Origin of the sequence: Streptomyces sp. Je 1-79 (genome assembly GCF_025195125.1) — a bacterium.
GTDB lineage: Bacteria > Actinomycetota > Actinomycetes > Streptomycetales > Streptomycetaceae > Streptomyces.
The window spans coordinates 135,848-192,441 of record NZ_JAMGSL010000013.1 but is presented as its reverse complement, the minus strand read 5'-3'; the positions used below and the strand labels follow the sequence as shown (position 1 = coordinate 192,441).

The window sequence follows — 56,594 nt, the reverse complement described above, 5'->3', positions numbered from 1 at the left end:
GGTTCCGCGGCGGCCGTACTCGTACAACGCAAACCGGGACGAACTCGTCCAACCGGACGCGAGTCAACTTTTCAAGCGGCTCCGCGAGGACAAGCCCGTGACGGTGACGCAGGGCGCCGACCCTTCGGCCTCGCCCCGGGCGAGCGGGGGCGAAGTCACCGAGGGCGACGGGAAGGCGGGCACCGCGAGCTCCCCGACTCCGGCGCCGACACCGACCTTCGCGGGGCGCAACGCGGCGGATGGAGCGTGCGCCTAGGAGTGCGTAAGTAAAGGGAAGTCCAAGGAGTTGGAGGGGAAGGCGGTGTGGATGAGGTTTGGGCAAATTGCCCAGTTGTAAGGGGCGTGGAATTTGTCACGGACGTCGCCCCACGCTGAACTGGGCGGATAGTGTGACGCGATCCGGTGCTTCCGACCGCTTGGTCGCGCACTCAACGGATCGAACGACCGAGCGCCAGCCGGGGGAGGCGCCTCGCGTGGCACCGACGGAGGATTCAAGTAACCGTGGACGCGCACAGCCGTGGACAGGCGGATGAGATCGACCCCGCCGACCAGTGGGTCCTCAACCCGCAGACGGGCAATTACGAACTGCGACTGAACCACTCCGCTGGGCAGTCGGCACCGCAGTCCCGGCCCCGCGGCGCCACCCCTCCCGCCCCCAGATCCGCCGAGGGTTCCCGCTCCGGCCAGCGCTCCCGTACGACCGGTGCGCCGACCGAGGCACCCGTCCCCGGCCAGCGCCGGCGCCGCGCCCCCGAGGCCCCCGGCGGCGGGCAGCCGCAGACCGGGCGCCGCAAGCGCAAGCCGGCGAAGTCCCGGAAGAAGAAGGTCCTGCTCTGGACCGGCGGGACGATGGCGTTCGTGCTCCTGGCCGGCGGTGTGGGCGTGTACGCGCTCTACAACAAGTTCAACGGCAACATCAGCACCATCGACGTCGGTGACGCCGCAGCCGGCGGCGAGTCGATGGAGGGGCCGCTGAACATCCTGATCATCGGCAACGACGTCCGCACCGGCGAGGGCAACACGAGCTACGGGAACAAGACCAACGTCACCGGCCACGCCGACACGACGTTCCTCTTCCACGTCTCGGAGGACCGCACCAACGCGACGGCCCTGAGCATCCCCCGCGACCTCAAGGTCAAGATCCCCGACTGCCCCACGAAGCAGACCGACGGTTCGACCAAGGTCATCCCCGGCTCGGTCGGAACCACGAGGTTCAACGAGTCGTTCGGCGTGAACGGCCGTGACCCGGGCTGCACGATGCGCACCGTCAAGGAACTCACGGGCGGGATCGAGATCAACCACTTCATGATGGTCGACTTCAACGCCGTCAAGACGCTGTCGACCGCCGTCGGCGGCGTGAAGGTCTGCCTCTCCAAGCCCATCCGCGACAAGAGCTACTCCAAGCTCAACCTCTCGGAGGGCGAGCACACGATCATGGGCGAGGACGCGCTCGCGTTCCTCCGCAACCGGCACGGTCTCGGCAACGAGAGCGACCTCGACCGGATCAAGATGCAGCAGCAGTTCCTCGCCTCGATGATCCGGCAGATGAAGGAAGACACGCTCGAGAGCCCGACGAAGCTGTACAAGGTCGCGGACGCGGCGACCCAGGCGCTCACGGTGGACAGCGGAATAGGCACCGCCCTGAAGCTGACCACCCTCGCCAAGGAGCTCGGAAAGGTCGACCTGAAGAACATCAGCTTCATGACCGTTCCGGTGCGCGACAACCCGGACGAGCCGCCCAACGCTAGGGCAACCGTCGTCCTCGACCCGGCCACGGCACCGCAGGTGTTCAGCATGGTGCAGAACGACGTCTCCTTCACCGAGGTGAAGCAGAAGGAGAAGGACGCCAAGAACGCCCAGGCGCAGGCGCAGGCGAAGCTGCTCCAGGGGACCCGCGCCAAGGCGTCCGCGGTCCGTGTCGACGTCTACAACGGCAGCGGCATCCAGGGCGCCGCACAGAAGACGATCGACTGGCTGCAGAACGACCAGGGTGTGACGCGGTCGACGAACAAGGCCAACGCGCCCGAGAAGGCGGCGAAGACCACGCTCACGTACGCGCCGAACCAGGCCGACCAGGCCCGCAAGCTGGCGGACATGATGGGCCTGCCGGCAACGGCGCTCAAGCCGGGAACCACGGATGCCGGGAACCTGGAGCCCATGACTCTCGTCCTCGGATCCGACTTCAAGGGCGCAGGGGTGCCCATCACCGGACCGACCAAGGCACCGGAGGTCGACAAGGTGGAAGCCGACAAGAAGGTGTGCGCCAAGTGACCCCGGGCTCCGGGTCACGGGCCACGTCCGAGTACTGAGGGGAACCAGGGGTGGGACAGAACGGGGTACGCAGGGCGGGGACGCGAGGGGGCGTCCCGCGCCCCCGCGATCTGGGGTGGGACGAAAGCCTGTACGACGACCGGGGTGAGGGCCCGGCCGTCGGCACCGAGGTCGCGGAGAACGGATCGAACGACGGCGAGGGCGCGGGCCGGGGTGACGGCCCTCGGGAGGGCCGGGCGAACCACCGGCGCAAGGGGCCGCGCAAGCGCGCCAAGAAGAGCGGCAAACGCAAGGTGCTGCGCTGGGTCGCCGCGACCCTGTCCCTGCTGATACTTGGCACGGCCGGCGCCGGATACCTGTACTACCAGCACCTCAACGGCAACCTCCGCGGCGGAAGCCGTGCGGGCGGCGACAGCGGCGTGAAGAAGGCGTCGCCGAACGCGCTCGGCGACACCCCGCTCAACATCCTCCTGATCGGCTCCGACAGCCGAGCCGACGCCAAGAACGTGGCGCTCGGCGGCGGCAAGAACGAGCGCGACCGCAAGCCGCTGGCCGATGTGCAGATGCTGCTGCACATCTCGGCCGACCGCGAGAACGCCAACATCATCTCGATCCCGCGCGACACGGTCGTCCCGATCCCGGCGTGCAAGGACGAGAACGGCACGTCGTACGCCGCCACGACCAACAGGCCGATCAACGAGACGCTCGCGCGCGGCGGCCCCGGCTGCACCCTCACCACCTGGGAGAGCCTCACCGGGGTCTACATCGACCACTGGATGATGGTCGACTTCGCGGGTGTGGTCGCGATGGCCGACGAGGTCGGCGGCGTACCGGTCTGTGTGACGACCGGCGTCCACGACAAGTCGACCAGGCTTCAGAAGGGCGGTTCCGGCCTCAAGCTGAAGGAGGGAACCACCGAGATCAAGGGCGAGCAGGCGCTCCAGTGGCTGCGCACCCGGCACGCGTTCGGCAACGACCAGAACCGCGCCAAGGCCCAGCACATGTACATGAACGGCATGATGGAGAAGCTCCAGAGCCAGAACGCCTGGACCGACACCGGACGCCTCATGGGCCTTGCCGAGACCGCCACACAGGCCCTTCAGGTCTCGGACGAGATCCGCTCGGTGTCGAAGCTCTTCGATCTGTCGATGCAGCTCAAGAACGTGAAGCTCGACCGCCTCACGACGACGACGGTCCCGACGGGACCGTACCCGCCGAAGCCGAACCAGTGGCTCCAGCTGGTCCCCTCCTCCGCCGACAAGATGTGGTCGATGCTCCGCGACGACATCGCCTTCGACAAGAACGGCGACCCGTCCGGCGCCAAGCCGTCCGCCTCCGCCTCCGCGAAGCCGAAGGGCCCGACCGCTGCCGCGCCGAACACCCTGGGCATCACCGTGATCAACGGCACGGGTGTCGACGGCCAGATGTCCGTGGACGGCCGGGCGAGCGGCATGGCGAAGACCCTTCAGGGCAAGGGGTTCACGCAGGCGGCCGCCGCTCAGAGCGCCGCGCCCCGCAAGGACACGGTGGTCACGTACCCGAAGTCGGCCGGCGACCAGGGCAAGGCGGACGCCCTGTCCGTGGCCCAGGCCCTCGGTCTGCCGGACTCGGCGGTCCGGGCGGACGCGAAGGCGGAGAACATCACCCTCGTCGTCGGCGGCGACTGGCGCGAGGGCGCCACGTACAAGAAGCCGAAGCACGAGGCGGGCGACCTGCCGGAGGGCGCGGACGACAAGGTGGACTGCATGGAGGTCTACTCCGTCTACAAGTGGGACGGCAAGAGCTGACCGACGGCGTCACACGATCACGGCCGGGCCCTTCGGGGTCCGGCCGTTTCGCGTGGAGCGCCCCCGGCGGCGCCGGCTCGCCACCGCGCCGTACGTCCGCGGCTCGGTGGAGCCCCGGCCACCGCGCCGTACGTCCGCGGCTCCGCACCGATTCACCCAGGATCTTCCAACTCGCCTTGCACAGACTTGATATGACCCTCCATCAGGGTGACGGCAATCACACCCGTGATCATTTACTTCGATCGATCATTGGCTATAGCTTCAGCGGGCTTCGCCTGCCGTTAACTTGGAGCTCAGCCATGAACTTTGCAAAGAAGGCCGCCTCGACTCTCGGTGCTCTCACCGCGATAGCCGGTCTCTCCCTCGTCAATGCCCCCTCCGCCGCCGCCAGCACCCCCTCCGGCTGCGCCAACGTGTCTCAGGTCGGCTCCACCCGGGTGATCCAGATCGGCGGCATGGACGCCGCGTCGGTCAAGCAGTACTACGGCTGTGGATACAACTACGCCTACATCTACGTGTGGCAGCAGTTCCGGAGCGCGCACTCGAACTGGGACCTCTACGTCCACGTCGTGAACCACTCCGACTCCGGCAACGACTACGGCGACGCGCGGCTGACCAACACCACGCGCTCCGAGCTCTGGGGCCCGGCCGCCGACACCGCGGCCTTCTGCACCCACGCCACGGGCTACCTGAACTCGACCGGCGGCTCGACCTCCAAGGTCTGCTGAACACGGCACCGGCGCGCATCGTCGCCGACTGAGGGGAGCCCCGCGCAGTGGCGGGGCTCCCCTCAGGCCTAGCGCCGCAGGGCCTCCACCGGTTGGATGCGGCTCGCGCGCCAGGCGGGGTACAGGCCGGCGACGAGGCCGGTCACCAGGCCGATGGCCGGAGCCGCCATCACGGTGGCGGGATGGATGACCGGGGTCCATTCGCGGGCCATCGAGGTCCCGACCACGGCGAAGGTGCCGAGGGTCGTGCCGACCAGTCCGCCCAGGGTGCCGAGAGCGCCCGACTCGGCCAGGAACTGCAGCGTGATGTGGCGGCTGCGGGCGCCCAGAGCACGGCGCAGGCCGATCTCTCCCGTCCGTTCGAGCACGGCCACGAGCGTGGTGTTGGCGATGCCGACCGCGCCGATCAGCAGGCAGATGCCCGCGAGGAGCAGGAAGAGCTGGTCGAGGTCCGAGGTGACCGCCGTCCTGAGCGACCTGGGGTCGGGAGGCGCGACGGCCTGGAAGTACTCGGGGTGCGCGGGATCGAGCGCGAGCGCGGCCTCCCCGGCGACCTGCTGGGCGGCGCCCAGCTCCGTGGAGATCAGCATCTTGGCGCGCTCGCCCCGCGGCCCGCCCCAGACGCGCTCGGCGGTGGTGCGCGGGACCACGACGGAGAGCAGTACGTCCGACTTCCGGTCGACCTCGTCGATGACGCCGATCACCGTGAAGGCGTCTCCGTCGATGAAGACCGCGGGGGCCGTCTCCAGCGTGGTGATGCCCAGCCGCGCCGCCAGCCCGGAGCCGACCACGGCGACCTGCTGCGCCTCCCGGTCGTGGTACGCGTCGAACGTCCTGCCCTGCTGAAGATGCGGGCCGGCGGCCGCCAGAACGCCGGGCGAGGCCGCGACGATCTGGCTCTGGGCCTCCTCGGCCGCCGCGCCCACGGGCGCGGACCGCACGCCCTGCCCCTCCGGTAGCCGCACCGTCCAGTACACGCCCGCGTCGCGCACCCCGTTCAGCCGCTCGATGCGCGCGTCGGCGTCCTTCGGGAAGGCGTTCTCCACGTACTCGGGCTGGTCGCCGCCGGTGTCCTCGATCGTCACCTCGGTCGCCGTCAGCTCGTTGAAACGCTCGTCGATCTGTTGGGACGTGGTGGACGTCAGGCCGAGCACGGCGACGAAGGCGCCCACGCCCAGGACGGTACCGAGCGCGGTCAGGGCCGAGCGGCCGGGCCGCTGGAGCATCCCGGCGGTGGCCTCGGACAGCAGGTCACGCAGGGAGAGCCGGGAGATCCGGACCGCGCGGTTCCGTCGGAGCCCCGGGAGCCCGAGCCGGGTGGGGCGCCTCACGCCGGGGTCCGTTCGCGCAGCAGGCCGTCCCGGATCGTCAGGGTGCGCCTGCCCCGGGCGGCGACCTCGGGGTCGTGCGTGATGACGATCAGGGTGATGCCGTCCGCGTGGAGTGCGTCGAGCAGTCCGAGGATCTGCTGCGCGGTGGTCGTGTCGAGGTTGCCGGTCGGCTCGTCGCACAGCAGCAGTGACGGCCTGCTCACCAGGGCCCGTGCGATGGCGACGCGTTGGCGCTCTCCACCGGACATACGCGTGGGCACGGCGTCGACGCGGTGGCCGAGACCGACGCGGACGAGCGCCTCGCGCGCCCGGGTGACCCGCTCGGCCCGCGGCACGCCGTTGTACGTCATGGACAGCATGACGTTCTCCAGCGAGGACCGGTGGGGCAGGAGATGGAAGCTCTGGAAGACGAACCCGATGCGGCTGCCGCGCACTCCGGCGCGCTCGCTGTCGCGGAGTCCGGCGGTGTCGATGCCGTCGAGCCGGTAGGTGCCGCCGGTCGGCCGGTCGAGGAGTCCCGCGATGTTGAGGAACGTCGACTTGCCGGAGCCCGACGGCCCGACGACCGTCAGGTAGTCACCGCGGTGGATGGTGAGGTCGAAGGGGCGCAGAGCCTCGACCGGGGGCGTTCCCGGGTAGGTGAGGGACGTGCCGCGGAAGTCGATGACGGGCACGTCGTCGGGGGCGGTCGGCGTATCCGACGCGCCCCGGGAGGTCTCGGTCACCTCTGGGTCCCCGGAGCCTCCGGAACGGCACCGGTCCCGAGGGAGCCGTCACCGGCACCGCCGCCGGTGACCGCGCCGGCACCGACGATGACGAGCTCCTTCTCGGCGAGCGTCCCGGCCACGGGGGACACCTCCACGTAGCCGTCTCCGGAGGTGCCCGGGCGGACCTCGACACGGCGGCGCGTGCCGTCCTTCCCGAGGACGGTCACGGTGGTACGGGAGTCGGCACCGGCCGACACGGCGGAGACCGGGACCACGAGCACCTTGCCGTCCGAGGTCGCCGCTTCCACCGTGAGCCGTACGTCCTGGCCCGCGAGGGTGGCCGGCAGGGCCTTGTCCGGGCTCACTTCGAGGGCGTACCCCTGCCCCTGCGGCGTCTCGCCGTCCGTGCCGCCCCCGGCCGCGACGGGCGCCTCGGAGACCGAGGCGACGACGCCGGTGGCCTCCACGCCGGTGGCCTCGGAGAGGATCCGTACCTTCTGGCCGGCCCGCACGAGGCCCTTCTCGTGTGCGGCGAGCGAGCCCTTCACCACGAGCCGTCCGGCCGAGACGGTCATGGGCTTCTCGCCGACGTCGCCGCCGACCCTGGCGGAGACCACGTCGACGCGGGCCGGGAAGGCGGACAGGTAGGCGACCTCGGACGCGGGGACCATGGGGCCGGACACGGCTTCCGCGTCGGCCAGCTTCTGTCGCGCGTCGGCCAGGTCCTCGCGGGCGTAGGTCAGCTGGTCGCCGGACGCCTCCTTCTCGGCCGCGCCCGACGTCAGCCCGGCGAGGGCGCGCTCGGCCGCCTTCACCTGGCCGCGGGCCGCCTCGACGGGATCGCCGCCCTCGCCGCCCTCGCCGCCGACGAGGACGGGGTCGTAGCCGATGGAGGCGTAGAAGGCGGTCACGGCGGCCTTGGTGCCGGGGCCGAACTCGCCCTTCCTGTCGCCGCCCGTGCCGTGCCCGAGGCCGGTCAGGGCCTTCTGCAGCTGCCTCACGTCCTCGCCGTGGGCGCCGGGCTTGAGGTCCCGGTACACCGGCAGCGTGCCGGGCAGGACGAACACCGGCCGGCCGGATATCTCCATGAGGACCCGGCCGGCTCTGAAGGTCCCGCCGGCCTGGACCAGCACCTTGGTGACGACCGGCTTGCCGCCCTCGGCCGCGGAGGCCGCGGGGGCGATGTCGACGGTCTGCGAGGCGGAGACCGTCCCTCGGGTCACGACCGTGTCGGAGAGGATCCTGCGCTCGACCGAGGCCGTCAGGACATCCGGCTCGGGCGGTGCGGCCTCCGCCGCTGCCTGCGCGGGCGACTGCACGAACGTCGCGCCCCACAGGCCTGCCCCGGAGAGCGCGAACGCGCCGACCGCGAGGGCCGTCACCGCCCTGCGCCGACGCGCGATGCCGCCCCGTCGACCTTCGTCCGACACGCCGACTCCCCGCTTTTGGAACGTGATTGATCCACCGTCAGATGGAAAGCGCCCGCCAGTTGATCACTGAACGAAGGGCGCCGTCAACACATTTTATTTCCAGCCAACTTGGCGTGATCAAGGCCTTGAGGTGCTGGTTTGTCGACTGATCTACTCGACCGCTGACCATCGGAAGGATGAGTTCATGCCAAAAATGAGGGGCATCGCCCTGTCCGCGGCAGCCGTGGGCGCCCTGCTCGTCGGCAGCGCGGGCACGGCCAACGCCGGTAGCTACAACGGCTCCTGCGAGAGCGCCGGCGGGGGCGAGATCTGCCTCTACCGCAACTACGAGTTCGCGGGCGGGCTGTACGACACGCTGTACAGCAAGACCAACTACGACGGCTCGACGTACTACGGCTCGTCCACGCTGATCGACAACACCCTGTCGTCGGCGAAGAACATGGACATGGTCAACAACGTCGGGTTCTACAGCGGCAAGAACTACACCGGCACCCTGGAGTACCTCCCGGCCGGTCTGTGGCTCCGCTACGGCGAGGACATGGCCTCCTCGCACTGCTTCAGCAGCAACGCCTACTGCCCGATCTGACCCCAGGAGGATCCCCCATGAAGAACCTCAAGAAGGCCGCCGCCGTCCTGGCCGCCGCCGGCGCCCTGATCGCCGGTGCCACCGGAACCGCCAGCGCCGGAAGCTACAACGGCTCCTGCGAGAGCGCCGGTGGCGAGATCTGTCTCTACCGCTACGCCGACTTCGGCGGCGCGCTCTACGACACGATCTACAGCAAGACCAACTACAACGGCTCCACCTACTTCGGCACCTCCGTGCTGCTCGACAACACCGTCTCCTCGGTCAAGAACCGCGACTACGTCAACGACATCGATGTCTACACCGGCCAGAACTACACCGGTCTGCGCGTGCACGCCGACGCCGGTCTGGACCTCGAGGACATGTCGTGGTTCTGGGACGGAGCCACCGACAACGCGGTCTCCTCCCACTGCTTCAGCAGCAACGCCTACTGCCCGGCCTGACCCGCCCCCCACCACCGAGGATCCACCATGAAGAACTTCACGAAGGCCGCCGCCGTCCTGGCCGCCGCCGGCGCGCTCATCGCCGGTGCCACCGGAACCGCCAGCGCCGGAAGCTACAACGGCTCCTGCGAGACCAGCAACGGCGGCGAGATCTGCCTGTACCGCTACGCGGACTTCACGGGCAACATCTACGACACGCTGTACAGCAAGACCAACTACAACGGGTCGACCTACTACGGCACCTCCGTGCTGATCGACAACACGGTCTCGTCGGTCAGGAACCGCGACTTCGTCAACGCCATCGACGTCTACACCGGCCAGAACTACACGGGCTCCAGAACACACGCCGACCCCGGCCTGGAGCTGTGGGACATGGCGGTCTTCAGCGACGACAACGCGATCTCCTCCCACTGCTTCGAGAACAACGCCTACTGCCCCGGATGATGAACACACGCAACAGAACCGGCGGGCTGCTGCTCGTCGCCGCTCTCGCCTGGACGGCCGTGGGGTGCTCGTCCGACGAGAAGCCCCAGGTCGACGCCGGCGCCGTACAGCCGTACAAGGCGCAGGCGTCCAAGACCTGGGGCGGCGTCGCCATCAGCCTGCCGGTCGATTCGTACACCGTCACCGCGCAGGAGCGGCAGGTCCTCAGTCAGGCCGTCGCCACGCTGGCGGGCGACTGCATGAAGCAGTACGGCTTCGACTGGCCGACGCCCCTGCCGCCGACCCCGCGGAACCTGAACACCAACGCCCGCCTGTACGGCGTGACCGACCTCGAGTCGGTGGCCGTCTTCGGCTACCACCCGCCGCTTCCCAAGGGCATGACGGCACCTCAGGCGGAGCGGGAGACCGCGAAGCAGCGCGCGCACTACGCGAACGTCTCGCCCGCCGCGATGACCCTCTACAAGGGCGAAGGTCCTTCGTCGGTCAACGGCAAGGACGTTCCCGAGGGCGGTTGCCTCGGTGAGACCCGCCGCAAGGTGGGCCTCGGTGGTATCTCCGAGCTCGACGCCACCTTCAACAAGGTGAACCTCCAGGCGTCGAAGCAGGCGGGCAACGACCCGCGCGTCAGCGGCCTCAACCAGCGCTGGTCCGCGTGCATGAAGGAGTCGGGCTACCACTACACCGACCCGCTGGCCGCCGCGGGCGATCCGGCCTGGACCGCCGGCGAGGGCGGCGACGGGAGCAAGGACAGCGACGCCGCCGGAACCGCCAAGCCGCGGGAGATCACGGTCGCCTCGGCGGACGTCCGGTGCAAGCAGAAGGTGGACTACGTCCGGGTCCACTCGGCCGTCGAGGCCGAGCACCAGAACAAGCTCATCGAGAAGAACATCACGGCGCTGTCGGCGGCCCGCGACACCTGGAAGTCCGCCCTCTCCAAGGCGAACGAGCTGCTGTCACACAAGGGCTGACGGCCCGGCGGACGGCTGCGCACCGTCCCGCGCGTCACCCTCCCCATACTCACGTGAAAGGACCCTCATCATGGTGATGAAGAAGATCGGCCGCATCCTGGCGTCCGCGGCCGTGCTGGTCGGCGTCGGCGTCGTCGCCCCCGTCGCCACGGCGGGCCCCGCCGCCGCCGGAGGCTACGGCTGCAACGGCACCCTGATCGACTCGATCCCGCACACCGCCTACGGCACCGGTGAGCGCATCGGCACGACGTACCTCTACTGGGACGGCACCTACAACTGCGCCGCGCTCGTCAAGCAGGGCTCCCTCTACGGCGTGAAGACGCGGATGGCGCTCTCGCTCGGCACGGACACCGAGCTCAAGGGCGACCCGGGCCACTACCAGTACTACGCCGGCCCCGTGAAGGTGTACGGCAAGGGCAAGTGCATCTTCACCGAGGGCACGCTCTGGGGCGCGAACGGTCACGAGCTGTCGCAGGGCCGTGCCCCGGCGCACGGCTACTTCCACTGCGGCTGACGCCTCGTACGACGAGACCGGCCGGTGCCCTCGCACCGGCCGGTCTCGTCGTACGTCCGTGACGTCCCGCGGGTCAGACCTTCGCGGCCGTCACCGCCGGGCGGCGGCTCGCGATGACCTTCTTCGCCAGCGCGCGCGGGCTGGTCAGGAAGCCGTAGCCCCAGGACATGTGCATCGTCGCGAGGGCCACCGGGATCTGGAGGCGGGCCTTCAGCGGGAGGCCCCTGCCCGCCGGGACCGAGCCCGCGGCGATCGCGGCCACGTACCCGGCCGGGATCAGGAAGCCGAGCGGGGTGAGGACCGCGCCCACGACCACACCGGCCGCGATCGCGCAGACGGCGGTCGGCGGGGCGAGGTAGCGGAGGTTGATGGAGCCCTGGTGGTAGCGGGCCACGACATGGCGCCAACGGCCGTAGTCCTTGTACTGCTTCGCCAGCGCGCGCACGCTCGGCCGCGGGCGGTACTGGACGCGCAGTTCGGGCGAGAACCAGATCAGGCCGCCGGCCTCGCGGATACGGAAGTTCAGCTCCCAGTCCTGGGCGCGGATGAACTCGATGTTGTAGCCGTCCTGCTGCTCCAGCGCCTCGCGGCGGAAGACACCCAGGTACACGGTCTCCGCGGGGCCCGCCTGGCCGCCGGTGTGGAAGGCCGCGTTGCCGACGCCGATCTTCGAGGTCATCGCGGCGGCGACCGCGTGCTCCCAGTCGTTCTCGCCCTCGGCGTGCATGATGCCGCCGACGTTCTGCGCGCCCGTCTCCTCCAGGAGGCGGACGGCGGTCGCGATGTAGTTCGGCGAGAGCATGCCGTGACCGTCGACCCGCACCACGATCGGGTGGCGGGAGGCCTTGATCGCCGCGTTGAGGGCGGCGGGCGTGCGGCCTGTGGGATTGGGCACGGTGTGGACCCGCGGGTCCTCGCGTACGAGCTCGGCGGCGATCTCGTCGGTACGGTCCGTGGACGGGCCGAGCGCGATCACCACCTCCATCTCGCCGTCGTACTCCTGCTCGAGGATGTGACGGACCGAATTGCGCAGGTGCCGTTCCTCGTTGAGGACCGGCATGATCACGGAGACGGGGGGCGTGGCGTTCATTGCCCGCCACGTTACCGCGAACGGGGGACAGGAAGCGCGTCACGGGGATGCCTGCACCCTTGCGCTGATCGTATGGGCCTACGGTGCTCACGGTTCCCTATGTCACACCCGCGGAGGTGTCCCCCGGTGCCCACACCGCCCCGCACGCCTCGTCCTCGGCCGGCCGGCCGGCCCGCACCGGGCCGCCGCGTCAGACGAGCCGGGCGGCCCCGGTGGGGCATGCGGATGGCGACGACCCTGTCCGTGCTCGTCCTGGGCGCCGGAGGGATCGGCCACGCGCTGGTCACCGGCCTCGACACCGGGATCGACCGGGTCGACCCGTTCAAGGACATGAAGAACCGCCCCCAGGGCGGCCACGGGATGAACGTGCTGGTCGTGGGCACGGACGGGCGCGACCGCATCACCAGGGAGCAGCGCAGGGCGTACCGGCTGGGCGGTGATCCCTGTCACTGCACGGACACCGTGATGCTCGTCCACATCAGCGGGGACCGGGAGCGGGCGAGCGTGGTGAGCGTGCCCCGTGACTCGTACGCCGAGATGCCCGAGCACGTCGACGCGACCACCGGGAAGCGGCACCAGGCGCACCCGGTGAAGCTGAACGCCGCGTACGCCGAGGGCGGGCCCGGGCTCACGGTCCGGACCGTCGAGAACATGACGGGCATCAAGATCGACCACTATCTGGAGGTCGACTTCAGCAGCTTCATGAAGACCGTCGACGCGGTCGGCGGGGTGGAGATCTGTACGACGCGGCCGATGAAGGACAAGTACACCGGGCTCGACCTGGCCGCCGGGCCGCACGAGCTGACCGGCGGGCAGGCGCTGCAGTACGTCCGCTCGCGCCATGTCGACGGGGCGGCGGACCTCGGCCGGATGGAGCGCCAGCAGCGCTTCCTCGCGGCGCTGATCGACCGGGTGACGAGCGGCGGGGTGCTGCTGAACCCGGTGCGGTTCCGGGAGGTGGCCACGACCATGCTGGGCTCGGTCCGGGCCGACCAGGGCTTCGGTACGGAGCAGCTCCTGGGCCTCGCCAAGGCGATGCGGGGCTTCGACCCTGCGTCGTCGGAGTTCGTCTCGGTGCCGGTCGGGGACGTGAGCTTCCCCGTGAAGGGCATCGGCTCGACGGTGAAGTGGGACGCGGTCAAGGCGCAGAAGCTCTTCCAGGCGCTGCGCGAGGACCGGCCGCTCGCCCCGCGGTCGGCGGCGGACGCGAAGGACCGGCCGGCGGGGAAGGTGGTGGACGTGGCACCGAACACGATCCGGGTGCAGGTCTTCAACGGGACGCGGACGGACGGCCTGGGCCGCAGGGTGGACGACGCGCTGCGGGCCACGGGCTTCGACACGACGCGGTCGCCGCGCACCGGCGAGGGCCCGGAGCGGCAGCGGACGCTGGTGGAGTACGACCCCCGCTGGGACCGCTCGGCGAAGTCCCTGGCGGCGGCGCTGCCGGGGGCGGAGCTGAGGGCGGTGAAGGGGCGGGGCAGGACGATGCGGGTGGTGGCCGGGCTGGACTACAGGAGCGTCACACCGGTACGCCCGGAGGACACGCGCACCGGCGCCTTCGAGGCGGTCACCGGGGACCGCGTGGTCTGCCCGTAGACCCGACCGGCTCACAGGCGCCCGGCACGGCCCCGTGAGAGCGCCGGGCGGCCCCGTGAGAGCGCCCGGCGCGGGGCTTCAGCCTCGTGCGCCGGGGCCCGGAGGGGGGCTTCAGCCTCATGCCCGGGCCCGGCGCGAGGCCTGGGCCTCGTGCGCGGGTCCGGCACGGGCTTCAGCCTCATGCCCGGGCCCGGCGCGGGGCTCAGTCCTCGTAGCCCTCCGCCGCGCGGCGCTCCCGCAGCTCCTTGATCGCGCGGCGGCGGGCCAGTCGGTGGGTACGGCGGATCTGGGCCTCCTGGTAGCGGCGCTTGTCCTTCTCCGTCTCGGGGACGACCGGCGGCACGCGGCGCGGCTTGCCGTCGGCGTCGACCGCCGCGAAGACCAGATAGGCGGAGCCGACCTGCTGGGCCGGGGTGGACTCGTTCCAGCGCTCGGCCATGACCCGGACGCCGACCTCCATCGAGGACCGGCCGGTCCAGTTGACCTGCGCCTTCACATGCAGCAGGTCACCGACGCGCACCGGCTCCAGGAAGACCATCTCGTCCATGGACGCGGTCACGGCCGGCCCGCCCGAGTGGCGGCCCGCGACGGCGCCCGCCGCGTCGTCCACCAGCTTCATGATGACGCCACCGTGCACCGTGCCCAGCAGGTTCGTGTCGTGGCTCGTCATGATGTGGCTGAGGGTGGTGCGGGACGCGGAGGTGAGCTTGCCCGGAATGTCTTCCTCCGGGCGGTCCGTGCGCTGGGCCTGGTCTGTCATGCCCTCCACCTTATGCCGGGTCCCGGCCTCGTCCCCTTTGCATCAGCTTGGCAACAGGGCCGCCCCGATTCCCCACCCGCCCTGTCGGCCCCCGGGCGGCGGCCTGCACACTGGTCCGCATGAATGACTGGCCCGATGACAGCGGACACGGCCGCGGCGGAGCGAACCCGCAGCCCGAGGGAGCCCGCCGGATGCGCCATGTGCAGCGCCCGCAGGTCCCGCAGCAGCCGCAGTACGACCCGCGGTACGACCAGGGCCAGGGACAGGGCCAGGGGTACAACCCGAACTTCACCCAGCAGCAGGCCACCGGGTACGACAGCGGTTACAACACCGGGCAGGTCTACGGCGGCGGGCAGGGCGGAGGCCGCGGCACCGTGCCGCCGCAGCACGACCCCCGGTACGCCCCGCAGCCGGCCGGTCGGCCCGCCCCGGACTGGCGCCGCCGGATCAAGATCGGTTCGATCGTCCTGGTCGTCGCGCTGCTCGGCTGGAGCATCGGCACCTACGCCTGGGCCAGCTCCCGTATGCGTAACGAGGTCGATCTCGCCAAGGTCATCGAGCGGCCGGCCGAGGGCGACTGCACGACGTATCTGATCGTCGGCTCCGACAGCCGTGAGGGCATGTCGGCCGAGGACAAGAAGAAGCTCCACACCGGTTCCGCCGAGGGCAAGCGGACCGACTCGATGATGATCCTCGCGGCCTGCTCCAGCGGGAACACGATGGTCTCGCTCCCCCGTGACTCCTGGGTGACCATCCCCTCCTTCGTCGGCTCGGAGTCCGGCAAGAAGTTCGGGGCGCGCGGCGGCTCCAAGCTCAACGCGGCGTACGCGATGGACGGCCCGGAGCTGCTGGTCCGCACGGTCGAGTTCAACACCGGGCTGCGCATCGACCACTACGCGGAGATCGGCTTCGCCGGCTTCGCGAACATCGTGGACGCGCTCGGCGGTGTGGACATGAACATCGAGAAGGGCTTCAAGGACAAGAAGTCCGGCGCGAACTTCCAGGCGGGTGAGCAGACCCTCAACGGCGAGCAGGCGCTGGCCTTCGTCCGCACCCGGTACGCGTTCGCCGAGTCGGACCTCGCGCGGACGAAGAACCAGCAGAAGTTCCTCTCCGCCCTCGCCAACCAGGCGGCGACGCCGGGCACGATCCTCAACCCGTTCGCGCTCTACCCGACGCTGGGCGCCGGGCTGGACACGCTGATCGTGGACAAGGACATGTCGCTCTACGACCTCGGCAAGATGTTCTTCGCGATGAAGGGCATCAGCGGCGGCGACGGCAAGTCGATGAACATCCCGATCTCGGGCAGCGCGCCGCAGGGCTCGCTGAAGTGGGACATGCCGAAGGTGAAGCAGCTGGTCTCGCAGATCCAGAACGACGAGAAGGTCACGGTCACCTCGGACCGCTGACCCCCACCCCGGCCGGCGCCCCCACGGGCGCCGGCCGCGTGCGTTTGGTGCGGATCCGAGGCGCGGGAGATCATGACGTCTTGCCCCGGGCGAGAGCGGGGCGCAGTGAGAACGGGGAAACGGGGAGGTTTCACGGTGCCGTGGGACGAGTGGGAACAACTCAAGAGCGATGCGGCGGGGCGCGAACCGACGTCGATGCGGCTGAACCAGGTCGCGCCGGAGCCGGGCGGCGGCGGGTATTCAGAGGACCTGAAGACCGACAAGCGGGCCTGGATGAAGGCCGGGGAGGGCGTCACCGGCCTGAGGGAAGGCATCACCACCTCCCTCACCAAGCTCGACACCGGACAGGCGGGGCTCGGGGACGCCGGGGGGATCCAGAGCGCGGCGGCGCAGAAGGAGCTGTACGACTCCTGGAAGAAGTACGTCGGTGATGTGAGCGGCCGCTGCGGCGCACTCGGCGGACTCCTGCGGCAGGCCGGTCAGGACCTGGCGAAGACCGACGAGTCGGTCAAGCAGGAACTCGATGCGCTCGCGGTGCGGTACGAGGACACCGAGGCCGTCGGCGGCCAGGCCAAGGAGAAGTGACCGGGCGCATGGACCTGAAGACTCTGAAGGCGTTCAAGCAGGCCGAGTACGAGGACGCGGCGGACGGCTACCGGGCCGTCGGTGACATGTCCAGCGCGGCCAAGGACTCCATCGACGGCCAGATATCCGCGGGCATCCGCGCCCGGCTGCGGGGCGCGGCGGCGGACGCCGCCCTGGCCGAGCTCAAGAACCTGTCGGCCAACTTCCACTACGCGCAGACCGAGTGCGGTCTGGTGAGCACCGCGCTCAACGGGTTCGCCTTCGACATCGGGGCGGCCAAGCGCAGGCTCGAGGCGGCGCTCTCCGACGCCCAGGCGGCCGGGTGCACGGTGAACCCGGACGGTTCGGTCGCCTACCCGGCGGGGGCGAAACCCGGCGCGGAGAAGAACACCGAGGGCGGGACGGTGACCGGCAGCGCGGGAGGCACCGACACATCGGACGCCCTCGAACGCCAGGCGGTCAACATCCACCCGAACCCCCACTACGGCAAGGCGCTGGAGTTCGCCAACCGCATCGCCGACGCGCTGAAGGAGGCGACGGACGCCGACGCCAAGTGGGCGCCGAAGCTGCGGGCGCTGAAGGCCGACGACGACCTGAAGGTGTCGGACAAGGACTGGGCCGACGTCCAGTCGGACATGGGCGGAGTCGGGGACGCGGGCAAGAGCTACCTCGACTCGCTGCCGCAGCCGCCCGAATCCGGCAACCCGCAGTCCAACGCCACCTGGTGGAAGGGGCTCACCCCGGAGGAGCAGGAGGCCTGGCTGTCCCTCCGGCCCGCCACGGTGGGGGCGCTCGACGGCCTGCCGTCGGTGGTGCGCGACGAGGCGAACCGGGTCGTCCTCGCGGAGAAGCACGGCCAGTACCAGATGGAACTGAACTCCATGCCGAAGCCGCCGGCGAACGAGTGGACGTGGATCACGGCCGGCGGGTACCCGTCCAAGGTGCACACCGACGAGTGGATGGCGTGGCACAACAAGTACGGGGACCGGTACGAGCAGCTCAACAAGTCCCTCAAGGGCATGAACGCGATCCAGGACCGCTTCGACCGGACGGGAACGCGGGGCCTTCCCGAGGCCTATCTGCTGGGCTTCAACCCCGAGGGCAACGGCCGGGCGATCGTCGCCAACGGCAACCCGGACACGGCCGACCACCAGGCGGTCTACGTGCCGGGCACCACGTCGAACCTGGGGAGCATCGGGGGGGACATCGGGCGCATGGAGAACGTGTGGCGTTCGGCGAACGGCGCCGGAAATGGTTCGGTCTCCACGATCACCTGGCTCGGCTACGACGCCCCGCAGAACATCGTCAAGGACTCGCCTTTCACCCACTACGCCGATGACGGCGCCCCCGCCTACAACCGCTTCATGGACGGTCTCGACGCCTCGCGCTCGGTGGATACGGACCCGCACCGCACGGCGATCGGCCACTCGTACGGCACGACCCTCATCGGGTCGGCGGCACGGCAGGGCGATCTGAACGCGGACGACGTGATCCTCGCCGGCAGCCCGGGCGTGCAGGTGCCCAAGGCCGAGGACATGGACGTGCCCAAGGGCCACGTGTGGAACCAGGAGGCGGAGTGGGACTTCGTCCCGGACGTCGGCCGGTTCGGCCACGGCGGAACCGACTGGGACGGCCCGTTCACGATCCCCAGCGACCCGCGATTCGGGGCCAACCAGATGTCCACGGACACTGAGGGACACAGCGACTACTGGAAGGAGGACACCCGGAGTCTGGCGAACCAGGGTGTGGTCGTCGCGGGGGTCACCGACGAAGTGATGCTGAAAGAGCCGCCCAACCCCACACCGGGAGTGCGGTAGCGATGCCGATGCCCGTCACCCTTCCACCGTCCGCTCCCCCTTCGAACAAGGCACTCCCCATGAAGATCAAGCAGGGCGCGGCCGCGCTCCTGGTGTCCCTCGCCCTCACGACCCTCTCTGGATGCAGCATGACCGGCACCGACGATTCCGACAGCCTCCCGTCCGCGGGCGTCAGCACCACGGACGAAGCCGCCGACATGGCGGAGGCGATCTCCAGCGAGCTCTACGACCTGATCGGTCTGAAGGGGAAGGCCACCGAGCCCGGGCCCGGTGTCGGGGAGTGCGGTGGCAAGGACCCGGAGAAGTACTTCACCGTCTTCCACGCGTGGACCTTCACCCCCGCCTCGGCCGATGGGCTGGACGGTGTCATGGAGCGGTTCAAGGAGGAGTTGCCGAAGCACGGCTGGAAGATCGTCGAGTACGGGCCCGACACCAGCAAGAACAAGAACCTCGCGCTCACGGCCGACAACGACGCCAAGAAGTACAGCGTGATGATCACCCACTGGGCCCGTCAGACCCCTCCGAAGGTGCGCTTCTTCCTCACGTCCGGCTGCTACCAGGTGCCGGAGGGCGAGAAGGTCGAGCGCTTCTGAAGCGTCCGCGACAGTGCCGGCCCCCGGCCGAAGAGGAGGGCGTCGGGCGGAGGCCGGCCGGGGCCCGACTATGCTCGGGCAGGCATTCCGCCCGACCTCACTGGAGACCCGTATGGCCCTCAAGATCACCGTGATCGGCACCGGCTACCTCGGCGCCACGCACGCAGCGGCCATGGCGGAGCTCGGTTTCGAGGTGCTCGGCCTCGACGTCGTGCCCGAGAAGATCGAGCTGCTGGCCACCGGGCGCGTACCGATGTACGAGCCCGGCCTGGAGGAGCTGCTCTCCCGGCACGTCGCCGGGATCGAGGGGTCGACGGGGCGGCTGCGCTTCACCACCTCCTGGGAGGAGGTCGGCGCCTTCGGCGATGTGCACTTCGTCTGCGTGAACACTCCGCAGAAGCACGGCGAGTACGCGTGTGACATGAGCTACGTCGACGCGGCCTTCGGCTCGCTGGCGGGCGTGGTGCGGGCCGGCGCGCTGGTCGTCGGCAAGTCGACCGTGCCGGTAGGCTCCGCCGAGCGGCTCGCGGAGCTGCTGCCGGAGGGCGTGGAGCTGGCCTGGAACCCGGAGTTCCTGCGCGAGGGCTTCGCCGTGAAGGACACCCTGCACCCGGACCGTGTGGTCGCCGGTGTGCGGAGCGAGCGGGCGGAGAAGCTGCTGCGCGAGGTGTACGCGGGGCCGATAGGCGAGGGCACGCCCTTCGTGGTGACGGACTTCCCGACGGCGGAGCTGGTGAAGACCGCCGCGAACTCCTTCCTCGCGACCAAGATCTCCTTCATCAACGCGATGGCGGAGGTCTGCGAGGCCGCGGGCGGCGACGTCGCCAAGCTGGCGGAGGCGATCGGCTACGACGAGCGGATCGGGTCCAAGTTCCTGCGGGCCGGCATCGGCTTCGGCGGCGGCTGCCTGCCGAAGGACATCCGCGCGTTCATGGCGCGGGCGGGTGAGCTGGGCGCGGACCAGGCGCTGACCTTCCTGCGCGAGATCGACTCCATCAACATGCGCCGGCGCGGCCAGATGGTCGAGATGGCGCGCGACGCGGTCGGCGGCGACTCCTTCCTCGGCAAGCGGGTCGCGGTGCTCGGCGCGACGTTCAAGCCCGACTCGGACGACGTACGGGACTCGCCGGCGCTGAACGTGGCGGGCCAGATCCACCTCCAGGGCGGACAGGTCACGGTCTACGACCCCAAGGGCATGGAGAACGCCCGGCGGCTCTTCCCGACGCTGGGCTACGCGCCGACGGCGCTGGACGCGGTGCGCGGGGCGGACGTGGTGCTGCACCTGACCGAGTGGCGCGAGTTCCGCGACGAGCTGGACCCGGCGGAGCTGGCCGAGGTCGCCGGTTCGCGGGTGATCCTGGACGGCCGTAACGCGCTGGACGCGGTGCGGTGGCGCGAGGCGGGCTGGGTGTACCGCGCGATGGGCCGCCCGCGCGCGTAGCCGACGAGGCGTTGTACGAACGGTGCCCCGCCGCCCCGGTCCTCCGGGGCGGCGGGGCACCGTCGTCTCCGCGGGCCGGGCCGATGGGGGCGCGTCGCCGTCAGGCCGCGTCCGTCGAGGCCGCGTCGTCAGGCGGCCCGCACGCGCGTGGCGCGGGAGCGGAACTCGGCCTCCCGCAGGGCGCGCGTCATGTTGGCGTGGGCGAGGGCGACCAGGTCCGCGGCGGCCCACTCGCGCCGCAGCAGCTCGGCGAAGAGCGGCACATAGCCGGCGGCCGGGTCCGTCGTGCCGGAGACCGCCACGCAGGCCGGGCCCGCCAAGGCGTGCAGCCGGTCCAGGGCGTCGGCCGTGGCCGCCGGGTCGCCGTCGACGAGGACCGCGCAGACCCCGCCGTTCTCGCCCAGCAGGCGCAGGACGTCGTCGGGGAGCGCCGCCGGATCGCCCTGGGTCATGAGGACGGGGCCTTGGTGACGGCGAGGACCTGACGGACGGTCTCCGTGTCCGCTCCGGAGAGGTCCACGAGGAGGCCCAGCCGGTTCATCTCCCGTACCGCCTCGCGGGCGAAGCGGTCGTAGCGGGTGGGGGATCGGGCTCGCCGACGGCGGCAGGAACGAGGGAGAGGGTACGGGGGTCGTCCAGCAGACCTGCCATGGTGTTACTCCGAACTCGGCGATGCAGTACCGCCCGCCGAACACGGCCGGGCAGTACGGTCCACGGTGCCACCGGGGTCCGCCGGAGTCGCGGCGGACTGGGCCGTTCGGGGGACCCGGCCCCGGGCTTCCCACGGCGTCCTCGTGCGCACGCACGACGGCCCCGCCGGGGGCGGGGCCGTCGGTGACGTACCATCAGGAGGCCCGGCCGTCCAGGGAGTCGAGCGTCGCGTTCGACGGACCGCGGCCGGCGCTCAGGTCGCGGGCGACCGCCTCCGCGTCGCGCAGGGCGCGGACCGCGTTGGACCACGTCAGCTTCGCGAGGTCGGCGTGGGACCAGCCGCGGTGGAGGAGCTCGGCGATCAGGTTCGGGTACCCCGCGACGTCGTCGAGACCGGCCGGGGTGAACGCCGTGCCGTCGTAGTCGCCGCCGATGCCGATGTGGTCGATGCCGGCCACCTCGCGCATGTGGTCGAGGTGGTCCGCGACCGTCGCCGCCGTGGCGATCGGGCGGGGGTTCTCGGCCTCGAAGGCGCGGTGGAGCTTCATCGCCTCGGCGGTGGTGTCGAGGTGGTGGAAGCCGTGCGCCCGCAGGTTCTCGTCCGCCCTGGCCGTCCACTCCACCGCCGCGGGGAGGATGAACTTCGGTACGAACGTGGCCATCGCGACGCCGCCGTTGGCCGGCAGCTGCGCGAGCACGTCGTCCGGGATGTTCCGCGGGTGGTCGCAGACCGCGAGGGACGAGGAGTGCGAGAAGATCACCGGCGCGACGGAGGTGGCGAGCGCGTCCCGCATCGTCGTCGCGGCGACGTGCGAGAGGTCGACGAGCATGCCCGTCCGGTTCATCTCCCGGACGACCTCGTGGCCGAAGGGCGAGAGCCCGCCGACGCCCGGCTCGTCGGTCGCCGAGTCGGCCCACGCGGTGTTGTCGTTGTGCGTGAGCGTCATGTAGCGCACGCCCAGGGTGTGCAGTGCGCGCAGCGTGGCGAGGGAGTTGTTGATGGAGTGGCCGCCCTCGGCGCCCTTGAGGGAGGCGATACGGCCCTGCTTCCGCGCCGCCTCCATGTCGTCCGCGGTCAGGGCGGGGGCCAGCTCGGCCGCGTACCGCTCCAGGAGCTGGTCGACGATGTCGATCTGCTCCAGGGTGGCGCTGACCGCGTCGTCCCCGGTCAGCTCGCACGAGACGTACACCGACCAGAACTGGGCTCCGACCCCGCCGGCGCGCAGCCGGGCGAGGTCGGTGTGGAGCGCGCCGGTCTGGTCGGCCGCGATGTCCAGCCGGTCCAGGTCGTAGCCGACGTGCTTGCGCAGCGCCCAGGGCAGATCGTTGTGACCGTCGACGACGGGTGCGGAGGCCAGCAGCTCCAGCGCCTCCGCCAGCCGGTCGGCCGCGCTCGCCGGGGCGCTCACTTGGCGAAGCCGAACGACTCCGAGCCCTCGACCTTGGCCCGCAGCCGCTTGCCCTTCTCGGTCGCCTGGTCGTTCAGCTCCTGCTGGAACTCCCGCATCCGGCCGAGCAGTTCGGGGTCGTGCGCGGCGAGCATCCGGGCCGCGAGGAGCCCGGCGTTGCGCGCTCCGCCGACGGAGACCGTGGCGACGGGCACTCCGGCCGGCATCTGCACGATCGACAGGAGGGAGTCCATGCCGTCGAGGTACTTCAGCGGGACCGGCACGCCGATGACCGGGAGCGGGGTCACGGAGGCGAGCATGCCCGGGAGATGGGCGGCGCCGCCCGCGCCCGCGATGATCGCCTTCAGCCCGCGGCCGGCGGCCTGCTCGCCGTACGCGATCATCTCGTGGGGCATCCGGTGGGCGGAGACGACGTCGACCTCGTACGCGATCTCGAACTCGTCCAGGGCCTGGGCCGCGGCCTCCATGACGGGCCAGTCGGAGTCGGATCCCATGACGATGCCTACGACGGGGCTCACAGGGCTCATTCGGTGATCGTTCCTCGCAGATAGCCGGCGGCGTGACGGGCGCGCTCCAGCACGTCGTCCAGGTCGTCGCCGTAGGTGTTGACGTGCCCCACCTTGCGGCCGGGCTTCACGTCCTTGCCATACATGTGGATCTTGAGCTGGGGGTCCCGGGCCATGCAGTGCAGATAGGCGTAGTACATGTCGGGGTAGTCCCCACCCAGCACATTGCACATGACCGTCCACGTCGCGCGCGGGCGGGGATCGCCCAGCGGGAGGTCGAGGACGGCGCGGACGTGGTTGGCGAACTGCGAGGTGATCGCCCCGTCCTGGGTCCAGTGGCCGGAGTTGTGCGGGCGCATGGCGAGCTCGTTGACCAGGATCCGGCCGTCGCGCGTCTCGAAGAGCTCCACGGCCAGGTGGCCGACGACGTCGAGCTCCTTGGCGATCCGCAGCGCGAGGTTCTGCGCTTGGCCGGCCAGCTCGGCCGACAGGTTCGGCGCGGGCGCGATGACGGTGTCGCAGACGCCGTCGACCTGCTGGGACTCGACGACCGGGTAGGCGACGGCCTGGCCGTGCGGGGAGCGGACGATGTTCGCGGCGAGTTCGCGCGTGAAGTCGACCTTCTCCTCGGCCAGGACCGCGACACCCGCGCGGAACGGGTCGCGGGCGTCCTCCTCCGTACGGACGAACCAGACGCCCTTGCCGTCGTAGCCGCCGCTCACGGTCTTGAGGATGATCGGGAATCCGCCCACCTCCGCCGCGAAGGCCGCCGCGTCCGCCGGATCGGAGACGATCCGGTGGCGGGGGCTCGGCACGCCGATCTCGTCGAGCTTGGCGCGCATCACCCCCTTGTCCTGGGCGTGCACCAGCGCGGCGAGCCCGGGCCGGACGACGACGCCGTCCTCCTCCAGGGCTCGCAGATGTTCGGCGGGGACGTGTTCGTGATCGAAGGTGATCACGTCACATCCGCGTGCGAAGTCACGCAGCGTAGCCAGGTCGCGATAGTCGCCGATGACGACCTCGCTCACCACCTGGGCCGCCGAATCCTGCGGGGTGTCACTGAGCAGCTTGAACTTGATGCCGAGGGGGATGCCTGCCTCGTGGGTCATACGGGCGAGCTGACCGCCGCCGACCATACCGACTACCGGGAACGTCACCCTCTTAGGGTATCCGCACGACGTGCGAACCCCTCCCCGCCTGTGCTTTACGACAGCCCACCGGGATTTTCCGTGGTTTGCGATGTCCCCGGGCGGGTCACAGGTGTGCTGGTTAGCATGGCTTGGTTGACGAAACCGATCGGACGGGGCTGAGCAATCACCATGAGTGAACGAAGCGCACTGCGTGTGCGGCTTGACCGGCTCACACGTGAGTTCGCCAAGTTCGGGGCCGTCGGTGGTGTCGGCCTTCTGGTGGACCTCGGGGTCTTCAACCTCGTACGCCACGTCACGGAGCTCCCCGTCGTCCGGGCGAGCGTGATCGCCACGGTCGTGGCGATCGGCTTCAACTATCTGGGCTTCCGGTACTTCACCTACCGGGACCGCGACAAGAGCAGCCGGACGAAGGAGCTGACGCTCTTCCTGCTCTTCAGCGTCGCGGGGCTGGTGATCCAGAACGGCATCCTCTACGCGGCGACGTACGGCTTCGGCTGGGACACCCCGCTGCAGAGCAACTTCTTCAAGTTCTTCGGGATCGGCGTCGCGACGCTGTTCCGCTTCTGGTCGTACCGCACGTGGGTGTTCCGGACGCTGCCGGCCCGGGAGGCCGTGCAGACCGCGGAATCGTTCCTGGAGCAGGCGCCGAAGCAGCCGACGAGGAAGCAGCCGGACGCCGTGCTCTAGGGGCGTACGAGGCCGGACCGGGCTTGGGGGCGTACCAGGCCGGACCGGGCTTGGGGGCGTGCCGGGCCGGACGCCGTGTTCTCAGGGTGTACGAGGCCGGACCGGGCTGCTCTAGCGGACGGGGCGTTCGCGTGCCTCGTCGTCGCGGCTTCTGACCTCGCGGCTCAGGAAGAGCGCGAAGACCGGCGGCTGCTGCTGGAGGAGCTCCAGCCGGCCGCCGTCCGCCTCCGCGAGGTCCCGGGCGACGGCCAGGCCGATGCCGGTGGAGCTGCGGCCGCTGACCGCCCGCTCGAAGATCCGCGCGCCGAGGTCGGCGGGGACGCCGGGCCCCTCGTCGGTGACCTCGATCACGGACTGGTTGCCGGTGACGCGGGTCCGAAGGGCGACGGTGCCGCCGCCGTGCATGAGGGAGTTCTCGATCAGCGCGGCGAGGACCTGGGCCACGGCTCCCGGGGTGCCGACGGCGCGCATGCCCTGCTTGCCCGAGTGGACGATGGCGCGGCCCGCGCTGCGGTAGGCGGGGCGCCACTCCTCGATCTGCTGCTTGATGACCTCGTCGAGGTCGAAGGCGAGGGCGGAGCCGGTACGGGGGTCGCGGGAGTTCGTCAGCAGCCGCTCGACGACGTCGGTGAGGCGCTCGACCTGCGTGAGCGCGATCGTCGCCTCCTCCTTGACCGTGGGGAGGTCGTCGGCGACGGCGACCTCCTCCAGGCGCATCGAGAGCGCCGTGAGGGGCGTACGGAGCTGGTGCGAGGCGTCCGCGGCGAGCCGGCGCTCGGCGGTGAGCATCCGGGCGATCCGCTCGGCGGAGGCGTCCAGGACGTCGGCGACCCGGTCCAGCTCCGGCACCCCGTACCGCTTGTGGCGCGGGCGCGGGTCGCCCGAGCCGAGGCGTTCGGCGGTCTCGGCGAGGTCCGTGAGCGGGGACGTCAGCTTGTTCGCCTGCCGTACGGCGAGGAGGACGGCGGCCACGACGGCGAGCAGCGCGACGGCGCCGATGATCAGCAGGGTGCGGGCGACCTCGCTGGTGATCGTGGAGTGGGACTCCTCGACGGTCACGGTCTCGCCGCGCTCGCCCTGGGCGCTGCCGCGGATGACGCTGCCCTCGGGGCGGGTGCCGATCTCGATGGGGGCCCGGCCGGGGATCTCGATCAGGGCGTACCGCTTGGCGCCGCTCTGCTCGGCGAGGATGTCGGGGTTGACGGGCTCTCCGCCGAAGAGCCGGCTGTCGACGATGGAGACCAGCCGGAGGGCCTCGGAGTCGACGCTCTCCTGGGCGCTGGAGGAGATCGTGCGCGTCTCGACGAGGACGAGGGACACCCCGAAGACGGCGATGACGACGAGCACCACGGCGAGGGTGGAGTTGATCAGGCGACGACGCACGGGGCCCTCCGGCCGGGCGGGGGTACGAGGAACGTCACCGAGCCTACGGCTCGGGCGCCGGCGGCCCTCGTCAGCTCTCCTCGTCAGCTCTTCTCGTCAGCTCTTCTCGAAGCGGAAGCCCACGCCGCGGACCGTCGCGATGTAGCGGGGGTTCGCGGCGTCGTCGCCGAGCTTCTTGCGGAGCCAGGAGATGTGCATGTCGAGCGTCTTCGTCGAGGACCACCACGTGGTGTCCCAGACCTCCCGCATCAGCTGGTCACGGGTCACGACCCGGCCCGCGTCGCGGACCAGGACCCGCAGGAGGTCGAACTCCTTCGCCGTGAGCTGGAGCTCCTCGTCGCCCATCCACGCGCGGTGCGACTCGACGTCGATCCGCACGCCGTGCGTCGCGGGGGCGACGGCGGGCTCCGTGGAGCCGCGCCGGAGGAGGGCCCGGACCCGGGCGAGGAGTTCGGCGAGGCGGAACGGCTTCGTCACGTAGTCGTCGGCGCCCGCGTCGAGCCCGACCACCGTGTCGACCTCGTCGGCGCGGGCGGTCAGGACCAGGATCGGCACCGTGTGCCCCTCGGAGCGCAGCCGCCGGGCGACCTCCAGGCCGTCCATGCCGGGCAGTCCGAGATCGAGCACCACGAGGTCGACTCCGCCCTGGAGTCCGGCGTCGAGCGCGGTCGGTCCGTCCTCCCGCACCTCGACCTCGTATCCCTCTCTGCGCAGCGCGCGAGCCAGCGGCTCCGAGATGGATGCGTCGTCCTCGGCGAGCAGTACACGGGTCATGGAGTGATGGTAGTCCGCACCGCGGACGCCCCGGGGCATGATCCACAGGCTTGCCCCACCCCCTGGGGATCAGGGTGGCAATCTTGCATATGACCTTCGAATGAGGTTCGCCGGTTCCTCCCCCACCTGTGATCCATGTCTCAAGTCCTTCCATTTCAGGCACTGTCGTGTCGTATGGTGGCGAGACGTCTGTTGCGGTAATCGGGGACCTTTGGCTCGCCAAGAGCGCCAAGGGTCTCTTTTCTGCACAAGGTCGGCATCGCCAACCTTGAGGACAGTGAACGACCTGTGGGCCGGGTTCCGGGACGCGATGCCGCGTCACGGGGCGTGGATCCCGGCGGGGTGCGACCGCTCCCGCCGGTGCCGGCCTCCCCCACCGGGCGCACCACGCTCACAAGGCGCGCGTCCCGACAGAGCAAGGATCGACATGGCGTCCAGCCTGACGACGGCTTCGACCGGAACCCCCGGTTCCGAGAAGACGTTCTTCGGCCACCCCCGCGGCCTGGCCACCCTCTTCATGACCGAGATGTGGGAGCGCTTCTCCTACTACGGCATGCGGGCACTTCTCGTGCTGTACCTGGTCTCCGGCGGCGCGGACGCCGCGACCGGAAGCCAGGGTGGCGGCCTCGCCATGACCGCGGCGACGGCGACGGCGATCTACTCCGTCTACGTCTCGATGGTCTACCTGATGGCCATGCCGGGCGGCTGGTTCGGCGACCGCGTCTGGGGCGCCCGCAAGACCGTCACCATCGCCGCCTTCGTGATCATGGCGGGCCACGCCTCGCTCGCGATCCCCGGACAGGCGATGTTCTTCGTCGGCCTGGCGCTGGTCGCCGCCGGCTCGGGTCTGCTCAAGGCCAACATCTCCACGATGGTCGGCCACCTCTACGACGGCCCGGACGACCCGCGCCGTGACGGTGGCTTCACGCTCTTCTACGTCGGCATCAACCTCGGCGCCTTCGTGGCGCCGTTCGTGGTCGGCACCGTCGGCGAGAAGGTCAACTGGCACCTCGGCTTCGCGCTCGCCGCGCTGGGCATGGGTCTGGGTCTGGTCCAGTTCCTCATCGGCACGAAGAGCCTCAGCCCGAAGAGCAACATCGTCCCGAACCCGCTCTCCCCGGCCGAGCGCAAGGGCATCCTGGTCAAGGTCGCCCTGGTCATCGCCCTCGCCGCCGCCTTCTACGGCGTCGTCATCGCCCTGGGCATGTACACCCTGAACTGGGCGCTGGTCCCGATCACCCTCGCCGGCCTGATCATCCCGGTCGCCGTCCTGGTCCGCATCAAGCGCGACAAGGAACTCGACAAGACCGAGCAGTCGAAGATGACCGGCTACATCTGGTTCTTCGTCGCCGCCGCCGTCTTCTGGATGATCTACGACCAGGGCGGCTCGACGCTGTCGCTCTTCGCGGACGACAAGACCGCGGACACCGTCTTCGGCTTCGGCTTCCCGGCCACCTGGTACCAGTCGCTGAACCCGCTGTTCGTGATGGCGCTGGCCCCGGTCTTCGCCTGGCTGTGGCTCTGGCTCGCCCGCAAGAACCAGGAGCCCAACACCATCGTGAAGTTCGCGATGGGTCTGGTCCTCGTCGGCGCGTCCTTCTTCGTCTTCATCGTCCCGATGAACATGGCGGGCGGCGGCGACAAGGTCTCCCCGATGTGGCTCGTCTCGATCTACATGATCCAGACCATCGGTGAGCTGTGCCTCTCCCCGGTCGGCCTCTCCGTCACGACGAAGATGGCGCCGCAGAAGTACGCCTCCCAGATGATGGGTGTCTGGTTCCTCGCCGTCACCGCCGGTGACTGCACCACGGGTCTGCTCTCGCTGGCCGGTGTGGACCTCAACGGCACAGGGATCATCGCGATGGAGGCGTCGTTGGCCGTCCTCGCCGGATTCGCGATCTACATGTACCGCAAGAAGGTCCAGGGCCTCATGGGCGGCGTCCACTGACGCGTCCGTCCCGGACCGCTCTACGTACGGAGGGCCGCCGCACCGACTCGGTGCGGCGGCCCTCCGCCGTTTCCCGTACCCGCGTCAGCGCCTCAGCCGCGCCCACGGGGTGAAGGTGAACACGGCGCCGCCGAGCAGGATCACCGTGCCGGCGACCAGGGCGAGGGCGCGCAGGGCGCCGTCGTCCTCGGCACCGGTCTCGGCGAGCCCGCCGCCCGAACCGCCGTTGCCGGAGCCACCGCCGGCCGCCGCGTCACCGCCGCCCGACGCGCCGCCGTCCTGCTTGGCCGTGTCGAGCTCCAGCGATGCCTGGACGGCGCCCTTGACCTGGCAGGGGATCACGATCGGCGAGCCGCCGAGCGAGACGTTGATGGTCAGGGTGCCGGGGCTGAGTGTGGACTTGCCGCTCGCTCCGGGCTTGTACGTGCCCTTCATGTCCGGCAGGTCGACCGGCTTGCCCTGCTCCAGCGGGGCGGCGTTCGCCGGGCCCTCGACCTTGACCGTGCCGCTGTCCGCGCCGCCGAGCTTGACCGCCATGGAGGGCTTGAGGGCGCCGGCGGGGAGCGGGGCGGGGCTGTCCATGACGCCCTTGGCGGTCTTGACCGTGAGGTCGTAGGAGCCGCCGTTCTTCTTGGCGTTGATGGTCACCTTGGAGGTGATGCCGGCCGGGCCGGGCGACTGGCAGGCGAACTGGACCGCGACCTCCTTGCCCGGGAAGTCGGTCTGCCCGCCGCCCCCTCCGGAGGTACTGCCGCCTCCCGACGTACTCGTCGAGCCTCCCGACGTACTCGTACCGCCGGACGTGGTGCCACCAGTCGTGGAGCCGCCCGACGTGGAGCCACCGGACGTGGAGCCTCCGCCCGCCGTCACCTTGATCGTCGCCCCGACCGCCACCGTCTCCTTCGGCGAGCACTTCGTGTCCGTCGACATCGGCTTCGAGACGTTGATGTTGTACTTGTCCGGCGTGAGGGTGATCTCGCCCGCCTTCTCCAGCTTCAGCTTCCCCTTCATGTCCGGCAGCACCATGGGGCTGTTCTTCGGGATGGCCGGGTTCTGCCGCGGTCCCTCCATGTTCAGCGTGCCGCTCGCCGCGCCGCCGACCTTGACGACACCGGTCGGCTTCACCGTGTCCTTGTCCAGGTCGAGGACGTCGGGGTTCTTCGACGCGGCCTCGACCGTCTTCCAGACGACCTCGACCTCGTCGCCGACCTTCGCCTCCGCGGGCGCCGTGATCCGCACCTTGGTGGTGCCCTGCACCGGTGGCAGACCGGAGATGGCCGGCGGAATGCACTCGGTCTTGTACGAGACCTCGGCGGCCTGAGCGGGGCTGGCGGCCAGCATGATCCCCGCGCCGCCGAGCATCAGCGCGACTCCCGCCGCGCTCATCCTCCGTTGCGTGCTCACTGATGTCCCTTCGTCGTCGGGCTGTGCTCTGACGGTGCGGACGGTGCGGAGTCCGGGGTGAACCACGGCAGGACCGTGGTCGTCGTGGTGTCGTCCCGCTCGGGGACGGGTCCGGGTTCGGGGGTACGTACGAGGGTGCGGCGACGGTGGTGTCCTGAACGGGCCCCGGCGGAGCCGCCCGGGCGGACGCGGTCGACGACGGCCATGCCGGCCCGGAAGAGCGCGGCCGGGACGACGACGGCGAGCAGCAGCCAGAACAGCGACACACCCCACGGCCGGCCGACCCCCCAGGGCTGGTCGACCAGGACCTTGCCGGCGTACCGCACCGACACCTCGTAGTCGCCGTGGGCGCCCGCCGACAGCTCGACGGGCAGCTTGATCTGGGCCTTCCTGCCGGGCTCGATCGTGCCGCGCCACTGCCGTTCCTCGTACTGCGGCGAGAAGACGCCGTGGCTCGTGCCGACCTGGAAGACCGGGTCCTTGACGGGGGTCTGGCCGAGGTTGCCGACGGTGAAGACGACCTCGCGGCGGGCGGGAGCGCCGAACCACACGAGGACGCCGCTGGAGCCTTCGAGGCGTACGGAGGCGAGGACGGCGAGCCTGCCGACGCCGGAGGCCTCGGGCAGCGGGGCGGTCGGATGACCGGCGACGGTGAACGCCACGTCCACCACGTCCTGCCGGCCAGTGACCCCCGCGACGTGCACGACGCAGGGGCACGGCTTGGGCGGTTCGGCGACCGGCATCTTCTGGCTGAAGGCGCCCTTGGCGTCGACCGTGGCGGCCCGCCCGAGGGTGTTGGCGCAGGAGTTGGTGCCACCGACGACACCCTTGCCGGGCGCGCCCTGACCGCAGATCAGCAGCATGAGCAGCGCGCCCGGCTTCCACCCGGCGCCGCTCACGGTGATCTCGCCACCCTTGCCGCCCTCGGTCTGCGAGAGCGCCACCGTGGGCCCCGGAGCGGCGGACGCCCGACCGGCGGGGAGCAGCGCGAGCACGAGCGAGGCGAGGGCCAGCGCCACGCCCGCCACCGCCCGAAGGCTCCGGTCCGCCCGCCCCGTACCGCTCGTCCTCATCGGTCCGCTCCTGCCGTCACGTCCGCCAACTGGGGTTCCTCCACGGGGAGTCCGGGCTCTTCCACGTCCCGGTCGCGGCGTCTTCGGGCCACGAGCACGGCCGAGCCGGCCGCCACGAGCAGGGCGCCCGCCCCGGCGGTGAGCGCGCCTCCGGAGACGAACACGCGCTCGGCGCGCGCCTCCGCCGCCGCGGCGCCGGGAGCGGTCGCCCGGACGCGGACCGTGACCGAGTCGAGGGCGGGTGCCTCGGGCCAGGGTTCGGTGCGGGTGGCGCGTTCGCCGGGGTGCAGGGTGGGCCCCGGGGAGCGGAGGGGGCGGTCGAGCAGCGTCCCGAACGCGCCGTCGGCGCGCAGTGTCAGGCGCGGCGCGAGGACCGTGCTCCCCCGGTTGACCAGGGTGTAGTGCAGCGTGCCCGAGGCGTCGAGCCGTACGTTCTCGACGGTGAGCGCCGCCAGGCTCGGCCCGCTCACCCGCAGGTGCACCGGGACGCGCACCTCGCGTCCGTCGGCCGCCGCCGTCACGGTGCCCCGGTGGTCGCCGAGGGCGGTGCCCGCGGTCACGGTGACCGCGAACGGCACGTCCGCCCGCGTCCGCGCCGGGACCGTCACCGTCCGCGCGGCGAAGGCGAGCGGGGTGCCCTGGCCGCTCAGCCGTACGGTGAGCGGCCGCGCGCCCGGGTTGCTCACGGAGAGGGTGTCCTCCAGGACGCTGCCCGCCGCGCCTTCGAGGTAGACGTACGGCCTCCCTGCCGCCGCGCCCGCGGTCCACCCCGGCGTGGGTGCGGGCACGGGCGCCGCCGCCACCGCTCCGAGCAGCGCGGCGACGGCGGTCACGGTTCCGGCCCACGCCCCCCGCATCAGCGTGCCGTGCGCCGCGTGAGCCAGAGCGCGCCGGCCGCGCCGGTCAGCAGCACGGTGCCGCCGAGGGTGCCGAGCGCCGTGGCGGAGTCGAGCGGGCCGGTCTTCGGCAGCTCGCCCCCGCTCGTGGACGGCGTGCCCCCGGAGCCGGAACCGGTGTCCGAGGATCCGCCGGCGGCCGTGACGTCCAGCTCCAGCGAGGGCGCGGGGTTGTTCTTCGGGGTGCAGACAGCCGCGTCCATGCCGAGTGCGTGGACGGTGAGCAGGCCGGCCGTGAACGTGACCTTGCCGCTCTTCTTCGGCGTGTACGTTCCCGTCAACTGCCCGATCTTGATCGGGGTGTTGGGCGGGATGGCCACCGTGTTCGGCATGCCCTTGACCTTGAGCGTGCCCGAGTCGGCGCCGCCGAGCTTCAGCTCGGCGCGCGGGGTCATGACACCCTTGGGCAGCTCGATCGGGCTGTCCGACACGCCCTTCTCGAAGGACATGGTGACCGTGTACGAGGAGCCGTTCCTGACGGCCTTGATGTCGACGGGCGAGACCGCACCCTTGGGCCCGATCTTCGTCTCGCACGCGTAGTTCACGTCGACGACCGCGGCCTGGGCGGCGGGGGCCGAGGCCAGGACCGCCGAGCCCGCAACCGCCGCTGCCAGCGTGAGCGCTGTTCTCCTCCGGTACGGCACGATCCAAGCACCCCTCACCGCGAAGTTACTGACGGCACATCAGATTGCGCGTCAAGGTACGCCTGGGGTCTTGCGGAGGGAAGACATAAGGGAGGACCGAAGTGCGCGCCCCCAGCCGGAGGCGCCACCGATCGGCACGGAAGCACGCGAGGAGCCCCGCACCGGGGCTCCTCGGGGAAATGCTAGGCCGGAGCGGCCAGTTCGGCCCAGACCGTCTTGCCGGGGGCGCCCGTCGTGCGGTCGATCCCCCAGTCGAGACAGAGCCGCTGCACGATGAACATGCCGTGTCCGCCGGGCCGCCCGGCGCGGTGCGGGGTGCGCGGCGCGGGCTGCCCGGCGCCACGGTCGGTGACCTCCAGGCGCAGCACCTTGGCCCGGCGCACCACGCGCAGGGCCTCGGGGCCCTCGGCGTGCAGACAGGCGTTGGTCACCAGCTCGGAGACGACGAGCAGGACGTCCTCGGCCGCGGCCCTGGCCTCGGCGCCGGCCGCCGGCAGCCAGCCCCAGTCGTACAGCGCGGTCCGGGTGAAGTCGCGGGCGAGCGGAACGGTGCCGCTGGTGGCGCCGAGCGCCAGCGTGCGTACGTCGAGAACGGCGGCGTCCACGAACGGACCCACCGACTCCTCGACCTCCCTGCCACCGGCAGCAGTGTCCATCAGCGCTCTCACCTCACCGATTCACCAGACAGATTCACCAGACAACGGACCAAACCGGGGCTCTCCTGCCCGGTCCTCCCCCGACGACACCCGCCACGTTCAGTCGGGCAGTGCCGCCGCGAGCGAGGCGTGCACGGTGAAGACGACGTCCGCACCGGTGATCTCGAAGACTCTGGCCACCACCGGCCGCATCCCCGTCAGATGGACGCCTCCCCCCGCGGCGTCGGCCTTCAGCCGGGCCCCGAGGAGCACGTTGAGGCCGGTGGAGTCGCAGAACTCGAGGCGGGAGCAGTCGACGACGAGCCGTGACCGGCCGGCGTCCAGTGCGTGGTCGAGTGGCGCACGCAACACCTCCGCCGTGTGGTGATCGAGCTCACCCACCGGGGTGAGGACCTCGGTCGCCCCCACGGTGCGGACCTCGACCCGCAGCCTTGCTGGCTGCGCGCTGCCGATGTGCTGGCGGTCCATGCCCGTGCCTCTTCTCGGTCTCGCGGATGCCGGTTGACGTGCCACGAACCATACAAGCGAGACGTCAAGTCTTGCACCCGAACACTGCAACATACTCCCGCAAAACGGACAATTGACACTTGCAACCTGGTGTGTCGAGCGGGTAGGCCTAGTAGAGAACATTCGAAACGGCCGGCTTGGAGGCGCCGCAAACCCCAGCAGGAAGAAACGATGGAGGAGACCATGTCACCCCGGCTCGACGCCCCGCGGACCCACGACGCGCCGTCGGCAGCAGTAACTCCGCCCCCCACCCTCGAAGACCTTCCCGGGATCGACCCGATCCCCGAGATCGGGCCCTTCGACCAGGTCGACCCGCTGGACGCGCGGGCCCTGTCGAAGACGCTGTTCGCCCGGCTCGACGCCCTCGAAGAGGGCACGCACGAGTACGCGTACGTCCGCAACACCCTGGTCGAACTCAACCTCGCCCTGGTCAAGTTCGCCGCCTCCCGCTTCCGCTCCCGCAGCGAGCCCATGGAGGACATCATCCAGGTCGGCACGATCGGCCTGATCAAGGCCATCGACCGGTTCGAACTGGCCCGGGGCGTCGAGTTCCCCACCTTCGCGATGCCGACGATCGTCGGTGAGATCAAGCGCTTCTTCCGCGACACCTCGTGGTCCGTGCGCGTCCCGCGAAGGCTCCAGGAACTCCGCCTCGACCTGGCCAAGGCCGGTGACGAACTGTCGCAGCGGCTCGACCGCGCCCCGACCGTCGGCGAACTCGCGCAGGAGCTCGACCTGAGCCGCGACGAGGTCGTCGAGGGCATGGCCGCCAGCAACGCGTACACCGCGAGCTCGCTGGACGCCCAGCCCGAGGAGGACGACAGCGAGGGCGCGCTCGCCGACCGGATCGGCTACGAGGACCACGGCATCGAGGGCATCGAGTACATCGAGTCCCTCAAGCCGATGATCGCCTCGCTGCCGCCCCGGGACCGCCGCATCCTCTCCCTCCGCTTCGTCGCCGGCATGACCCAGTCGGAGATCGGCGAGGAGCTGGGCATCTCCCAGATGCACGTCTCCCGGCTGCTGTCCCGGACGCTGGGGCGGCTGCGCAAGGGGCTGACCCTGGAGGAGTGACCTCCGGCACCCCTCAAGAGCCTTACGGAAAGGGCCTGTTCCCCAGGGGACGGGCCCTTCGGCGTTATTGACGGGCCGCCCGGAATGGGCCACATTGAGGCCGGGGTTCAGGGGGGAATCGCATGGTTTCTGCGTACGCGGAACTGGAAGAGCACATGCGCGGCCGACTCGGGGGAAGAGAGTGCCTCCATGTGCCGTCGTGCCGCTTCGGCCTCTATCTCGCGCTGCGCCACTGGTGCAGACCCGGCGGCCGGGTGCTGATGTCACCGGTCAACGACGACGTGATCTTCTTCGTCGTCCTCGCCGCCGGGCTCCGTCCGGTCCAGGCGCCGCTCGACCCGCGCGACGGCTCGATCGACCCGGCCGCGGTGCCCGATTCCGTCTGGAACGGGCTCTCCGCCGTACTGACCACCAATCTGTACGGGAATCCCGACCCGGCACCCGAACTGCGGGCCCGCTGCGACGCGTCGGGCATCCCGCTCCTGGAGGACGCGGCGCACGCCATCGGGTCGACGGCCGGCGGCCGTCCGGTCGGCACCTGGGGCGAGGCCTCCGTCTTCAGCCTCTCCAAGCACACCGGCGCCAAGACCGGCGGCTTCCTGGCCTTCGGCGACCCGGCCCTACGGAGCGAACTGACCGCCGCTCGGGACGAGTTGCTGCACCCGTCCCGTACGACTGCCGAACTCGCCTATCTCGTACGCCCGTACGCCGAGGCCGCCGTGCGCGGACTGCGTCTGGTGAAGGCCGCCCACGCCACACTGCGGCTGCTCGGACAGCAGGAGCGCGAGGAGATCCGGATGCCGCTGCGGGCCGGCGAGCTGAAGCAGGCGCTCGCCGCCGCGCCCGGTCTCGCGCCCTTCCACTCCTGGGTCCGCGTCGACATGCACGACTACCGCCTCGGCCCCGGCCGGGGCAGGCTGCGCCGTACGGGACGGCTCCTGGCCCGCCTCGACGCCACGCTCGCCGCCCACCGGGCCGGCACGGAGCGTCTGCTCAGGAGTGAGTGGGGGCCCGGCGGAGAGGGTGACCCCGGGGAGGCCCAGCCGCTGTTCCGGGTGCCGCTGCTCGTCGACGACCGGGACGCGGCCGTCGCCGCCCTCGCCCGCCGCCGGATCGTCACCGGCTACCTGTACGACCCGCCGCTCGACAGCTACGCGGGCGAGCTCTTCACCGACCTCTCCCCCGCGCCGGAACCGGCGGCCTGGTTCGCCCGCCACGCCCTGCCGGCGGACCCGCTGCGGGCGGCCGAGGTGATCGGGACGCTGCGCGCGGCGGGTGTCCGGCCGGTGCGGTACGGCGACCGTGGCTGAGGCCGTCCGGCTGCACAGGCCGGAGGGGGAGGAGGAACGGGGGCCAGGAGGTGCCGGACGCCTCGCGTCCGAGACCGACCCCGAGGGGCACGGGTCCGGCGGCCCCGACGGGCCCGGGTCCGAGACCGGCTCCGGCGGCTCCGACAGCCAGGACGGGCCCGGTTCCGACAGCCACGACGGGCCCGGGTCCGGCGGGGACTCCATGTTCCGCAACGCGTACGCGCTCATGCTGTCCACCGGCGTCTCGGCCGCGCTCGGGCTCGGGTTCTGGCTGGTCGCCGCCCGCTACTACTCCGAGGAGGCCGTCGGGCAGGGCTCCGCCGCCATCGCCGCGCAGCGGCTGCTCGCCTCCCTCACCGCGACCACCATGATCGGCGCGGTCGTCCGCTACGTCCCCCGGGCCGGCCGCGCCACCGGTCCCCTGGTCGGGCGGATCTACCTGGTCAGCTCCGTCGTCGTCGCCCTGGCCTGCGGGGTCTTCCTGCTCACCCTGGACTGGTGGGGCCCCTCGTACGCACCGCTCGGCTCGCTCTCCGCCGGGCTCTTCTTCACCGCCTCCTGCGTCGGCTGGGCGCTCCTCACCCTCCAGGACGGCGTCCTCACCGGACTCCGGCGCGCCTTCTGGGTCCCCGTCGGCAACGCCGGCTTCTCCGTGGGCAAGCTGCTCCTGCTCGCCGCCTTCGCCACCACCATGCCCGTCCTCGGGGTCTTCGTCTCCTGGTCGGCGGCGATCGCCCTCTCCGTCGTCCCGCTCGGCTGGCTCGTCTTCCGCCGCCTCATCCCCCGGCAGGCCCGCGCCGACCGCGACCGCGAGCCGCCCGCCATGCGCGAGATCGGCCGCTTCATGGCCGGGGACTCCGTCGGCGCGCTGTTCAGCCTCGCCATGATCAACCTGCTGCCGGTGATGGTCGCCGTCCGCTTCGACGCCGCGCACAACGCGTTCTTCTACACCGCGTACACCGTCGGCGGCACGATGGAGTTCATGGCCATCAACATGGCCTCCTCACTCACCGCACACGCCTCGCACAGCCCGGAGTCGCTCGCCGAGGGCGTCCGCGGGGCGCTGCGGCGCATGGCGCTGCTGCTCGTCCCCGTCGTCGTGTTCCTCATCGTCTTCGCGCCGTACATCCTCGCCCCGTTCGGCCCGGACTACGCCGACCACGGCACGACGGTCCTGCGCCTGCTCGCCGCCGCCGCGCTCCCCCGGGTCGCCGTCGAGCTGTACATCGGCGTCCTGCGCGTCCAGGGGCGTACGGGCGCGCTCGCCGTCCTCCAGGGCACGATGTGCGCCCTGGTCCTGGGCGCCGCGGCGCTGCTCCTCGGCCCGGTCGGGATCTCCGGCGCCGGGCTCGCGATGCTCGGCTCGATGACGCTGATGGCGGCGGCCTCGGCGCCCGGCCTGCGGGCGGCGCTGAGGGGCGGCCGCGAGGAGATCGAGTACGGCACGACCTGGGCGCGGCGGGCCGCCGAGCGGGAGTGGGCGCCCCGGGGGGCCTCCGCGGACACGGTCACGCCGGCCTTCGGCCTCCCGGTCTACGTACGGCGACCGCCCGGAAGCCCGGAGTCACGTGGGGGCGGGGGCGGGGGCGGGCGGCGGACGCCGCGCGGCGGGGAAGAGGGGCGTCTCGCGCCACGAGGCGGGGAGGACGGGCCCGGGACCTGGCTGTGGCTGCTTCTCGGCCTCTCGACCGTGCTCTTCTGGCTTCCGCTCGCCCGCGCGGAGGATCTCGGCCTGGAGCGGCTCTCCGGTGCGGAGCTGATCGCCGCGCTGCCGCCGGTCACGCTCACCGCCGGAATCCTGCTGGTCGTCCTGCACGGCGCGGTGGTGTCCCCGCGCCGGGTCCGGCCCCTGCTCGCCGCGACGGTCCTGCTCGCCACGTTCCTCGCCCTGCACACGGCGCCGCCGCTGCTCGGCATCCGCCCGGACGCGGCGGCGGGCCCCGGCGCGGCCCTCGTCCCGGCCGGCGCCCTGGAGGCACTGCCGGTCGTCCTCCAGGCGCTCTGCCTGGCGCTCGCGGCCGTGCTGCTGCGGGTCCTCGGCGCGAGCGTCCGGATCACGGCGTGCGCGGTGTGGGTCCTGGTGTGGGCGGGCTGGGCGGCCCAGCACGCCTTCGCGGCGGCCCCGCTCCCCGTCGTCCTGGGGGTCTGCGGGGCGACGATGACAGCGACCGCGGTACGCGGTCTGCGACGGCGCTGACGACCCCGTACGCGGGCATGGCACCGCCCCGGAGCCGAAGGAGCTCCGCGGCGGCGGCCCGATCAGCGACGCGGAACAGCGAGGCGGATCAACGGCCCGGGTCAGCGGCGCGCACCAGCGACGCGGATCAGCTACCCGCGGCGGGGAACACGAAGAAGCCGTCGTCCGTGCTGAAGTAGCCGTAGCCGGACGCCTTGGCGAACAGCGGGACATTGTCCGACGGCAGGTCCTTCACCAGGACCTTCTTCGTGCGGGCGTCGACCGCGAGCACGGTCTCGTCGCTCTCCTCCGTCGTGCCGTACAGCACGCCGTTCGGGGAGAGGCGCAGCGGCGTCATCAGCTTCTCGCCCTCCTTCTGCACCCAGACCTCCTTGCCGTCCGCGAGCTGCCACACGGCCGTACCGCCCTCGGTGGCGGCCGCGGCGAGCTGGTGGTCGGGGGAGAAGACCGACGAGCCCTCGGTGTTCACCGTGTCGCCGGGGTAGTCGGCGTAGGCGTACTTCGTGGAGCCGCCGATCTGCTTGCCGCTCGCCAGGTCGTACGTCGCGGTGATCCACGTGTCGGTCGAGAAGGCGCCGGCACCCCACGCGGTGAGGATCCGGCCGTCGCGCACGTCGAGGACGCGGATGCTGCCGCTGGTCCGAACGCCCTTCTTCAGCTCCACGCCCTTGGGCGGGGTGACGTCCGCGGTGCTCCACACCTTCTCGCCGGTGGCGAGGTCGGACATGACGAGCTCTTCCGGATCCGTCTCGTACGTGGATCCGTTGTTCACGTGGAAGGTGTACTTCCCGGTGATCAGCGGGGCGTGGCCCTGGCCGCCGTCGATGTCCTTGTTGCGAGGGTCGAACGAGCAGCTCGCCTGCATCCCGCCGCAGGTGACCTTGCGGGGCTTCCCGCCGCCGATCGGCGTGAGCAGCAGGGTCGCCTGGTCCGCCTGCTCGATGAGGTGGCCCTCGTGGACGTGGAACTCCGTGTCGCCCTTGTGCTCGGCCTTGCCCAGCTCGGTGCCGTCGCTTCCGTAGACGGTGACCGTGGTGGTGGTGCCCTCCGCGCTCAGCCCGTCGGACTCCGTCGTGCTGCTGGTGCGGACCTCGAACGCCGGCACGCCGTCGCGCCAGGTCGTGGCGGCGACCCGGTCGGCCGTCACCTTGAGGGTCTTCCGTACGGCTCCGGTCTTCACGTCGCGGAACTCCAGGTCGACGGGCTCCGGCTGATCGCTGGAGTGGAGGAGGCCCGTCGTGCCGTCGAGCGGGTCGTCCTTGTAGGGCCCGCCCGCGGCGTACTCGCCCGCGCCGCTCTTGACGAAGAGGAAGGCGTCGCCGAGGTCGATCGCGTCGGCGCGCGGCAGGCTCCACGCCTGCTTGTCGGCAAGGCCGGGTATCGCCGGGCCGCCGTAGACCGGGCCTTCGGCCTTCGCGGCCTTCTGCGGCGCCCCGGAGGCCCCCTTCTCGGTGTCCTTGCCGGCTTCCGGGCCGTCGGAGGAGCCGCAGCCCGCGACGAGCCCGAGCGACAGGACGAGGCCTGCGGCCATCACTGTGTACTTGTTCATGTCCCCGTTGCTTTCCGCCTGTTGTGCCTGAACGGGCGCGCCTACGCGGGTCGAGCCGCGTGATCACCCGGCAGAAAGCATAGGCTCCGCTATCCACGCGGTATCCGCTGGTTGAAGTAGGGGGCGGAGCCGGCTGCCTTGTATCCCTCCAGCGCGGGACCGGAGTTGACGGTCAGGTCGCAGTCCGGACCCGGGACGGGCCGGTTCCAGTGGACGTACGCGCGGACCTTCGGCAGCCTCGGGGCGACCTCGGGGATGTCGGCGTACCACTCCCGCTGCCGCTCGGGCCGCTTCGGATCGGGCGCGGTGGAGAACTCCGACAGCATGACCGGCTTCCTCGCGGAGACGTTCGCCCGCAGCCACTCGTAACTGGGCCGCTGACTGGCCTCGAAGCCGAGCCAGTTCGGCGACCTGTGGCACATGTAGTAGTTGTACTGGTCCATGCCGATCCAGTCGACGTACGCGTCTCCCGGGTAGAGCGCCTTCATCGTGCCGGCGTTGCCGAGATAGCCGGAGACGGTCCACACCCACACCACGTTGCGCACGCCCAGCCTCTCGAAGCGGTCGCGCAGATGGCGGTAGGCGGCGACGTACTCCTCGGGAGTCCCGGCGCCCTCCTTGATACGGAAGTCGGTCTCCTGGTCGAAGGAGAAGAAGACCCGCTTGCCGTACTCCTTGATGCGCCGCGCCTGCGGATCGATGATCGACTCGTCGTACCGCCCGGAGGCGATGTTCTTCCAGCCGAGCTGGGTCTCGCTCCAGTTCGCGTGATGCTTCTCCTTCCAGACGGTGGACTCCCAGGCCAGCATCAGCAGCCGATCGCGGCCCAGTTCCCGCTCGTCGGGGGTGAGGAGTTCACCGTCGACCGTGTTGCCCGACATGTCGTGGTACGTGTAGACGATGTCGAGCCTGCGCCCGATCTTCCTCTCCAGGGCGTACACCGGCTCGGTGAGCGAGCTGTCCTCGTCGTACGGGACGTAGGCGCCCCACCACGCCCCGCACGGCAGGACGAGCCGGGCGTCGGCGGCGCAGCGGTCGTCGGCGCTGTCGGCCCGGCTGCTCCAGACACCGATCGCGGCGGCGAGCGCGCCGACGGCGGCGAGGGCGACGCCCATGTGGGCCCGCCGCTGCGGTATGCCATGGCGGCCGGTCATCGCCCGTCACCGGGCCTTCGTCCGGCCCGCGCCCACCCGCCCGCCCGCCGGGTCCCGGTCAGGGGTCGGGTCCCGGTCAGGGGTCGGGTCCGGGGCCGGGTCCGCCGGGTCTCGCGCTCGACGGCGCCCCGCGTGGCGGCGGGCAGCGGCACGCCGGGCAGGGCGGCGACGACGGTCACGAAGACGGCGAGCGAGACCAGGAACGCGGTCGTGGAGAAGCCCCTCACCAGGAACAGCGAGGTCGCGGCGAGCGTGGCGAGCGACAGGCTGACGGGCGCGGCGAGCGCGAGCGCCTCCAGCCGGGCGCCGGGCCGCAGCCCGCTCGGCTGCGGGTGGAGCAGCGCGAGGCCGGGGGCGAGGGCCACGAAGGCGAGGACGGGGATCCAGCGCAACGGGGAGCCTCCCGGCAGCGCGGTGGCGCCGAGCGCCAGCCAGCCGGAGGCCGCCAGGCCCGCTCTGAGCCGGAGGTGTGCGAGTGCCATGGCGTACTCCCGGTGATCGGGTCGGGTAGTCGTGGAGCGCGCGGGTCGGTCACGGGGCGGGCGAGGTGGGCGTCGCCGGGAGGTACCGGAGGACCAGGCCGTGTTCGTTCTCCTCCACCACCTGGAAGAGCGGCGAGCGCTTGAGGTCCTCGCTCAGGGTCCGGAAGCTGCCCGGCGGCAGATAGCCCTCGCCGATGACCGCCTTCTCCTGCGTCGGGGTGAGGACCACGAACGCGGGGCGGCCGTCGGGGATGCCCCGGGCGAGGTAACCCGCGGGATCCTTCAGCATCTTCAGGTTCTCGGGCACTTCCTGTTCGGTGAAGAACCAGCGCTCGTAGTGGTCGTAGCGGTGGTAGGCGCCGGGGAAGGAGCCCGTGGTGGCGAGGATGAGCGCACCGTCCGGCGCCCGGTCGTAGGCGCGCCGGGTGAGGGCGAGTTCGGCCGGCGGGGCGTAGTGCATGCCTTCCTTGCCGTAGTACGAGGGCAGGAAGCCGGCCAGCAGGGCGGTGACGGCGAGCGGCAGCGCGACGGCGGCGGCGCGCCGGGCCGTCTTCGCTCCCCTGCCGACCGCGCCCGCCGCCGGGACGAGCGCCGCGGCGGCGAAGAACGCGGTGCCGGGGAGCCCGAACAGATAGACCCGGAAGAGCATCTCTCCGCCGTAGTCGTTGACGGCGAACATCGGGACGGGCGCGGCGGCGGCGAGCAGCAGCGGCAGCGCGCTGCGGACGAGCCTGCGGCGCAGCAGCACGGCCGTACCGGCGAGCGTGGCGAGCGCGAGCACCATCAGGATGTTGGCGGCCCCGACCAGTTCGGGCCCCGGCCCGGTGGGCTCGCCCGCGTATCCGGCGCGGGAGTTGGAGAGCAGGTCGCCCGCCGAGTCCTTCAGGGTGCTCATGGTCTCCAGGAAGAGGACCCGGCCCATGGTGAGGTCCCAGACCAGCATGATCAGCCCGGTGACGACGAGCAGCCCGATGTTGCGGTAGCGGCGGGTGAGGCAGAGCGCGAAGAGCGTCGCGCACAGCATCACCGGGGTGAGCTGGTGGGAGGCGTTGACGGTCGCGATCAGCGGGGCGGCGATCAGCACGGCGATCGCGCGCTGCTTCCGTGTCGTGGGCGGCGGCACGGCGGCCGCGGCCGGATCGAGGACGGTACGGTCGCGCAACCGCCCCGCCGAGCCGGGCCGGACGAAGTGCCGTACGACGACGGCGAAGACGGTCAGATAGAGCAGGTACGAGAAGCCCTGCGGGGAGAGGTAGTCCTGGCCGACCCAGTTCGCCAGCTGGAAGATCCACACCCCGGTCCACACGAGCCGCCAGTCGTCGCTGAACGTGCGGTAGATCAGCAGCAGGACGGGCAGCGTGAGGAGGCCCAGGGCGATCGGCGCCCAGTTGACGAACGAGGCCGCCGACTCCACGCCGAAGGCACGTACGAGCGCGGCGTCGAGCGAGAAGAACCCGGGCCACTGGTCGTACGCGGACATGCCGCCGGACAGCTCGCGCTGCGGGTACACAGTGCCCTCGGCGAGCAGCCGGCTGATCACGGCGTCGTGCTTGGAGGCCCAGGCGTAGCGCACGGAGTCGTAGAGGACCGCCGGCGGCGCCTTCAGCGCCACGAGCATGGCGACGCTGTACGCGGCCGGCCACCACGGGGCGGTCCCGGCCCGCCGCAGGGTGACCAGGAAACCGCAGGTCAGGGCGGTGAGCGAGGCGTAGAACGCGAGCGGGAAACGGTCGAGGAGCCCGTAGTCGGCGATGTCACGGAAGCCGATCCGCGGCAGGGCGTACGCCCAGAGGGCGGCGGCGACGAGCAGCGGCAGGAGGCTGAAGACGGCCTGCGGGCCGGGGAGGCGCGGCGCGGGGCGCGGCGCGGCGTTGCCGGCTTTCTTGTCCTGGCCCTTGTCCGTGTCCGGTTCCGCTTCCGGCCGCCGGGCGGAGGGAAGCGGTGGTACGTCGCTTCCCGTGACCGGTACGGGCCCACGCTGCTGCACGGTGGAACTCCCCCTCGAACTGCCTTCGCCATCAGATCCACGCCTTCGGGTCCATGCCCCTCAGGCCCCACCCGCCCGGTCCGCGCGGTGTCGCTCACGGCTCAGCCCGCGAACTCCGGGCCTCTGACCAGCGCGCGGGCCCTGCGGTACACCCGCCAGCCCACCGTCGGCAGCGAGTCCGGGTACGGCGCCGCCTTGGCGCCCCGGCCGTCCATCCAGTGCTCCACGTCGGCGACGGTGTGCCCGCGGCGCACGATGAGCCGGGCGATCCGGTACCGCTCGTCGGTCTCCGAGCTGAGCGCGTGCCGGACGGCGACGGCCGAGGCGTACCCGGCGGCGACGGCGGCCCGGCGCACGGCCGGGCTGTTGTAGCCGTGCGGGTAGGCCAGGTGCCGGACCTCGCGGCCGAGGACGTCCTCCAGGACGGCCTTCGGCTCGCGCAGCTCGCGCCTGAGCTCCTTCGGCGGCAGCGTGTCGAGCTGCGGATGCGTCGCGGTGTGCGCCCCGACCTCCATCCCGTACTGCTCCAGGAGCGCCGCCTGGCCCAGCGCCATCATCGGCGCGGGCGGCAGCAGACAGGACCGGCCCGGGGTGATCGCCCCGGTGGTCAGATACGCGGTCGCGGGCAGCTCGCGGGAGGCGAGCGCCTCGGCGGTCCGCCCCGGCAGGTCGGCGAACCCGTCGTCGAAGGTGAGCACGACGGGCCGGGGCGGCAGCGGGGCGCGCCGGGCGAAGTGGTCGGCGAGGACGCCGATGGTGACGGGCGTCCGTCCGCTGTCGACGACCGCGTCGAGCTGCGCCTCGAACTCCTTGGGCGTGACGGTGAATTCGGCGATCCAGTCGGGCGGGTCGTCCGTCACCGCGTGGTAGAGCAGGACCGGGATCCGGGTGTGGGCGGGTGCGCTCATCTCGCACCCCGCATCCGCAGACGGGCCTTGGCGTATCCGAGCGGTCCGTAGAGCATGCCGCGTCGCTCCAGTCGGGAGAGGCTGCGAGGCCAGGGGTGGGTGTGGGCGCCGTGCTCGCCGGGAACGCCGCCGTCGGCGGCTCCGCGGTGCGCGGTCATGTTCTTGGCGTGCGCGAGCCCGCGGGGCAGCCGGGCGAGGAGCGCGGGCAGCAGCGCGGGCCGGCGGACGAGGGTGGCGGTGAGGTACGCGGTGAGACCGGCGCCGTACCCGAACGCCTGGTTCCGCAGGTCCTGCCGGCCCTCGCGGTGGTGATGCCAGACGAGGGCGTCGGCGGTGTAGCGGAGCCGGAACCCGGCGGAGAGGACGGCGACGAAGGCGTACAGGTCGTCCCCGCCCCGCGCGGCGGTCCCGGTGCCGGTGGCCGGGTCGAAACCGCCCGCGGACGCGAGCGCCCGCTTCCGGAAGGCCATGTTGGCGCCGGAGCCGAAGCTGCCCGCGGTGAACGGGAAGAGCGGTTCGTCGGCGGGCGGCCGCAGGGGGTCGTAGAGCCGGGGCGCGAAGCCCTTGGCGAAGCCTCCGTGGGATTCGAGGAGGATCTGGGCGGGGGTACGGAGCCGGGCGGGCAGGATGAGGCCGGTGACGCAGCCGAGCCGCGGGTCGGCTGCGAAGGGCGCGGTGAGGGCGGTCAGCCAGTGCGGATCGGCCACGACGTCGTCGTCGGTGAAGGCGACGACGTCGGCGCGGGCGTGGGCGAGCCCGGTGTTGTGGGCGACGGCCAGCCCGGGGGTGGACTCGCGGACGTACGTGACGCGGTCGCCGTACTTGCCGGTGACGAGCTCCTCGGTCTGGCGCGTGACGGGCGCGTTGTCGACGACGAGGATCTCGTGGTCGGGATGGTCCTGGCCGAGGAGGGAGTCAAGGGCACGGGCAAGCTGCCCGGCCCGCTCCCGCGTGGCGACGACGACGCAGGCACGGGGCGGGACGGGCTGGGACTCGGGGTGCTCCGGGCGCTCCGGGTGATCCGGGGCCACCGGGTCGTGCCGCTCCTTCAGCTCCCTCAGGCGGTGCCTGGCGAGCGCGGCCAGCACCTCGGCGGGGTCCTCGCCTTCGGCGACATGGCCGAGGACGGTGGCGGCGGGCCTGCCCCTGAGCCGGACGAGGGCGTAGACGTCTCCGGGTCCCGGCGGCGGACCGCCGGGAGCGGGGCGCAGGGAGAGGACGGGTCCGTCGGGCGAGCCGAGATCGAGGTCGGCGACGGAGAGGGCTTGTGGTGGTCGCATGCTGCTGTCCCCGATGTCGGCTCAGGCCCGGCCGGCGCCGCGCAGGCGGGCGATCCGGTTGAGGGCGCGGCGGCCGCGCGCGGCGAGCGCCGGCCGGTTGCGTACGAAGCTGTGGGCGCGGCGGGACGGCTCGCGGGAGAGCCAGTAGAGCCCGGCGCGTAACCCGGGCCGGGTCACCGACCCCTCGTGCACGGTCAGTTCGCCGGTCTTGAGCGCGTCCTTGTACTCGGCGTCGCCACGGCCGAGGTCGAGCATCCCGATCCCGGCGCCCGCGGCGGCCTCGGCCATCCTCAGATGGAGGACGAGTCCGGGCGAGTACTTCGCGAACTCGGGGTCGTAGGAAGGGAACCAGCAGGAGAGGACCGTACGGGAGCGGAGCCCGAAGTGCGCGGCGACGGGCCGGTCGCCGGCGTAGAGGACGGACAGGACGCCGGAGCAGCCGGGCGCGCGCAGCTCGTGCAGCCGCTGTACGAGGGTGGTGATCCACTCCTTGGCGAAGCGGTCGCGCCGGCCGGTCCTGCGGTACTGGGCGGACTTCCACGCCATGAGGGTGCGCAGGGCCGCCGGGTCCCGTTCGTCGAAGACGAAGCGGGTGGGCCCGACCTGACGGCCGAGGCGGCGCTCCTTGGCGAGCGTGGTCCTGAGGAACTTGGGCGACTGGGCGCGCAGGGCGTCCTCGTACGCGGAGTAGCCCTCGCCGACGTCGATGACGGGCGAGCCGAACGACGCCGCGGCCTCGCCGCGCAGAGCGCTCTGTCCGGCCTCCAGATTGTCGAACTCCCAGGCGGAGAGCCCACAGACGCGCAGCAGCGCCCGGGGCGAGGGCGTGAGGCCCGGGCGCAGGACGGCGCCCTGGCAGTCGGAGACGCCGAGCCCGACGGCCCGTCCGTGCCCCAACGGATGCCTCTCGTACGGGAAGAAGCCGACGGGCTCCCCGTCCTGCCACCAGACGGCCACCCGCACGCGGGGCCGCACGGCGGCCACGGCGCGGGTGAACTCGGGCCCCATGAAGGGATTGTCGGGCGCTCCCGACTTCGCCCGCAGCTCACGCCACGCCTCGTGCTCGCGCGCGGTCAACTCCCCCGGTTTCACGATCCGTACGAATCGCCTGCGGCCGCCGCCCTGTTCGCGGGCAGCCTGCTTTCGGACAGCGCTCAACTCCGACCCCCCGGTCTTCCCCCCTGAGTCCTGCCGGTACAGGACGGTACCGGTCGAAAACCCTCCGGGACAGGGCCACTCGGTCTCTCTGTGACCTAGGGGAATTGGTGATGATCAAGGGACCAATGGGACATGCCGGTTCGGGGCGCGGCGATAGTCTGCGCGGATGCTGATAGGGACGGGCCGGACGGCGGACGTGTTCGCGCTGGACGGCGGGTGGGTGGTACGCCGCTACCGGAACGGCGTCGACACGGCGCACGAGGCCGCGACGATGACGCACCTGGCGGCCCACGGCTACCCGGTCCCGCGGGTCCGCTCGGCCTCGGGCCCGGACCTGGTGATGCGGCGCCTGACCGGCCCTTCCCTGCTGGACGCGCTGCTCGCGGAGGAGGTCACCCCGCAGGCGGGTGCGGCGATCCTCGCCGACCTGCTGCACCGCCTGCACGCGATCCCGTCCCCGGCAGCGGCCCCGCTGCTCCACCTCGACCTGCACCCGGGCAACGTGGTGCTGACGGCCGAGGGGCCGTTCGTGATCGACTGGCTGACGGCGGAGCCGGGCGCCCCGGGCCTGGACTGGGCGATGTCGGCCCTGATCCTGGCGGAGGTCGCGGTGGCCCCGGTCCCGTACGCGGAGAACGCCCGGGTGGGCATGACGTCCCTGCTCACACACGCGCCCGCCGGCCCCCTACCCCTGGCGGCGGCCCACCACCGCCGATCGGCAGACCCCCACCTGGACGCCGCAGAACTGGCCCGCCTGGACGGGGCGGCGGCACTGGTGGCAGAGGCAGCGCGGGTCAGTCCAGGGCCGGGATGAGCTCCCGGCCCGGGCACGCCGCGCGGGTCAGGTCGGCCAGGTGATGGCGTCGTTCACGCCGCCTCACCCATGCGCCCGGCGGTCGTGTTCGCGGGCGTCGCGGGAGTCCTGGAGCCACTGGAGGCTCTCCAGGGTCCCGAAGGGATCACCGGCGGCCCCCTCCGACGGGCTCGGCAGGCCGTCAGCTCGGTCGGTCCCACCGGACGCCGTCGCGCAGTACCCACCGGCCGAACCGACGCGGCGCCGCATGACCGCCCGGTGCCCCGCCGAGCGGTTCAGCCGGTCGAGGTCGTCGACGAGGCACACGACCGGTCCGGGCGTGGCGGCCATCGCACGGCACAGCGCGCTGAACTGCGGCCGTGCGTCGGAGAGCGCGTGATCTCCGAGGTCGACCCACGTGCCGGCGATCTCCCAACCCTGCTGTTCGGCATACGCGCGGCAGCGAGCGAGCCGGATGTCGAGAGCAGCCGTGATGGTGGTGGCGTGGCGGTCGTAGAGAAAGGCTCTCGTCGTCTTCCGCTCCTTGGCGTACGCCCGGGTCTCCTCGGCATCGGCTTTCATTGCGTGCCCCTTCCACTACGCTGAGTTGTCGTCCATCGGCTGGTGGCACCACGGTACGAAGGGGCGACACGGGCTTGAAGTGACCACCGGTACGGGTTCATCAAGGCCGGTCGGCACGCGAAGGGGACATCGTGTTCGACAACGCGCAGACAACCCCGACCAGGGGTCGGGGAATCCACCGCCAAGCTCCCCGGTGTTCCGTCGCCGGCTCTGTCCTCCGGGTCGTGCGAGAACAACTCGGCCACACTCAGGAGAGCCTCGCGGAGGTGCTGAGGGTCGCGATCGACACCGTCGCCGGCTGGGAGTCGGGCCGGCGCCCTCTGACCGCTCTGCCCGTCGGCCAGATGCTCGCCAACCAGGCGATCTTCCTGCGCGAAGGTTCACCGCCTGCCCTCCTGTCGACCCTGCAACGGGCCTTGGAGGCAGACGTACTACTGGTTCGGTTACTGGGCCGCGAGGCGCCTCTCGCCGACAATCCGCTCGGCGCCTGGGTCCTCCAGCGTGACCTCGTCGAGCTGGTGTCGTGGCCGCTCAACGGAGTGCCGCCGACTCCGCTGCGTTCCCTGCCGCCCGCTCCACGCCCCCGGCGTGGTCCGGTCCCTGCGGGGCCGGGACTCACCGCAGCGGAACGCGGGCGGTTCTTCGCGCTGATGCGGGAAACCGCTGAGCGCGCCCGCAGACCGGATCAGTTCCTCCTCCGCCGTCAGGCCCTCTACCTCGCGGGTTACGACGAGTCGTCCGACACCACGCCGTGGCTGGCGCACCAGCAACGGACGGAACGGCCGGACGACTGGCTCTCCCGATGGCTCAACGACCGTTCCGTCGCCACGGTGGCCGCCCGACACGGCGATCGGGAGCGCATGGTCCATTTCATCTCTTCCACCCTCGCCGCGAGCGACGCCAGCGAGACGGCGAACCTGAACTATTGGGCGTACTGGGTCGGCGAATCCGCCCATGTAGAGCTCTCCGACGACTTCATCGCCCAGTCAGGCTGGGGCTCCTGGCGTGGAGAGAGACTGATGGGGCACCTGGTTCGCGGGTTGACGCCGAACCACGGATTCTTCGAGCTCAACGTCCACACCCTGTGGTCCCTGATCGCTTCCCGGCCAGACCTGCTGAAGCGTGGCCTGCCTGCGACACGGTCCCTGCGTGACCGGCTCCCGATGATGTTGGATGGCACCGAGCTGTCGACGCGGGCGCGTCGCGAGCTCGAAGGCATCCGGTACGCGATCCGCCTCGCCGAGGCGTGAGAGGAGACGCACGGTGGCTGACGAGGACCTTTCCGCGGTGGCGCACTTCCTGTTCGAGGCGGGGACCCTCAAGAACGCACGGCGCACCGGCTGGTGGATGGCCGGTGTCCGTGATCCGGAGAGCGTTGCGGAGCACTCCTGGCGGACCGCTCTGATCGCCTCGGTCATCGCGAAGCTCGAAGGCGCCGACCCCGCCCGTGCCGCGTTCCTGGCGGTGTGGCACGACACCCAGGAGGCCCGGACGGGCGACGTCAACTACCTCGGCAAGAAGTACTCGACGGCTGCCGATCCCCGCGACGTCACGGCTGATCAGACGGCCGGCATGCCCGAGGTCCTCGCCTCCGCGATCCACGATCTAGTCGAGGAGTACGAGGCCAAGGAATCGCCCGAAGCGGTGTGCGCGCGGGACGCGGACAAGCTGGAGTGCCTGCTGCAGGGCATCGAGTACAAGGCACAGGGGTACGAGAACGCCCAGCGGTGGATCGACAACAGCCGCGGCAGGATCGTCACCGACACGGCACGACGCCTGGCGGACGAACTCCTCGGCCAGGACAGCCTGGACTGGCTGCGCGCGGCTCTCGGGGAGCCGCGGGGCTGAGGGTGCGTCCGGGGCCCCCGGATCCCGGTAGGACGCGACCCGGTTTCGGGTGAACCGGCGTTCCACGACATCCCGTTGAAAGTACTTGGGGCAAGTACCACTTCCATCCAAACCCGACGCCTCACACCATCGGGTGACTTAGTGGCAGAACACCTGGTCGGCGCGGTACGGTCGCGCCAACTTGCATATGCCGCAAACGAATTCGGCCCCCGGCGGGACTGGCATCCCGGCCGAGGGCCTGATCACGTAGGAAGAGAAGAGCTTCCCGATGACTGCTACGCAGTTTAGTACGGGCTTGTCCGCCCGCGCCGGTGTGACGCACGTACGTCACCGTCACGACGAGAAGTTCACCGTTGTGGGCAACCATCTCGCCCAGCACGAAGAGCTCTCCGCCTGCGCGATCGGTGTCGGCGTCTACATCCAGTCGCTGCCCGACGGCGCCCTCGTCGGCATCAAGGTGCTCGCCCATCGCTTCCGGGAGGGCGAGTCCCGGATCGCCGGGGCCCTGCGCGAGCTGGAGGCCGCCGGGTATCTGAGGCGGCAGGTGGTGCGGGGCGAGAACGCCAAGCTCGCGACCGTCACGACCTGGTACGAGAACCCGCACCCCGTCGACCTGGTCAAGCGCTCCCGTCCCGTACGGCGCGAGCCGCGTCCGGAACCGCCGCGCGCGGCCGACGATGCGGGCGTTCGTCCCGCCCGGCGCCCCGTGGAGCCGTCGCCGTCCGGGACGGAAGTGCCCGAGCTCACCGAGGAGTTGAAGCCCGCCGCCGCGCTCCTCGCCGGTCTCCGGCAGCGCGAGCCCCGGCTGCTGCTCTCCGAGAGCGACGTACGGCGCCTGGCGCCGGAGGTGCAGCGGTGGCTGGAGCGGGACGTCACACCCGCCGCCGTCGCCCGCACGCTCGCCGGCGCGCTGCCCACCGGGACCATCCGCTGGCCCGCCCGGCTCCTGGCCCATCGGCTCCGCGAGTGGCTTCCCCCGGAGCTGCCACCCGCACCGGAGGCCCCCACGATCCTGCCGCTCCAGAACTGCGACCGCTGCGACCGGGCGTTCCGCGGGGCGGAGGAGGGACTGTGCGCCGACTGCGACCCGAGAGGCCCCGGACACCCCGGACCTGACCCATACCCCACGCCCCCCTCGTGAGAGCCTGCTGGTCACCGACGGCACGCGACCCTGTGCCGTAGCGCCACCCCAGGGGGTCCTTCCATGATCATCAATCGACGTCGGCGTGCGCTTCGGGGCGCGCTCGCCGCCACCGTCGTCACCCTCGCGACCGCCGCCACGGCCGGGAGCGCCTTCGCCGCCGACGACCCGGCCGCTTCCGCCGTCTCCGCCGAGCAGCGGGCCCAGGACGTCCGGGCGACCCCGGGGGCGCGCGCGGCCGCTGCCGCCGACGCCCCGGTGGAGACGCCCACGTTCACGATGACCGCCGTCCACAAGCAGAGCGGCGTGCTGTACCACTACTACCCGAACCGCACCGGCGGCTTCGCTCCTCGGTACGAGGTGGGAGTCGACTTCGAGGCCTTCGCCGACTCGATCTACGTCGACAACGACAAGGACGGGTACAGCGACGGAACCTGGCATCTCCGCAAGGACGGAGAGCTCACCTTCGGCTGGATCGACGACGACTTGGTGCACCACAGCACGCAGACCGGCCGGGGCTGGAACATCTACACCTCCGTCCTCTCCCCCGGCAGCATCGGCGGCGCCCAGGAGGCCGACCTGATCGGCCTCGACAAGGCCGGTGTGCTGTGGGGCTACCAGGGCTACGCCGACGGCAGAGTGACCGCGCGCACGCGGATCGGCGGTGGCTGGGGGCAGTACACCCAGCTCGCCGGCCAGGGCGATCTCACCGGTGACGGCAAGGCCGACATCGTCGCCCGGGACAGGTCCGGCGTCCTGTGGCTGTACAAGGGCACCGGCAACTACAAGGCGCCCTTCGCCGCCCGTACGACGATCGGCGCCGGCTGGAACGCGTACGACCGGCTGCTCTCGGTCGGCGACCTCGACGCCGACGGCAGGACGGACCTGGTCGCGCGCAAGCCCAACGGCGAGCTGCTCCGTTACTCGGGCACGGGCGACGCCCAGGCCCCGTTCCAGAAGCCGGTCAAGATCGGCTACGGGTTCCAGAACTACAACCTGCTGTAGTCGTGCGCCTCCTCGTCTCACCAGCACACGCGCGGGCCGCCGCCTCCGGATCGGAGGCGGCGGCCCGACGTCGGTCAGGGATGGGGCACCCCGGAAGGGCCCGTCAGATCACCCGGGCCCCGTGGCGCCAGACCTCGGTGACCAGGGGGACGCCCGGGCGGTAGGCCAGGTGCACGTGGGACGGGGCGTCCAGGATCGTGAGGTCCGCGGCGGAGCCCGGGGTGAGGTGGCCGACGTCCGCGCGGCGCAGGGCCGCGGCGCCGCCGGCCGTGGCCGACCAGACGGCCTCGTCCGGAGTCATCCCCATGTCCCGTACCGCCAGCGCGATGCAGAACGGCACGGACGAGGTGAAGGACGAGCCCGGGTTGCAGTCCGTCGACAGGGCCACGGTCACGCCCGCGTCCAGGAGGCGGCGGGCGTCCGGCCACTCGGCGCGGGTGGAGAACTCGGCGCCGGGCAGCAGCGTGGCGACGGTGTTGCCCGAGGCCAGCGCGTCGACGTCGGCGTCCGTGAGGTGCGTGCAGTGGTCCGCGCTCGCCGCGTCCAGCTCCACCGCGAGCTGGACACCGGGGCCGTACGAGAGCTGGTTGGCGTGGACCCGCGGGTGCAGGCCCCTCGCCTTGCCGGCGGTGAGGATCGCCCGCGCCTGGTCCCCGTCGAAGGCGCCCTTCTCGCAGAAGACGTCGACCCAACGGGCGTACGGCGCACAGGCGTCGAGCATCTCGCCGGTGACGAGGTCCACGTACGCGGCCGGGTCGTCGGCGTAGTCGGGCGGGACGATGTGGGCGCCGAGGTAGGTGACCTCGTCGGTGTGCGCGGCGGCGATGCGCAGGGCGCGCGCCTCGTCCTCGACCGTCAGGCCGTAGCCGGACTTCGTCTCGAAGGTGGTCGTGCCCTGGGTGAGGGCCTCGCGCAGGTAGCGGGCGACGTTCGCCGAGAGTGCCTCGTCGCTCGCCGCGCGGGTCGCCGCCACCGTCGTGCGGATGCCGCCCGCCTTGTACGCCTGGCCGGACATCCGCGCGTTGAACTCCGCCGTGCGGTCGCCCGCGAAGACCAGGTGCGAGTGGGAGTCCACGAACCCCGGGATCACCGCCCGGCCACCGGCGTCGACCCGGTTGTCAGTGGCGGGTGCTTTGCTGGATTCACCGACCCAGACGACACGGTCGCCGTCGATGACGACGGCCGCGTCCTGGATCAGACCCAGGGGAGATCGATCACCGAGGGAGGGATCGTTGGTGACCAGGCTTGCGATGTTGACGATGGCGGTCGCGGCCGTCGCCACGGCGCTGTTCGCGCTCGTGGGGCCGGAGGTCGCCGCCGGGTTGTTCCTCGCCGCGGGGCCGGTGTTCATGATGAGAGGTCTCTCCTTCAGCCGCTTCAGCCGCGCAGGGCGGCGATCGAGTCCGCGAGGGCACGGGGCACGTCGGGTACGGACTGGTGGACCCCGTCCCGTACGACATGACGGCCGCCCACGACCGTGTGCCGCACGTCCGCGGCCGACGCTGCGAATACCGCCGTCTCGGCTGCCAGACGCGGTACCGGCCCCGCTGTCCTGACCGAGTCCAGGGCGATCGTCGTGAAGTCGGCGAGCGCGCCGGTCTCCAGGCTGCCCGCCTGACCCCAGCCGAGGGCCGCGTGGCCGTCGGCGGTCGCGGCCCGCAGCAGCGCGGCGGCGGTCCAGTGGCCGCGCGTGCGGGAGCGCAGGCGCTCGTTCAGTTCCATCGCCCTGGCCTCCTCCAGGAGGTCGATGACCGCGTGGCTGTCGCTGCCGAGGGAGAGCGGGGAGCCCGCCCGCTGGAGGGCGACGGCCGGGCCGATGCCGTCCGCGAGGTCGCGTTCGGTGGTCGGGCACATGCAGGTGCCCGTCGTGGAGGAGCCGATGAGGGCGATGTCCGCGTCCGTGAGGTGGGTGTTGTGGACCCCCGTCGTCAGCGGTCCGAGGACACCGTGGTCGGCGAGCAGCTGGGTCGGGGTGCGGCCGTGGGCCGCGAGGCAGGCGTCGTTCTCGGCCGTCTGCTCCGAGAGGTGGACGTGCAGCGGTGCGCCCCGCTCGCGCGCCCAGCTCGCCACCGTCGAGAGCTGGTCGGCCGGGACGGCGCGTACGGAGTGGATCGCCGCCCCGATGCGTACGCCCTCGCGCTCCTTGAGCTGCGAGACCCGTTCCGCCCAGGCGTCGGCCGTGCCGTCGGAGAAGCGGAGCTGGTGGGTGTCGGGGGCGGCGCCGAAGCCGGAGGAGAGGTACGCCGTGTCGAGGAGGGTGATCCGGATGCCCGCGTCGGCCGCCGCCTGGACGAGGGCCTCGCCCATGGCGTTGGGGTCGGCGTACGGGGTGCCGCCGGGGGTGTGGTGGAGGTAGTGGAACTCGCCGACGGCCGTGATGCCGGCCAGCGCCATCTCGGCGTACACCGCCCGCGCGAGGGCGTGGTACGCCTCCGGGGTCAGCCGGGACGCGACCTGGTACATGACCTCGCGCCAGGTCCAGAAGGTGCCGGAGCCGACCTGGACGGTGGAGCGCAGGGCGCGGTGGAAGGCGTGCGAGTGGGCGTTGGCGAGGCCGGGGATCGTCAGGCCGCGCAGGACGACGGCGCCGGGGGGCGGGGCGTCGACCCCCGTGCGTACCGCCGTGATCCGGCCGTCAGCTCCCGCGGCGGAGCCGCTCGCCCGGCCGTCCGCTCCCGCGGCGGAGCCGCTCGTCGTCACGGTCAGGGCCACGCCCGGCTCGACGTTCGTGTCGAGCCAGGCGTGTTCCAGCCAGTACGTCGTCACCTGCACGCCAGTCCTTCCAGTACGTCGGCGAGCGCGAGGACCCCGGCGACGCAGTCGTCCTCGGCCGCGAACTCGGCCGGGGAGTGCGAGACGCCGGTGGGGTTCCGTACGAACAGCATGGCGGTCGGGATCGATTCGGACAAAATACCCGCGTCGTGTCCGGCGCCGGTGCCGAGGACCGGGGTCTTCTCCCCCAGGACGGAGGCGATCTCGTCCCGCAGGGCGTGGGCGAACTCGACGACGGGGGTGAAGGACTCGCGTACGACGGTGAGGTCGATGCCGTGACGGGCCGCGTAGTCGCGAGAGGCCGTCTCGATGCCCGCGATGACGGTGTCCAGGGCGCCCTGGTCGGCGGCGCGGGCGTCGAGCCAGCCGCGGACGAGGGAGGGGATGGCGTTGACGCCGTTGGGCTCGACGGCGATCTTGCCGAAGGTGGCGACGGCGCCCGCGAGTTCGGCCTCGCGGCGGGCGGCGAGGACGGTCTCGGCGTAGGTGAGCATCGGGTCGCGGCGGTCGACGAGGCGGGTGGTGCCGGCGTGGTTGGCCTCGCCCGCGAAGTCGTACCGCCAGCGGCCGTGCGGCCAGATCGCGGAGGCGATGCCGACGGCGTCGCCGGACAGGTCCAGGGCGCGGCCCTGTTCGACGTGGAGCTCGACGAAGGCGCCGATCCGGGCGAGCCGCTCGGGGTCGGGGCCGATGGCGTCGGGGTCGTGTCCGGCGGCCTCCATGGCCTGCGGGAGGGTGATCCCGTCGCCGTCGCGGAGCTCGTGGGCCTGCTCCTTCGTCAGCCGGCCGGCGGTGAGGCGGGAGCCGACGCAGGCGAGGCCGAAGCGGGCTCCTTCCTCGTCGCCGAAGTTGGTGATGGCGAAGGGCCGCTTGAACTGGACCTCGCGGGAGCGCAGTTCGTCGAGCGCGGCGAAGGCGGAGACGACACCGAGGGGGCCGTCGAAGGCGCCGCCGTCGGGCACGGAGTCCAGGTGGGAGCCGGTGACGACGGCGTCGCCGGCCGCGGGGTCGCCGAGCCAGGCCCACTGGTTGCCGTTGCGGTCGACCTCGTAGTTCAGGCGACGGGCCTCCGCCTGCATCTGGAACCAGAGCCGGCAGTCGGCGTCGGCGCCGGTCCAGGCGTAGCGGCGGTAGCCGCCCGAGGCGTCGCTGCGGCCGATGGGCCGCA

Annotated in this window: 54 protein-coding genes (1 of these 54 cut by a window edge); 25 read left to right on the top strand and 29 right to left on the bottom strand. The window is 71.5% G+C overall.

Annotated elements, in window-relative coordinates:
• The 4 genes from M5362_RS26075 to M5362_RS26060 all read left to right on the top strand — a co-directional run.
• Positions 1–256, top strand: partial view of an LCP family protein gene (locus M5362_RS26075; protein ID WP_260230186.1) — the final stretch only. It extends 938 nt beyond the left edge of the window; 256 of the gene's 1,194 nt are visible here — the last part of the coding sequence; its start codon lies off the left edge, out of view; its stop codon occupies positions 254–256.
• A 245-nt stretch (positions 257–501) separates the two neighbouring features.
• On the top strand, positions 502–2,271 hold the full coding sequence (locus M5362_RS26070) for an LCP family protein (protein WP_260230185.1): 1,770 nt from the start codon (positions 502–504) through the stop codon (positions 2,269–2,271).
• A gap of 50 nt (positions 2,272–2,321) precedes the next feature.
• The gene (locus tag M5362_RS26065; protein ID WP_260230184.1) at positions 2,322–4,058 is read left to right on the top strand and encodes an LCP family protein; all 1,737 of its coding nucleotides are present in this window, start codon (positions 2,322–2,324) and stop codon (positions 4,056–4,058) included.
• 299 nt (positions 4,059–4,357) lie between these two features.
• The gene (locus M5362_RS26060) at positions 4,358–4,786 is read left to right on the top strand and encodes a hypothetical protein (RefSeq protein ID WP_260230183.1); all 429 of its coding nucleotides are present in this window, start codon (positions 4,358–4,360) and stop codon (positions 4,784–4,786) included.
• A gap of 68 nt (positions 4,787–4,854) precedes the next feature.
• Here the strand turns inward: M5362_RS26060 and M5362_RS26055 are convergent, their stop codons facing one another.
• The 3 genes from M5362_RS26055 to M5362_RS26045 are packed head-to-tail and all read right to left on the bottom strand — an operon-like array spanning position 4,855 to position 8,254.
• The gene (locus M5362_RS26055; protein ID WP_260230182.1) at positions 4,855–6,117 is read right to left on the bottom strand and encodes an ABC transporter permease; all 1,263 of its coding nucleotides are present in this window, start codon (positions 6,115–6,117) and stop codon (positions 4,855–4,857) included.
• Positions 6,114–6,842, bottom strand: coding sequence for an ABC transporter ATP-binding protein (locus M5362_RS26050; protein WP_260230181.1), 729 nt, complete (start codon positions 6,840–6,842; stop codon positions 6,114–6,116). Before M5362_RS26050 ends, M5362_RS26055 begins: the two co-directional genes overlap by 4 nt.
• Positions 6,839–8,254, bottom strand: a complete 1,416-nt coding sequence (locus M5362_RS26045; RefSeq protein ID WP_260230180.1) for a peptidoglycan-binding protein — start codon at positions 8,252–8,254, stop codon at positions 6,839–6,841. The genes M5362_RS26050 and M5362_RS26045 overlap by 4 nt, the downstream gene beginning before the upstream one ends.
• A 184-nt stretch (positions 8,255–8,438) precedes the next feature.
• On the opposite strand from M5362_RS26045, the gene M5362_RS26040 reads away from it, so the two are divergent.
• From M5362_RS26040 to M5362_RS26020, 5 genes are all read left to right on the top strand, one after another.
• Positions 8,439–8,840 carry a peptidase inhibitor family I36 protein gene (locus M5362_RS26040; RefSeq protein WP_260230179.1) on the top strand — a complete coding sequence of 134 codons (402 nt, stop codon included), beginning with the start codon at positions 8,439–8,441 and terminating at the stop codon, positions 8,838–8,840.
• Between the two features lie 17 nt (positions 8,841–8,857).
• Positions 8,858–9,280 (top strand): peptidase inhibitor family I36 protein, encoded by a 423-nt coding sequence (locus M5362_RS26035; RefSeq protein ID WP_260230178.1) that lies wholly within the window; start codon positions 8,858–8,860, stop codon positions 9,278–9,280.
• A gap of 27 nt (positions 9,281–9,307) precedes the next feature.
• Positions 9,308–9,724: a peptidase inhibitor family I36 protein gene (locus M5362_RS26030; protein WP_260230177.1), complete on the top strand. Its 417-nt coding sequence runs from the start codon at positions 9,308–9,310 to the stop codon at positions 9,722–9,724.
• On the top strand, positions 9,724–10,692 hold the full coding sequence (locus tag M5362_RS26025; RefSeq protein WP_260230176.1) for a hypothetical protein: 969 nt from the start codon (positions 9,724–9,726) through the stop codon (positions 10,690–10,692). The genes M5362_RS26030 and M5362_RS26025 overlap by 1 nt, the downstream gene beginning before the upstream one ends.
• A gap of 70 nt (positions 10,693–10,762) precedes the next feature.
• Positions 10,763–11,206, top strand: a complete 444-nt coding sequence (locus M5362_RS26020) for a hypothetical protein (protein WP_260230175.1) — start codon at positions 10,763–10,765, stop codon at positions 11,204–11,206.
• 73 nt (positions 11,207–11,279) lie between these two features.
• Here M5362_RS26020 and M5362_RS26015 read toward each other — a convergent pair whose 3' ends face one another.
• Entirely contained in the window at positions 11,280–12,296 is a 1,017-nt protein-coding gene (locus M5362_RS26015) for a glycosyltransferase family 2 protein (RefSeq protein WP_260230174.1), read from the bottom strand.
• Between the two features lie 219 nt (positions 12,297–12,515).
• On the opposite strand from M5362_RS26015, the gene M5362_RS26010 reads away from it, so the two are divergent.
• Positions 12,516–13,892: an LCP family protein gene (locus M5362_RS26010; RefSeq protein WP_260230173.1), complete on the top strand. Its 1,377-nt coding sequence runs from the start codon at positions 12,516–12,518 to the stop codon at positions 13,890–13,892.
• Between the two features lie 202 nt (positions 13,893–14,094).
• Here M5362_RS26010 and M5362_RS26005 read toward each other — a convergent pair whose 3' ends face one another.
• A complete protein-coding gene (locus tag M5362_RS26005) occupies positions 14,095–14,652 on the bottom strand; it encodes an acyl-CoA thioesterase (protein WP_260230172.1) in 558 nt (185 codons plus the stop codon).
• A 119-nt stretch (positions 14,653–14,771) separates the two neighbouring features.
• Here M5362_RS26005 and M5362_RS26000 point away from each other — a divergent pair, with 119 nt between their 5' ends.
• The 5 genes from M5362_RS26000 to M5362_RS25980 all read left to right on the top strand — a co-directional run bounded on the left by M5362_RS26000 (position 14,772) and on the right by M5362_RS25980 (position 20,497).
• Complete coding sequence (locus M5362_RS26000; protein ID WP_260230171.1) at positions 14,772–16,061, top strand: LCP family protein; 1,290 nt, start codon at positions 14,772–14,774, stop codon at positions 16,059–16,061.
• Positions 16,062–16,196: 135 nt separating this feature from the next.
• Positions 16,197–16,646 (top strand): hypothetical protein, encoded by a 450-nt coding sequence (locus M5362_RS25995; RefSeq protein WP_260230170.1) that lies wholly within the window; start codon positions 16,197–16,199, stop codon positions 16,644–16,646.
• A gap of 8 nt (positions 16,647–16,654) precedes the next feature.
• On the top strand, positions 16,655–18,463 hold the full coding sequence (locus tag M5362_RS25990) for an alpha/beta hydrolase family protein (RefSeq protein WP_260230169.1): 1,809 nt from the start codon (positions 16,655–16,657) through the stop codon (positions 18,461–18,463).
• Between the two features lie 59 nt (positions 18,464–18,522).
• Positions 18,523–19,056 (top strand): hypothetical protein, encoded by a 534-nt coding sequence (locus M5362_RS25985; protein ID WP_260230168.1) that lies wholly within the window; start codon positions 18,523–18,525, stop codon positions 19,054–19,056.
• Between the two features lie 112 nt (positions 19,057–19,168).
• Positions 19,169–20,497, top strand: a complete 1,329-nt coding sequence (locus M5362_RS25980) for a UDP-glucose/GDP-mannose dehydrogenase family protein (protein ID WP_260230167.1) — start codon at positions 19,169–19,171, stop codon at positions 20,495–20,497.
• A 128-nt stretch (positions 20,498–20,625) separates the two neighbouring features.
• On the opposite strand, the gene M5362_RS25975 is transcribed toward M5362_RS25980, so the two are convergent.
• From M5362_RS25975 to M5362_RS25955, 5 genes are all read right to left on the bottom strand, one after another.
• The gene (locus M5362_RS25975) at positions 20,626–20,949 is read right to left on the bottom strand and encodes a dipeptidase (protein ID WP_260230166.1); all 324 of its coding nucleotides are present in this window, start codon (positions 20,947–20,949) and stop codon (positions 20,626–20,628) included.
• Positions 20,946–21,038 (bottom strand): dipeptidase, encoded by a 93-nt coding sequence (locus M5362_RS25970; RefSeq protein WP_260230165.1) that lies wholly within the window; start codon positions 21,036–21,038, stop codon positions 20,946–20,948. Before M5362_RS25970 ends, M5362_RS25975 begins: the two co-directional genes overlap by 4 nt.
• Before the next feature lie 304 nt (positions 21,039–21,342).
• A complete protein-coding gene (locus M5362_RS25965; RefSeq protein ID WP_260230164.1) occupies positions 21,343–22,557 on the bottom strand; it encodes a dipeptidase in 1,215 nt (404 codons plus the stop codon).
• Positions 22,554–23,084 (bottom strand): 5-(carboxyamino)imidazole ribonucleotide mutase, encoded by a 531-nt coding sequence (gene purE, locus M5362_RS25960; RefSeq protein WP_260230163.1) that lies wholly within the window; start codon positions 23,082–23,084, stop codon positions 22,554–22,556. Before purE ends, M5362_RS25965 begins: the two co-directional genes overlap by 4 nt.
• Positions 23,081–24,199, bottom strand: coding sequence for a 5-(carboxyamino)imidazole ribonucleotide synthase (locus M5362_RS25955; RefSeq protein WP_374214528.1), 1,119 nt, complete (start codon positions 24,197–24,199; stop codon positions 23,081–23,083). Before M5362_RS25955 ends, purE begins: the two co-directional genes overlap by 4 nt.
• Before the next feature lie 183 nt (positions 24,200–24,382).
• On the opposite strand from M5362_RS25955, the gene M5362_RS25950 reads away from it, so the two are divergent.
• Positions 24,383–24,901: a GtrA family protein gene (locus M5362_RS25950; RefSeq protein WP_260230161.1), complete on the top strand. Its 519-nt coding sequence runs from the start codon at positions 24,383–24,385 to the stop codon at positions 24,899–24,901.
• Positions 24,902–25,012: 111 nt separating this feature from the next.
• On the opposite strand, the gene M5362_RS25945 is transcribed toward M5362_RS25950, so the two are convergent.
• Positions 25,013–26,284 carry an ATP-binding protein gene (locus M5362_RS25945; RefSeq protein ID WP_260230160.1) on the bottom strand — a complete coding sequence of 424 codons (1,272 nt, stop codon included), beginning with the start codon at positions 26,282–26,284 and terminating at the stop codon, positions 25,013–25,015.
• A 96-nt stretch (positions 26,285–26,380) separates the two neighbouring features.
• Positions 26,381–27,058: a response regulator transcription factor gene (locus tag M5362_RS25940; RefSeq protein WP_260230159.1), complete on the bottom strand. Its 678-nt coding sequence runs from the start codon at positions 27,056–27,058 to the stop codon at positions 26,381–26,383.
• Positions 27,059–27,485: 427 nt separating this feature from the next.
• On the opposite strand from M5362_RS25940, the gene M5362_RS25935 reads away from it, so the two are divergent.
• A complete protein-coding gene (locus tag M5362_RS25935; RefSeq protein ID WP_260230158.1) occupies positions 27,486–29,006 on the top strand; it encodes a peptide MFS transporter in 1,521 nt (506 codons plus the stop codon).
• 84 nt (positions 29,007–29,090) lie between these two features.
• Here M5362_RS25935 and M5362_RS25930 read toward each other — a convergent pair whose 3' ends face one another.
• The 6 genes from M5362_RS25930 to M5362_RS25905 form a co-directional block, all read right to left on the bottom strand.
• Positions 29,091–30,392 (bottom strand): hypothetical protein, encoded by a 1,302-nt coding sequence (locus M5362_RS25930; RefSeq protein ID WP_260230157.1) that lies wholly within the window; start codon positions 30,390–30,392, stop codon positions 29,091–29,093.
• Positions 30,393–30,406: 14 nt separating this feature from the next.
• Positions 30,407–31,483, bottom strand: a complete 1,077-nt coding sequence (locus M5362_RS25925; protein ID WP_260230156.1) for a hypothetical protein — start codon at positions 31,481–31,483, stop codon at positions 30,407–30,409.
• Positions 31,480–32,316 (bottom strand): hypothetical protein, encoded by an 837-nt coding sequence (locus M5362_RS25920; RefSeq protein WP_308354912.1) that lies wholly within the window; start codon positions 32,314–32,316, stop codon positions 31,480–31,482. The genes M5362_RS25925 and M5362_RS25920 overlap by 4 nt, the downstream gene beginning before the upstream one ends.
• A gap of 23 nt (positions 32,317–32,339) precedes the next feature.
• Positions 32,340–33,023, bottom strand: coding sequence for a peptidase (locus M5362_RS25915; protein WP_260230155.1), 684 nt, complete (start codon positions 33,021–33,023; stop codon positions 32,340–32,342).
• A 182-nt stretch (positions 33,024–33,205) separates the two neighbouring features.
• Entirely contained in the window at positions 33,206–33,679 is a 474-nt protein-coding gene (locus M5362_RS25910; protein ID WP_260230154.1) for an ATP-binding protein, read from the bottom strand.
• Between the two features lie 99 nt (positions 33,680–33,778).
• The gene (locus M5362_RS25905) at positions 33,779–34,147 is read right to left on the bottom strand and encodes an STAS domain-containing protein (protein ID WP_260230153.1); all 369 of its coding nucleotides are present in this window, start codon (positions 34,145–34,147) and stop codon (positions 33,779–33,781) included.
• 210 nt (positions 34,148–34,357) lie between these two features.
• Between M5362_RS25905 and M5362_RS25900 the strand changes: the two genes are divergently transcribed.
• The 3 genes from M5362_RS25900 to M5362_RS25890 all read left to right on the top strand — a co-directional run bounded on the left by M5362_RS25900 (position 34,358) and on the right by M5362_RS25890 (position 38,767).
• Complete coding sequence (locus M5362_RS25900) at positions 34,358–35,260, top strand: RNA polymerase sigma factor SigF (RefSeq protein ID WP_260230152.1); 903 nt, start codon at positions 34,358–34,360, stop codon at positions 35,258–35,260.
• A gap of 122 nt (positions 35,261–35,382) precedes the next feature.
• On the top strand, positions 35,383–36,570 hold the full coding sequence (locus M5362_RS25895) for a DegT/DnrJ/EryC1/StrS family aminotransferase (RefSeq protein WP_260230151.1): 1,188 nt from the start codon (positions 35,383–35,385) through the stop codon (positions 36,568–36,570).
• The gene (locus M5362_RS25890) at positions 36,563–38,767 is read left to right on the top strand and encodes a lipopolysaccharide biosynthesis protein (RefSeq protein WP_260230150.1); all 2,205 of its coding nucleotides are present in this window, start codon (positions 36,563–36,565) and stop codon (positions 38,765–38,767) included. The genes M5362_RS25895 and M5362_RS25890 overlap by 8 nt, the downstream gene beginning before the upstream one ends.
• 127 nt (positions 38,768–38,894) lie before the next feature.
• Here M5362_RS25890 and M5362_RS25885 read toward each other — a convergent pair whose 3' ends face one another.
• The 7 genes from M5362_RS25885 to M5362_RS25855 all read right to left on the bottom strand — a co-directional run bounded on the left by M5362_RS25885 (position 38,895) and on the right by M5362_RS25855 (position 47,222).
• Positions 38,895–40,316, bottom strand: a complete 1,422-nt coding sequence (locus M5362_RS25885; protein WP_260230149.1) for a hypothetical protein — start codon at positions 40,314–40,316, stop codon at positions 38,895–38,897.
• Positions 40,317–40,405: 89 nt separating this feature from the next.
• Positions 40,406–41,470 carry a glycoside hydrolase family 26 protein gene (locus M5362_RS25880; protein ID WP_260230148.1) on the bottom strand — a complete coding sequence of 355 codons (1,065 nt, stop codon included), beginning with the start codon at positions 41,468–41,470 and terminating at the stop codon, positions 40,406–40,408.
• Positions 41,467–41,952: a hypothetical protein gene (locus M5362_RS25875; RefSeq protein ID WP_260230147.1), complete on the bottom strand. Its 486-nt coding sequence runs from the start codon at positions 41,950–41,952 to the stop codon at positions 41,467–41,469. The genes M5362_RS25880 and M5362_RS25875 overlap by 4 nt, the downstream gene beginning before the upstream one ends.
• Positions 41,953–42,001: 49 nt before the next feature.
• Positions 42,002–43,939 (bottom strand): hypothetical protein, encoded by a 1,938-nt coding sequence (locus M5362_RS25870; protein ID WP_260230146.1) that lies wholly within the window; start codon positions 43,937–43,939, stop codon positions 42,002–42,004.
• Positions 43,940–44,040: 101 nt separating this feature from the next.
• Positions 44,041–44,847: a polysaccharide deacetylase family protein gene (locus M5362_RS25865; RefSeq protein ID WP_260230145.1), complete on the bottom strand. Its 807-nt coding sequence runs from the start codon at positions 44,845–44,847 to the stop codon at positions 44,041–44,043.
• Entirely contained in the window at positions 44,844–46,127 is a 1,284-nt protein-coding gene (locus M5362_RS25860; protein ID WP_260230144.1) for a glycosyltransferase family 2 protein, read from the bottom strand. The genes M5362_RS25865 and M5362_RS25860 overlap by 4 nt, the downstream gene beginning before the upstream one ends.
• A gap of 21 nt (positions 46,128–46,148) precedes the next feature.
• Positions 46,149–47,222, bottom strand: a complete 1,074-nt coding sequence (locus M5362_RS25855; protein ID WP_260230215.1) for a GNAT family N-acetyltransferase — start codon at positions 47,220–47,222, stop codon at positions 46,149–46,151.
• Between the two features lie 229 nt (positions 47,223–47,451).
• On the opposite strand from M5362_RS25855, the gene M5362_RS25850 reads away from it, so the two are divergent.
• A complete protein-coding gene (locus M5362_RS25850; protein WP_260230143.1) occupies positions 47,452–48,099 on the top strand; it encodes a phosphotransferase in 648 nt (215 codons plus the stop codon).
• Positions 48,100–48,162: 63 nt separating this feature from the next.
• On the opposite strand, the gene M5362_RS25845 is transcribed toward M5362_RS25850, so the two are convergent.
• On the bottom strand, positions 48,163–48,660 hold the full coding sequence (locus tag M5362_RS25845) for a recombinase family protein (RefSeq protein ID WP_260230142.1): 498 nt from the start codon (positions 48,658–48,660) through the stop codon (positions 48,163–48,165).
• Between the two features lie 173 nt (positions 48,661–48,833).
• Here M5362_RS25845 and M5362_RS25840 point away from each other — a divergent pair, with 173 nt between their 5' ends.
• The 4 genes from M5362_RS25840 (at position 48,834) to M5362_RS25825 (ending at position 52,654) form a co-directional block, all read left to right on the top strand.
• Positions 48,834–49,910, top strand: coding sequence for a helix-turn-helix domain-containing protein (locus M5362_RS25840; RefSeq protein WP_374214527.1), 1,077 nt, complete (start codon positions 48,834–48,836; stop codon positions 49,908–49,910).
• Between the two features lie 13 nt (positions 49,911–49,923).
• Positions 49,924–50,508, top strand: a complete 585-nt coding sequence (locus tag M5362_RS25835) for an HD family hydrolase (protein ID WP_260230140.1) — start codon at positions 49,924–49,926, stop codon at positions 50,506–50,508.
• 295 nt (positions 50,509–50,803) lie between these two features.
• Complete coding sequence (locus M5362_RS25830) at positions 50,804–51,649, top strand: helix-turn-helix domain-containing protein (RefSeq protein WP_260230139.1); 846 nt, start codon at positions 50,804–50,806, stop codon at positions 51,647–51,649.
• Between the two features lie 63 nt (positions 51,650–51,712).
• A complete protein-coding gene (locus M5362_RS25825; protein WP_260230138.1) occupies positions 51,713–52,654 on the top strand; it encodes a VCBS repeat-containing protein in 942 nt (313 codons plus the stop codon).
• A 103-nt stretch (positions 52,655–52,757) separates the two neighbouring features.
• On the opposite strand, the gene hutI is transcribed toward M5362_RS25825, so the two are convergent.
• From hutI to M5362_RS25810, 3 genes are read right to left on the bottom strand one after another with little or no spacing between them, the layout of a single operon-like run.
• Positions 52,758–54,005, bottom strand: coding sequence for an imidazolonepropionase (gene hutI, locus M5362_RS25820; protein WP_260230137.1), 1,248 nt, complete (start codon positions 54,003–54,005; stop codon positions 52,758–52,760).
• Positions 54,006–54,031: 26 nt separating this feature from the next.
• Positions 54,032–55,426 carry a formimidoylglutamate deiminase gene (locus M5362_RS25815; protein WP_260230136.1) on the bottom strand — a complete coding sequence of 465 codons (1,395 nt, stop codon included), beginning with the start codon at positions 55,424–55,426 and terminating at the stop codon, positions 54,032–54,034.
• Positions 55,417–56,586, bottom strand: coding sequence for an allantoate amidohydrolase (locus M5362_RS25810; RefSeq protein ID WP_260230214.1), 1,170 nt, complete (start codon positions 56,584–56,586; stop codon positions 55,417–55,419). Before M5362_RS25810 ends, M5362_RS25815 begins: the two co-directional genes overlap by 10 nt.
• Positions 56,587–56,594 lie beyond the last annotated feature (8 nt).

Coding starts and splice junctions, on each gene's coding strand:
- M5362_RS26060 (WP_260230183.1), top strand. CDS start 4,358: ATGAACTTTGCAAAGAAGGCCGCCTCGACTCTCGGTGCTCTCACCGCG.
- M5362_RS26040 (WP_260230179.1), top strand. CDS start 8,439: ATGCCAAAAATGAGGGGCATCGCCCTGTCCGCGGCAGCCGTGGGCGCC.
- M5362_RS26035 (WP_260230178.1), top strand. CDS start 8,858: ATGAAGAACCTCAAGAAGGCCGCCGCCGTCCTGGCCGCCGCCGGCGCC.
- M5362_RS26030 (WP_260230177.1), top strand. CDS start 9,308: ATGAAGAACTTCACGAAGGCCGCCGCCGTCCTGGCCGCCGCCGGCGCG.
- M5362_RS26025 (WP_260230176.1), top strand. CDS start 9,724: ATGAACACACGCAACAGAACCGGCGGGCTGCTGCTCGTCGCCGCTCTC.
- M5362_RS26020 (WP_260230175.1), top strand. CDS start 10,763: ATGGTGATGAAGAAGATCGGCCGCATCCTGGCGTCCGCGGCCGTGCTG.
- M5362_RS26015 (WP_260230174.1), bottom strand. CDS start 12,296: ATGAACGCCACGCCCCCCGTCTCCGTGATCATGCCGGTCCTCAACGAG.
- M5362_RS26010 (WP_260230173.1), top strand. CDS start 12,516: ATGCGGATGGCGACGACCCTGTCCGTGCTCGTCCTGGGCGCCGGAGGG.
- M5362_RS26005 (WP_260230172.1), bottom strand. CDS start 14,652: ATGACAGACCAGGCCCAGCGCACGGACCGCCCGGAGGAAGACATTCCG.
- M5362_RS26000 (WP_260230171.1), top strand. CDS start 14,772: ATGAATGACTGGCCCGATGACAGCGGACACGGCCGCGGCGGAGCGAAC.
- M5362_RS25990 (WP_260230169.1), top strand. CDS start 16,655: ATGGACCTGAAGACTCTGAAGGCGTTCAAGCAGGCCGAGTACGAGGAC.
- M5362_RS25985 (WP_260230168.1), top strand. CDS start 18,523: ATGAAGATCAAGCAGGGCGCGGCCGCGCTCCTGGTGTCCCTCGCCCTC.
- M5362_RS25980 (WP_260230167.1), top strand. CDS start 19,169: ATGGCCCTCAAGATCACCGTGATCGGCACCGGCTACCTCGGCGCCACG.
- M5362_RS25975 (WP_260230166.1), bottom strand. CDS start 20,949: ATGACCCAGGGCGATCCGGCGGCGCTCCCCGACGACGTCCTGCGCCTG.
- M5362_RS25970 (WP_260230165.1), bottom strand. CDS start 21,038: ATGAACCGGCTGGGCCTCCTCGTGGACCTCTCCGGAGCGGACACGGAG.
- purE (WP_260230163.1), bottom strand. CDS start 23,084: ATGAGCCCTGTGAGCCCCGTCGTAGGCATCGTCATGGGATCCGACTCC.
- M5362_RS25955 (WP_374214528.1), bottom strand. CDS start 24,199: ATGGTCGGCGGCGGTCAGCTCGCCCGTATGACCCACGAGGCAGGCATC.
- M5362_RS25950 (WP_260230161.1), top strand. CDS start 24,383: ATGAGTGAACGAAGCGCACTGCGTGTGCGGCTTGACCGGCTCACACGT.
- M5362_RS25940 (WP_260230159.1), bottom strand. CDS start 27,058: ATGACCCGTGTACTGCTCGCCGAGGACGACGCATCCATCTCGGAGCCG.
- M5362_RS25935 (WP_260230158.1), top strand. CDS start 27,486: ATGGCGTCCAGCCTGACGACGGCTTCGACCGGAACCCCCGGTTCCGAG.
- M5362_RS25930 (WP_260230157.1), bottom strand. CDS start 30,392: ATGAGCGCGGCGGGAGTCGCGCTGATGCTCGGCGGCGCGGGGATCATG.
- M5362_RS25925 (WP_260230156.1), bottom strand. CDS start 31,483: ATGAGGACGAGCGGTACGGGGCGGGCGGACCGGAGCCTTCGGGCGGTG.
- M5362_RS25910 (WP_260230154.1), bottom strand. CDS start 33,679: ATGGACACTGCTGCCGGTGGCAGGGAGGTCGAGGAGTCGGTGGGTCCG.
- M5362_RS25905 (WP_260230153.1), bottom strand. CDS start 34,147: ATGGACCGCCAGCACATCGGCAGCGCGCAGCCAGCAAGGCTGCGGGTC.
- M5362_RS25900 (WP_260230152.1), top strand. CDS start 34,358: ATGGAGGAGACCATGTCACCCCGGCTCGACGCCCCGCGGACCCACGAC.
- M5362_RS25895 (WP_260230151.1), top strand. CDS start 35,383: ATGGTTTCTGCGTACGCGGAACTGGAAGAGCACATGCGCGGCCGACTC.
- M5362_RS25885 (WP_260230149.1), bottom strand. CDS start 40,316: ATGAACAAGTACACAGTGATGGCCGCAGGCCTCGTCCTGTCGCTCGGG.
- M5362_RS25880 (WP_260230148.1), bottom strand. CDS start 41,470: ATGACCGGCCGCCATGGCATACCGCAGCGGCGGGCCCACATGGGCGTC.
- M5362_RS25875 (WP_260230147.1), bottom strand. CDS start 41,952: ATGGCACTCGCACACCTCCGGCTCAGAGCGGGCCTGGCGGCCTCCGGC.
- M5362_RS25865 (WP_260230145.1), bottom strand. CDS start 44,847: ATGAGCGCACCCGCCCACACCCGGATCCCGGTCCTGCTCTACCACGCG.
- M5362_RS25860 (WP_260230144.1), bottom strand. CDS start 46,127: ATGCGACCACCACAAGCCCTCTCCGTCGCCGACCTCGATCTCGGCTCG.
- M5362_RS25850 (WP_260230143.1), top strand. CDS start 47,452: ATGCTGATAGGGACGGGCCGGACGGCGGACGTGTTCGCGCTGGACGGC.
- M5362_RS25845 (WP_260230142.1), bottom strand. CDS start 48,660: ATGAAAGCCGATGCCGAGGAGACCCGGGCGTACGCCAAGGAGCGGAAG.
- M5362_RS25825 (WP_260230138.1), top strand. CDS start 51,713: ATGATCATCAATCGACGTCGGCGTGCGCTTCGGGGCGCGCTCGCCGCC.
- hutI (WP_260230137.1), bottom strand. CDS start 54,005: ATGAACACCGGCCCCGCGGCGAGGAACAACCCGGCGGCGACCTCCGGC.